At 68.9% G+C, this 56,243-nt stretch carries 51 protein-coding genes, 1 tRNA gene and 1 pseudogene (1 of these 53 running past the window's edge); 29 read left to right on the forward strand and 24 right to left on the reverse strand.

Annotated elements, in window-relative coordinates:
* Positions 1-462 (forward strand): annotated as a pseudogene (locus tag BO221_RS55250) (hypothetical protein); the annotation flags it as partial.
* Positions 463-660: 198 nt separating this feature from the next.
* Here BO221_RS55250 and BO221_RS49290 read toward each other — a convergent pair.
* From BO221_RS49290 to BO221_RS49300, 3 genes are all read right to left on the reverse strand, one after another.
* A complete protein-coding gene (locus tag BO221_RS49290; protein ID WP_143196155.1) occupies positions 661-873 on the reverse strand; it encodes a hypothetical protein in 213 nt (70 codons plus the stop codon).
* A gap of 112 nt (positions 874-985) precedes the next feature.
* Positions 986-1,570 carry a hypothetical protein gene (locus tag BO221_RS49295; protein WP_073567908.1) on the reverse strand — a complete coding sequence of 195 codons (585 nt, stop codon included), beginning with the start codon at positions 1,568-1,570 and terminating at the stop codon, positions 986-988.
* On the reverse strand, positions 1,567-2,502 hold the full coding sequence (locus BO221_RS49300) for a 3-hydroxyacyl-CoA dehydrogenase family protein (protein ID WP_233166611.1): 936 nt from the start codon (positions 2,500-2,502) through the stop codon (positions 1,567-1,569). The genes BO221_RS49295 and BO221_RS49300 overlap by 4 nt, the downstream gene beginning before the upstream one ends.
* A 183-nt stretch (positions 2,503-2,685) precedes the next feature.
* On the opposite strand from BO221_RS49300, the gene BO221_RS54575 reads away from it, so the two are divergent.
* The 3 genes from BO221_RS54575 (at position 2,686) to BO221_RS49315 (ending at position 4,969) form a co-directional block, all read left to right on the forward strand.
* Complete coding sequence (locus tag BO221_RS54575; RefSeq protein ID WP_143196144.1) at positions 2,686-3,375, forward strand: hypothetical protein; 690 nt, start codon at positions 2,686-2,688, stop codon at positions 3,373-3,375.
* Positions 3,372-4,220, forward strand: a complete 849-nt coding sequence (locus BO221_RS56895; protein ID WP_233166612.1) for a hypothetical protein — start codon at positions 3,372-3,374, stop codon at positions 4,218-4,220. Before BO221_RS54575 ends, BO221_RS56895 begins: the two co-directional genes overlap by 4 nt.
* A 104-nt stretch (positions 4,221-4,324) precedes the next feature.
* Entirely contained in the window at positions 4,325-4,969 is a 645-nt protein-coding gene (locus BO221_RS49315) for a glutathione S-transferase N-terminal domain-containing protein (protein ID WP_073567910.1), read from the forward strand.
* Between the two features lie 18 nt (positions 4,970-4,987).
* Here the strand turns inward: BO221_RS49315 and rtcA are convergent, their stop codons facing one another.
* Both rtcA and BO221_RS49325 read right to left on the reverse strand, forming a co-directional pair.
* On the reverse strand, positions 4,988-6,001 hold the full coding sequence (gene rtcA / locus BO221_RS49320) for an RNA 3'-terminal phosphate cyclase (RefSeq protein WP_073567911.1): 1,014 nt from the start codon (positions 5,999-6,001) through the stop codon (positions 4,988-4,990).
* Between the two features lie 250 nt (positions 6,002-6,251).
* Positions 6,252-7,487, reverse strand: a complete 1,236-nt coding sequence (locus BO221_RS49325; RefSeq protein ID WP_073567912.1) for an RtcB family protein — start codon at positions 7,485-7,487, stop codon at positions 6,252-6,254.
* Between the two features lie 139 nt (positions 7,488-7,626).
* Between BO221_RS49325 and rtcR the strand changes: the two genes are divergently transcribed.
* The 4 genes from rtcR to BO221_RS49345 all read left to right on the forward strand — a co-directional run bounded on the left by rtcR (position 7,627) and on the right by BO221_RS49345 (position 13,146).
* Positions 7,627-9,267 (forward strand): RNA repair transcriptional activator RtcR, encoded by a 1,641-nt coding sequence (gene rtcR, locus BO221_RS49330; protein WP_073567913.1) that lies wholly within the window; start codon positions 7,627-7,629, stop codon positions 9,265-9,267.
* A 67-nt stretch (positions 9,268-9,334) separates the two neighbouring features.
* Positions 9,335-10,741 carry an MATE family efflux transporter gene (locus BO221_RS49335; protein ID WP_073567914.1) on the forward strand — a complete coding sequence of 469 codons (1,407 nt, stop codon included), beginning with the start codon at positions 9,335-9,337 and terminating at the stop codon, positions 10,739-10,741.
* Positions 10,742-10,797: 56 nt separating this feature from the next.
* Positions 10,798-12,147, forward strand: coding sequence for a hypothetical protein (locus BO221_RS49340; protein ID WP_073567915.1), 1,350 nt, complete (start codon positions 10,798-10,800; stop codon positions 12,145-12,147).
* A gap of 129 nt (positions 12,148-12,276) precedes the next feature.
* Positions 12,277-13,146, forward strand: coding sequence for a DMT family transporter (locus BO221_RS49345; RefSeq protein WP_198956339.1), 870 nt, complete (start codon positions 12,277-12,279; stop codon positions 13,144-13,146).
* Between the two features lie 22 nt (positions 13,147-13,168).
* On the opposite strand, the gene BO221_RS49350 is transcribed toward BO221_RS49345, so the two are convergent.
* Entirely contained in the window at positions 13,169-13,435 is a 267-nt protein-coding gene (locus tag BO221_RS49350; RefSeq protein ID WP_073567917.1) for an arsenate reductase family protein, read from the reverse strand.
* A 187-nt stretch (positions 13,436-13,622) separates the two neighbouring features.
* On the opposite strand from BO221_RS49350, the gene BO221_RS49355 reads away from it, so the two are divergent.
* From BO221_RS49355 to BO221_RS49365, 3 genes are all read left to right on the forward strand, one after another.
* Positions 13,623-14,168 (forward strand): hypothetical protein, encoded by a 546-nt coding sequence (locus BO221_RS49355; protein WP_073567918.1) that lies wholly within the window; start codon positions 13,623-13,625, stop codon positions 14,166-14,168.
* Positions 14,165-14,758, forward strand: coding sequence for a tRNA-uridine aminocarboxypropyltransferase (locus BO221_RS49360; RefSeq protein WP_073567919.1), 594 nt, complete (start codon positions 14,165-14,167; stop codon positions 14,756-14,758). The genes BO221_RS49355 and BO221_RS49360 overlap by 4 nt, the downstream gene beginning before the upstream one ends.
* A 94-nt stretch (positions 14,759-14,852) precedes the next feature.
* The gene (locus BO221_RS49365; protein WP_073567920.1) at positions 14,853-15,392 is read left to right on the forward strand and encodes a DUF2378 family protein; all 540 of its coding nucleotides are present in this window, start codon (positions 14,853-14,855) and stop codon (positions 15,390-15,392) included.
* A gap of 102 nt (positions 15,393-15,494) precedes the next feature.
* Here the strand turns inward: BO221_RS49365 and BO221_RS49370 are convergent, their stop codons facing one another.
* Entirely contained in the window at positions 15,495-17,114 is a 1,620-nt protein-coding gene (locus BO221_RS49370; RefSeq protein ID WP_073567921.1) for a carbohydrate-binding module family 20 domain-containing protein, read from the reverse strand.
* Positions 17,115-17,251: 137 nt separating this feature from the next.
* Positions 17,252-20,743 carry a protein kinase gene (locus tag BO221_RS49375; RefSeq protein ID WP_073567922.1) on the reverse strand — a complete coding sequence of 1,164 codons (3,492 nt, stop codon included), beginning with the start codon at positions 20,741-20,743 and terminating at the stop codon, positions 17,252-17,254.
* A gap of 463 nt (positions 20,744-21,206) precedes the next feature.
* On the opposite strand from BO221_RS49375, the gene BO221_RS56900 reads away from it, so the two are divergent.
* Both BO221_RS56900 and BO221_RS49385 read left to right on the forward strand, forming a co-directional pair.
* Entirely contained in the window at positions 21,207-23,483 is a 2,277-nt protein-coding gene (locus BO221_RS56900; RefSeq protein WP_073567923.1) for a S41 family peptidase, read from the forward strand.
* A gap of 80 nt (positions 23,484-23,563) precedes the next feature.
* Entirely contained in the window at positions 23,564-23,926 is a 363-nt protein-coding gene (locus BO221_RS49385) for an AraC family ligand binding domain-containing protein (protein ID WP_073567924.1), read from the forward strand.
* Between the two features lie 91 nt (positions 23,927-24,017).
* Here BO221_RS49385 and BO221_RS49390 read toward each other — a convergent pair whose 3' ends face one another.
* The 5 genes from BO221_RS49390 to BO221_RS49410 all read right to left on the reverse strand — a co-directional run bounded on the left by BO221_RS49390 (position 24,018) and on the right by BO221_RS49410 (position 28,876).
* The gene (locus BO221_RS49390) at positions 24,018-25,436 is read right to left on the reverse strand and encodes a protein-disulfide reductase DsbD (RefSeq protein WP_073567925.1); all 1,419 of its coding nucleotides are present in this window, start codon (positions 25,434-25,436) and stop codon (positions 24,018-24,020) included.
* 167 nt (positions 25,437-25,603) lie between these two features.
* On the reverse strand, positions 25,604-26,851 hold the full coding sequence (locus BO221_RS49395) for an MFS transporter (protein WP_073567926.1): 1,248 nt from the start codon (positions 26,849-26,851) through the stop codon (positions 25,604-25,606).
* A gap of 51 nt (positions 26,852-26,902) precedes the next feature.
* Positions 26,903-27,949, reverse strand: coding sequence for a class I SAM-dependent methyltransferase (locus tag BO221_RS49400; protein ID WP_143196145.1), 1,047 nt, complete (start codon positions 27,947-27,949; stop codon positions 26,903-26,905).
* A gap of 136 nt (positions 27,950-28,085) precedes the next feature.
* Positions 28,086-28,529 carry a MaoC family dehydratase gene (locus BO221_RS49405; protein WP_073567928.1) on the reverse strand — a complete coding sequence of 148 codons (444 nt, stop codon included), beginning with the start codon at positions 28,527-28,529 and terminating at the stop codon, positions 28,086-28,088.
* Positions 28,530-28,585: 56 nt separating this feature from the next.
* Positions 28,586-28,876: a hypothetical protein gene (locus BO221_RS49410; protein WP_198956340.1), complete on the reverse strand. Its 291-nt coding sequence runs from the start codon at positions 28,874-28,876 to the stop codon at positions 28,586-28,588.
* 98 nt (positions 28,877-28,974) lie between these two features.
* On the opposite strand from BO221_RS49410, the gene BO221_RS49415 reads away from it, so the two are divergent.
* The 4 genes from BO221_RS49415 to map all read left to right on the forward strand — a co-directional run bounded on the left by BO221_RS49415 (position 28,975) and on the right by map (position 32,352).
* Positions 28,975-29,598, forward strand: coding sequence for a DUF1990 family protein (locus tag BO221_RS49415; protein WP_073567929.1), 624 nt, complete (start codon positions 28,975-28,977; stop codon positions 29,596-29,598).
* Complete coding sequence (locus BO221_RS49420; protein WP_073567930.1) at positions 29,595-30,827, forward strand: DUF1990 family protein; 1,233 nt, start codon at positions 29,595-29,597, stop codon at positions 30,825-30,827. Before BO221_RS49415 ends, BO221_RS49420 begins: the two co-directional genes overlap by 4 nt.
* Before the next feature lie 42 nt (positions 30,828-30,869).
* Positions 30,870-31,157: a hypothetical protein gene (locus BO221_RS49425; protein WP_073568007.1), complete on the forward strand. Its 288-nt coding sequence runs from the start codon at positions 30,870-30,872 to the stop codon at positions 31,155-31,157.
* A gap of 214 nt (positions 31,158-31,371) precedes the next feature.
* Positions 31,372-32,352, forward strand: coding sequence for a type I methionyl aminopeptidase (map, locus tag BO221_RS49430; protein WP_073567931.1), 981 nt, complete (start codon positions 31,372-31,374; stop codon positions 32,350-32,352).
* 120 nt (positions 32,353-32,472) lie between these two features.
* On the opposite strand, the gene BO221_RS49435 is transcribed toward map, so the two are convergent.
* A complete protein-coding gene (locus BO221_RS49435; protein ID WP_143196146.1) occupies positions 32,473-34,227 on the reverse strand; it encodes an SPFH domain-containing protein in 1,755 nt (584 codons plus the stop codon).
* Between the two features lie 356 nt (positions 34,228-34,583).
* Between BO221_RS49435 and BO221_RS49440 the strand changes: the two genes are divergently transcribed.
* The 7 genes from BO221_RS49440 (at position 34,584) to BO221_RS49470 (ending at position 40,077) form a co-directional block, all read left to right on the forward strand.
* Positions 34,584-35,948 carry an IscS subfamily cysteine desulfurase gene (locus BO221_RS49440; RefSeq protein WP_073567932.1) on the forward strand — a complete coding sequence of 455 codons (1,365 nt, stop codon included), beginning with the start codon at positions 34,584-34,586 and terminating at the stop codon, positions 35,946-35,948.
* A 109-nt stretch (positions 35,949-36,057) separates the two neighbouring features.
* Complete coding sequence (gene iscU, locus BO221_RS49445) at positions 36,058-36,456, forward strand: Fe-S cluster assembly scaffold IscU (protein ID WP_073567933.1); 399 nt, start codon at positions 36,058-36,060, stop codon at positions 36,454-36,456.
* A gap of 28 nt (positions 36,457-36,484) precedes the next feature.
* The gene (locus BO221_RS49450) at positions 36,485-36,883 is read left to right on the forward strand and encodes an iron-sulfur cluster assembly accessory protein (protein WP_073567934.1); all 399 of its coding nucleotides are present in this window, start codon (positions 36,485-36,487) and stop codon (positions 36,881-36,883) included.
* Between the two features lie 229 nt (positions 36,884-37,112).
* On the forward strand, positions 37,113-37,679 hold the full coding sequence (gene hscB, locus BO221_RS49455) for a Fe-S protein assembly co-chaperone HscB (protein WP_073568008.1): 567 nt from the start codon (positions 37,113-37,115) through the stop codon (positions 37,677-37,679).
* Positions 37,676-39,520, forward strand: a complete 1,845-nt coding sequence (gene hscA, locus BO221_RS49460; RefSeq protein ID WP_073567935.1) for a Fe-S protein assembly chaperone HscA — start codon at positions 37,676-37,678, stop codon at positions 39,518-39,520. Before hscB ends, hscA begins: the two co-directional genes overlap by 4 nt.
* A gap of 1 nt (position 39,521) precedes the next feature.
* Entirely contained in the window at positions 39,522-39,899 is a 378-nt protein-coding gene (locus BO221_RS49465; RefSeq protein WP_073567936.1) for a 2Fe-2S iron-sulfur cluster-binding protein, read from the forward strand.
* Positions 39,900-39,993: 94 nt separating this feature from the next.
* A tRNA-Leu gene (locus tag BO221_RS49470) sits at positions 39,994-40,077 on the forward strand.
* Between the two features lie 58 nt (positions 40,078-40,135).
* Here the strand turns inward: BO221_RS49470 and BO221_RS49475 are convergent.
* On the reverse strand, positions 40,136-41,218 hold the full coding sequence (locus BO221_RS49475; protein ID WP_073568009.1) for a lysylphosphatidylglycerol synthase transmembrane domain-containing protein: 1,083 nt from the start codon (positions 41,216-41,218) through the stop codon (positions 40,136-40,138).
* Entirely contained in the window at positions 41,215-42,825 is a 1,611-nt protein-coding gene (locus BO221_RS49480) for an alkaline phosphatase family protein (RefSeq protein WP_073567937.1), read from the reverse strand. The genes BO221_RS49475 and BO221_RS49480 overlap by 4 nt, the downstream gene beginning before the upstream one ends.
* A 171-nt stretch (positions 42,826-42,996) precedes the next feature.
* Here BO221_RS49480 and BO221_RS49485 point away from each other — a divergent pair, with 171 nt between their 5' ends.
* Positions 42,997-44,181, forward strand: coding sequence for a BamA/TamA family outer membrane protein (locus tag BO221_RS49485; protein WP_073567938.1), 1,185 nt, complete (start codon positions 42,997-42,999; stop codon positions 44,179-44,181).
* A 58-nt stretch (positions 44,182-44,239) separates the two neighbouring features.
* On the opposite strand, the gene BO221_RS49490 is transcribed toward BO221_RS49485, so the two are convergent.
* A complete protein-coding gene (locus BO221_RS49490; RefSeq protein ID WP_073567939.1) occupies positions 44,240-45,520 on the reverse strand; it encodes a cell wall metabolism sensor histidine kinase WalK in 1,281 nt (426 codons plus the stop codon).
* A gap of 125 nt (positions 45,521-45,645) precedes the next feature.
* The gene (locus BO221_RS49495) at positions 45,646-46,533 is read right to left on the reverse strand and encodes a DUF4846 domain-containing protein (protein ID WP_143196147.1); all 888 of its coding nucleotides are present in this window, start codon (positions 46,531-46,533) and stop codon (positions 45,646-45,648) included.
* A gap of 153 nt (positions 46,534-46,686) precedes the next feature.
* Between BO221_RS49495 and BO221_RS49500 the strand changes: the two genes are divergently transcribed.
* Positions 46,687-47,028 (forward strand): SPW repeat protein, encoded by a 342-nt coding sequence (locus BO221_RS49500; protein WP_073567940.1) that lies wholly within the window; start codon positions 46,687-46,689, stop codon positions 47,026-47,028.
* Positions 47,029-47,035: 7 nt separating this feature from the next.
* Here the strand turns inward: BO221_RS49500 and BO221_RS49505 are convergent, their stop codons facing one another.
* The 5 genes from BO221_RS49505 to fni all read right to left on the reverse strand — a co-directional run bounded on the left by BO221_RS49505 (position 47,036) and on the right by fni (position 52,561).
* A complete protein-coding gene (locus BO221_RS49505; RefSeq protein WP_073567941.1) occupies positions 47,036-48,115 on the reverse strand; it encodes a mevalonate kinase in 1,080 nt (359 codons plus the stop codon).
* The gene (gene mvaD, locus BO221_RS49510; protein WP_073567942.1) at positions 48,115-49,107 is read right to left on the reverse strand and encodes a diphosphomevalonate decarboxylase; all 993 of its coding nucleotides are present in this window, start codon (positions 49,105-49,107) and stop codon (positions 48,115-48,117) included. The genes BO221_RS49505 and mvaD overlap by 1 nt, the downstream gene beginning before the upstream one ends.
* Entirely contained in the window at positions 49,104-50,057 is a 954-nt protein-coding gene (gene mvk / locus BO221_RS49515; RefSeq protein ID WP_073567943.1) for a mevalonate kinase, read from the reverse strand. Before mvk ends, mvaD begins: the two co-directional genes overlap by 4 nt.
* A 70-nt stretch (positions 50,058-50,127) precedes the next feature.
* Positions 50,128-51,456 (reverse strand): hydroxymethylglutaryl-CoA reductase, degradative, encoded by a 1,329-nt coding sequence (locus BO221_RS49520; RefSeq protein ID WP_073567944.1) that lies wholly within the window; start codon positions 51,454-51,456, stop codon positions 50,128-50,130.
* A 46-nt stretch (positions 51,457-51,502) separates the two neighbouring features.
* Positions 51,503-52,561: a type 2 isopentenyl-diphosphate Delta-isomerase gene (fni, locus tag BO221_RS49525; protein ID WP_073567945.1), complete on the reverse strand. Its 1,059-nt coding sequence runs from the start codon at positions 52,559-52,561 to the stop codon at positions 51,503-51,505.
* A gap of 180 nt (positions 52,562-52,741) precedes the next feature.
* Between fni and BO221_RS49530 the strand changes: the two genes are divergently transcribed.
* Together BO221_RS49530 and BO221_RS49535 are read left to right on the forward strand one after the other, a co-directional pair.
* Positions 52,742-53,152 carry a hypothetical protein gene (locus BO221_RS49530; RefSeq protein WP_233166613.1) on the forward strand — a complete coding sequence of 137 codons (411 nt, stop codon included), beginning with the start codon at positions 52,742-52,744 and terminating at the stop codon, positions 53,150-53,152.
* Positions 53,153-53,277: 125 nt separating this feature from the next.
* The gene (locus tag BO221_RS49535; RefSeq protein ID WP_233166614.1) at positions 53,278-54,204 is read left to right on the forward strand and encodes a zinc metalloprotease HtpX; all 927 of its coding nucleotides are present in this window, start codon (positions 53,278-53,280) and stop codon (positions 54,202-54,204) included.
* Between the two features lie 14 nt (positions 54,205-54,218).
* On the opposite strand, the gene BO221_RS49540 is transcribed toward BO221_RS49535, so the two are convergent.
* Complete coding sequence (locus BO221_RS49540; RefSeq protein ID WP_073567947.1) at positions 54,219-55,103, reverse strand: 2-oxo acid dehydrogenase subunit E2; 885 nt, start codon at positions 55,101-55,103, stop codon at positions 54,219-54,221.
* A gap of 282 nt (positions 55,104-55,385) precedes the next feature.
* On the opposite strand from BO221_RS49540, the gene BO221_RS49545 reads away from it, so the two are divergent.
* On the forward strand, positions 55,386-56,243 hold the 5' portion of the coding sequence (locus BO221_RS49545; RefSeq protein ID WP_073568012.1) for a cell envelope biogenesis protein TolA. The gene runs 204 nt beyond the window's last position; the window shows 858 of its 1,062 coding nt (coding positions 1-858); it begins with the start codon at positions 55,386-55,388; the stop codon falls past the right edge of the window.

The raw sequence follows: 56,243 nt of genomic DNA on the forward strand, positions 1-56,243 counted from the left end.
GGCTGGGAGGTGGGAGGGCGGGCCCGGTTCGACTATCTGCGGCTGGCGGTGACGGCGGAGGGAGTGGCGAGGCGGCAGGTATGGACGAACGGAGCGTGGGCGGTGGCGCCGGAGCTGGGGCTGGGGGTGACGGGGAACTCGGGGAGCCGGTACTTCGACGAGCAGAACCTGGAGGGGTGGTTCCTGCAGGTGAACCCAGCGGTGGTGGCGAGCTGGAAGGTGGCGGAGACGGTGACGGCGGTGGGGCTGGTGGAGGTGCCGTACGAGCTGGGGCTGAGCCCGGGGGGGACGTGGCGGGTGAAGCCGATGGCGGGCGGAGGAGCGGAGATCTACCTGGGCGAGGACCTGTCGCTGTCCGCGGTGGGCGAGCTGGGAGTGGAAGTGTTCAAGGAGCTGCGAGGAGTGACGCAGACGAGGCTGGGCTACGGAGTGCGCCTGGGCCTGGGAGTGCGCCTCTTCTGAAGCCCTGACCAAAAGCGGCAATCTCCCCTCTCCCCTCGGGAGAGGAGCCCCCCGTCGTTCAAAGGGGGGGCAAGCCCCCCGGGGTGAGGGTATCGAGCCCAACCCGGTTGGCTCCGTGTATGCCCCCTCTCCCTCTGGGAGAGGGCTGGGGTGAGGGTCTACCGAGGGTGCACAACGGAATTCACAACACCCTCGCGCTCACCACTCCGGAATGGGAGTAACGCGAGGAGTGCCCAGAATCTCCAGCGTGCGCAGGGCCACGCGGATCAACGTCTGTGCACAAGGCTCACAACCCCCAGCACAGCACCGGGGCCAGTGCCCCTCGGGGTTGCGCAAGAGAGGCCGGACACAGGCCTCGTAGTACGAGGGGAAGGACAGCTCCTGGCTGGCGAGGTGGAGCGCGGAATCCATCTGCTCTTCGGTGAAGTCGGCCACGGCCCCAGTTTAAAGCACGCCCGGGCCCCGGGGCTCACCAGGGACCCGTCCAAGGAGGAGCGGACCTTCTCGCACCGTTCGCGGAAGCTCAGCGCCCGGAGACGGAGAGACGGAGGGCCAGGGGACGGCAGCCGTCACCAGACTCGGAGGGCGGAGCCCAAGCCCCGAGCGACTGATAGATCCGCCCCTCGCGCCGCTCCAGGTAGAGGATCATGTTGAGCGGCCAGCCGGAGCCACAGAAGAGGTGCCGGTCCATGGGAGTGGGCTCCTGGCTGACGCGGAGGCCGCGCTCATGGGGAGGACCGATGCGGTGCCAATCCGGGTGCAGGTGGATGGAGCCGAGCACCTCCAGCCCCTCGGCCTCGGCCTCCCGGGTAATCCGCAGAAGCTCCTTGGGCTCGCACCAGAAGCCGCGGCGGCCATTGGAGTAACAGGCGCCGAAGCGCGGGATGATGGTGGACTGGAACTCCTCGAGCACCGCGCCGTCGGACTCACGGATGTTGCGCGCGAAGCAGACGCGCTCCACGGACATGGCGTCCTCGGCGAAGCGCCCGAGCAGGATGGCCCAGCAGCGAGGCGGGAGCTCAGGGGTACACGACTCGTACTCGCGCACCGAGTCGCCGAAGAAATCAGCGAGCACGGACAGGTCCAGCAGCACGGTGTCGGGAGTCACGACTCCGTCTCCGCCGAAGGAGTGCGCAGCCGGCCCGAGGCACGCTCCTCGCGGAGCTGGGCGCTGAGGTGGCGCGCCACACGCTCCTCGAAGGCGGCGGTGGCATCGGGCGTCCACGAATAGAAGCCCTGCCCCGACTTGAGCCCGAACTCCCCCCGCTCGACCTTCTGGGCGATGACCGGGGGCACGGGACGGCCGGAGCCACGCATGATGGCCGCCATCTGATCCAGCCCCACGAGATCCAACCGGTCGAAGACGCCGGTGACACCGAGGCGCCGCCCCATGCCATGGGTGATGGCCCGGTCCACCATTTCCGGAGTGGCCACGCCCTCCTGGACGAGGCGGAGGGCCTCGGCGATCAACGCCTGCTGAAGACGGGGACCGATGGAGCCTGGCACATCGCGTTGGAACACCACGGGGGCCTTGCCCACCTCTTCGAGCAGGAGGCGGGTGGCCTCGACGACCTCCGGGGACGTCTTCTCGCCGGGGATGACATCCACGAGGGGGATGAGGTTCGCGGGCAGGTAGTAGTGCGCGGAGAGGACGCGCTCGGGCCGGGAACAGTCCCTGGCGATCGCGGTCACGCTGAGGGCGGTGGTGTTGGTGGCGAGGATGGTGCCCGGTGACGCAAGCCCATCCAGTTGCTGGAAGACCCGCTGCTTGAGGGCGAGGTCCTCGGGGACGGACTCGATGACGAAGTCCTGGTCCGCGACGGCCTCGGCGAGGACGGTGGTGCGCCGGATGCGCGCGAGTGCGGCGGAGGCCTGGGCCGGGGAGAGAAGCCCTGTCTCCACCATCTGCGCCGCATCGCGCTCCATGCGCACCTGGGCCTGGGCGCTGCTGTCCGAGCGGGTGTTGTAGAGCGTCACCTGTCGGCCCGCGGTAGCGAACTCGAGCGCGATGCCACAACCCATGGCACCACCCCCCACCATACCGATTCTCTTGATTCGCCTGGATTCCATGGACGGGAGAATCCCCTCTCCTGGGGGGGAGAGGCAATGCCCTCACCAGGGCCCAGGTGTGCCTTCGTGCGTCAATGGACGAGGGTGTTCCTCTATGCTCTTCCCTTCGCCGGGTGCCGAAAAAACCCCGGAGCACCGCGTCAAAAACCCTAAATGCCCACCAGAACGCTCGCGCAGAAGCTATTGGCCCTGAGCCTTGGCCTCCTCCTTGTTTCCTGTAGCGCCACCCAGCCCATTGTCACGGTCCAGGGTCCCACGGGCCCTCACGACCTGGCCAGGTACGCGCTCGTCATCCAGGAAATGCCGGATGGACGCATCACTCATGATTGGAAGCCGCTCAGGGACTTCAATCTGACGAAATTCCAATCCGCCTTGAGTGCGATGAACTCGAACCGAGGCATGGTGCGCGTCTCCTCGACGGGGTTGGAGGAGTACTGCGAAGGCCGACGAGTCCAGTGCGAGCAGGACTGCCTTGCGAGCAGCAGACCCATCCAGGTCGGCCAATGGAAGTACGACGATGTCAAAACCCTGCCGTGGCGCATCGCCAGAAGCTGGTGGTGTCCGAGGCATTGCCTGAAACAAGCAGTTCTATGTACCAAGGGAAGAGGCAGTTGGGCCGAAGAATACGCTGCGGAGTTCCATGCAATAGAGCCCGCGCTTGATTGGCTCAAGACCCACCGCGAGGAGATTCTCGCCGGCTCAGTCATCATCATCGCCGGAGTGGCCTTCGTTGCCGTAAGCACCGCTGCGGGAGCAGCTACCCTCATCCTGATGCCGTTCGTGTTGTTCGCGGAGAACTCCTCGGGTTTCCCCTCCACCAGCGTCGCGGAGGTGGCCCCGTGAGCATCCATGATTCCCTCAATGGCGCCGCACACTTCGCCTCATCTCGGTGGCGCGCTGCGGGGCTCCAAGGCAAGAAAGAAGAACAGCAGCTCTGGGTTCAGGCGAAGGCGTACAGGGACTTCATCAGCGCAACAGGCCAGGCCTACTTGTTTGAGGACTACCTCAAGCAGACTGCTCCCCTGCCGCGCCCCCATGTGAGCACCACGCTTGAAGAACGAAAGGATGCGGCGATCTCTCAAAGGGTCATGGAGCTTCTCCTGAAGGCTTTCGACGAGACGCTCGCGCCCGAACAGAAGCAATTGGCGCGCCTCCTCATCCATCAGGTCAATTTCATCGCCGATACTGGACAGCTTGAGGCTTGCGAGGACTACATCAACCACCGCCTCGATCATGCCCCGCTTGCTATTGCCTACTTCAAGACGCGCGACGAAGCAGAGGCATGGCTGAAGGGCCCCGCGGAACCACCGAGCCCAGCGAACATACTCATAGGAGATGAGTATTATCAGGCCGTGTATGCTCGTGAGGACAACACCCGCTTCATCTACCGCGACTACATCATCGAGCCATACATCGGCGAACTTGCCGCAAGAGGAATACCTCCCACCACGCCCTCTTTTGAAACCCGTGCAGAAGCGGAGGCGTGGCTGAAGGATCACCCGGCCTCGCCTTTCGACTTTGTTTCAATCGCCGGGGAATACTACTTCGCTGTGCATCACAAGAGGCTACAGCGACACACGCTCCACCATGTGGCATCCGCCCTGACGAAGTGGGAAGAGATGAAGAAGGCCGCCGAGCAAGAGAAAGCCGAGGATGCAGCAGCGGAGAGCGAAGGCGAGGACGAATAACCGCCCAACGCCCGGGCTCAGCACCTGCTCCCTTCCGGCTTGTGCACTGCGCGCAGATACGCCTACGGTTGCCTCGTATCGCTACCCGGATCGGAGGAACACGCATGGCAGCCGCGCCCGAAGAACTCGCCAGGCCTGTCATCATCGGCCGTTCGAGCTCCCACTTCACGCGCGTCGCACGGATCTTCGCCGCGGAGATGCGCGTCGACTACTCCCTGCGGGTGGTGCGAGATCTCATGTCCCCCACCGCGGAGGATTACGGCGGCAACCCCGCGCTCAAAATCCCGAGCCTACAGACCCCTCAAGGTGTCTGGTTCGGTTCCCTCAATGTCTGTCGTGAGCTCTGGCGGCGCTCGAACCCCAGACCCCGCGTGATCTGGCCCGAGGACCTCGACCAACCGTTGCTTGCCAATGCGCAGGAGCTCGTTCTTCAAGCCATGTCGACAGAAGTGTCGCTGGTCATGGGCAAGGCGGCCGGCACCAGCGATAGCAGTGCCCACCACGTGAAGATGCGACAGTCGCTGGTCAACATGATGTCGTGGCTGGAGGAAAACGTGAGGCCCATCCTCGCCGCGCTCCCGCCAGAGCGGGACCTGAGCTACCTGGAGGTCACGCTCTTCTGCCTCGTGACCCATCTGGAGTTCCGAGGCGTCCTGCCGACGGCCCCCTACTCCGCGCTGAACGAGTTCTGCCAACGGTTCGCCACACGCGCCTCCGCCAGCGAGACCTCCTTCCGCTTCGACACGTGAAGGCAGACAAGAGAGGCCTCACCGCACCGAAACCTCTCTTACCTGCGGAGATACTTCCTCGACCGAGACCTTCACGTCGAGGAAATGGGCGAACGTTTCAATCTGCGTCTGCGCATGCCCATCGAGCGGCAGCGTCCGGAACGAGCCCCCTCGGGCCAGCGCCAGCAGCAGCATAAGCTGGTCCGCCAGGTGTTCCCCCACCGGCACACCCGCCTCCAGGTAGACCCGCGCCTCCTCCGCCACCGCCTCGGCGATGTCCTCCGCTCGCACGCCCCGCTCACCGAACCCGGTGAACACCTCCGTGGCGTGCTCGCTCTCCACCTCCAGCCACACCACGTTCCCCGGCCCCGCCGAGCGCTTCAGCTCCTCCACCCGCCGCTCCTCCGCCAGCCACCCGAGCTTCCTCCCCACCGTCTCCAACTCCCGCTTCGCCACGTCGTACGGCACCTGCGCGATCATCGCCGTCGCCTGCCGACGCACCACGTTCCCCCTCTCCAGCAGGTGCAACGGCTTCAGCGGCGCGGGCTGCACCCACACCTCGAACTTCCCTCCCCCCGCCGGGAAGAATCCGTGCTTCTCCAGCGTGGCCTCCACTCCCGGCCCCATCCGCCGCACCAACGGCAGGTACGCCTTCGTCAGGAAGTCGAACGGCGGCGCCGCCGGGTTGTGCGTCCCTCCCTCGAGCACCAGCGTCGACGGCCCGCTCGCCGTCATCAGCGCCGGCAGCACCGTCTGCAGCACCAGCGTCGCGCTCCCCGCCGTCCCCACCGCGAAGTGGTAGTCCCCTGACTGCAGGGCCTTCGGCCGGAACGTCAGCTCCTTCGAGTGCAACTCCGCCCCCTCCAGCTCCGCCTCCCCCACCGCCGCCGCCGCCTTCACCGCCGTCAGGTGCTGCCTCAGCAGCCCCGGCTTCGAGCGCCCCGCCCGGATATTCACCATCTGGAAGGGCTTCCCCGTCACCAGCGACAGCGCCAGCGACGTGCGCAGCACCTGTCCTCCTCCCTCTCCCTTCGAACCGTCGATGCGAATCATCACAGAACCCCTGATTTCACTGGGCCAACTCATGGCCCTGATACCCTCACCCCGACCCTCTCCCGGGGGGAGAGGGAGAGGACTGGAGGGAGAGACACACGGAGGAGAATAGCGCGGCGGCCACTGCCCGCACGTAGCGATGCCCGCTCCCTCATCCTGGCGACCGAAGTCTCGGAGAGAGCGGGCATCTCAGCGTCTTTATCCCCTCATGTGGCCCTCCTTCGTCGCGAACCCCCTTCGTGCACTCCCCTCAACCCTTCACGCACACCACCTGACGCAGCGTGTGGACCACGTCCACCAGGTCCGCCTGCGCCGTCATCACCGCGTCGATCGGCTTGTACGCACCGGGCGTCTCGTCGATGACCTCCGCGTCCTTGCGGCACTCGATACCCGCCGTCGCCTTCGCGTGGTCCTCCAGCGAGAAGCGCCGCTTCGCCGCCTCACGCGACATCACCCGCCCCGCCCCGTGGCTGCACGAGTGGAAGGCCTCCGCGTTCCCCTTCCCTCGCACGATGTACGACCGCGCCCCCATGCTGCCGGGGATGATCCCCAGGTCCCCCTCACGCGCCCGCACCGCACCCTTCCGCGTCACGAACACGTTCTTCCCGTAGTGGTGCTCACGCGCCACGTAGTTGTGGTGGCAGTTCACCGCCGCCTCGGTGAGCTCGAACTCCGGCAGCTCACCGCTCGCCTTCAGCGTCTCCACCACCGAGCGCAACATCAGCTCGCGGTTCATCGCCGCGTACTCCTGCGCCCAGCTCACCGCGTGCAGGTAGTCCGCGAAGTACTCCGTCCCCTCGGGCAGGTACGCCAGGTCCGCCTCCGGCAGATGGATGAAGAAGCGGCGCATGTCCTCCTTCGCCAGCTCGATGAAGTGGCTCCCGATCCGGTTCCCCACCCCGCGCGAACCGCTGTGCAGCATCAGCCACACCTGGCCGGCCTCATCCAGGCACACCTCGATGAAGTGGTTCCCCGTCCCCAGCGTCCCGAGGTGACCCAGGTCCGGGCCACGGCCCAGGCGCGGGTGCTTCTCCAGGATGGCGTCATAGCCGGGCTTCAGGCGCGCCCACGCCTCACGGTGCATCACGGGCGCGTCCTGCCACGCACCCCGGTCATTACGGCCGCCGTTGTCCGTACGGCCGTGCGGCACCGCCTTCTCGATGGCCGAGCGCACCATCCCCAGCGAGTCCGGGAGCTGCTCCGCGCGCAGCGTCGTGCGCACGGCGATCATCCCGCAGCCGATGTCCACTCCCACCGCCGCCGGAATCACCGCGCCCGCCGTCGCCACCACGCTCCCCACCGTCGCGCCGAACCCGCGGTGCACGTCCGGCATCACGGCGATCCACTTGTGGACGAACGGCAGGGACGCCATCGCGCGCAGCTGCTTCTTCGCCTCGTCCTCGAACGGCACGCCCACCGTCCACGCCTTGATGGGAACCCCACCCGCCTCGTTCGACAGAACCTCGTAGTTGCGCTGCGCCTGCATGACCGTCTCCTTCAGTCCGTTAGCCCGGGCCGTCCCGGGCACGCGAGGAGGTAGAGCAGGGCGCGTGCCAACCCCGCTCCGAGGGAGGCCTCCCCTTCCTCACCCCTTTTTCTATCCATTGGGATAAAGTCCTATCCGTATGGCGAAGACGCGGACGCGCGAGACGGTGGTCCTCGGGATGCTGGGCACGACACTGGACGCGGGGCGGGGGCCCAGGCGGTGGGAGAAGTGGCGCCCCACCGTGGGGCTGTGCCAGCAGGAGGACCTGCTGGTGCACCGCATGGAACTGCTCGCGCTGCCGGGCTATGCCGAGCTCGTCCAGGCGGTGGTGGAGGACATCGCCCAGGTGTCACCGGAGACGCGGGTGCGCACCACCGAGCTGAACATCCGTAACCCGTGGGACCTGGAGGAGACGTACGGCGCGCTGCTCGACTACGCGAAGGCCTACCCCTTCCACCCCGAGCACGAGGACTACCTCGTCCACATCACCACGGGGACGCACATCGTGCAGATCTCCATGTTCCTCCTGGTTGAGAGCCGGCACATTCCCGGGCGGCTGGTGCAGACGTCCCCGCCCCAAGGAGTCCGGGACCAGGGGCGGCCGGGCGTCCATGCCATCATCGACCTGGACCTCTCGAAGTACGACACGCTGGCCAGGCGCTTCGAACAGGAGCAGCGCGAGGGCCTGTCCTTCCTCAAGGCGGGCATCGACACGCTCAACCCGGCGTTCAACCGGCTCATCGAGCGGATTGAACAGGTGGCCACGAGCTCGCGCGCTCCGCTGCTGCTCACCGGTCCCACGGGGGCGGGCAAGTCGCAGCTCGCCAAACGCATCTACCAACTGAAGAAGACGCGGCGGCACGTGGGCGGCCCCTTCGTGGACATCAACTGCGCCACGCTGCGCGGGGATGGAGCCATGTCCGCGCTCTTCGGCCACGTGAAGGGCGCGTTCACCGGGGCGGTGGGAGACCGGCCGGGGCTGCTGCGCCAGGCCAACGGCGGCGTGCTGTTCCTGGATGAGATTGGCGAGCTGGGCGCGGACGAGCAGGCCATGCTGCTGCGGGCGCTCGAGGACAAGCGCTTCCTGCCGGTGGGCTCGGACAAGGAGGCGGAGAGTGATTTCCAGCTGCTCGCCGGCACCAACAGGGATCTCCAGGCCGAGGTGGAGCGCGGGCGCTTCCGGGAGGATCTGCTGGCACGCATCAATCTGTGGACCTTCCGGCTGCCCCCCCTGTGCGAGCGCCCCGAGGACATCCCGCCCAACCTTCTCTACGAGCTGGACCAGGCCTCGCGAGCGCTGGAGACGCGGGTGACGATGAACAAGGAGGCGCAGGAGCACTTCCTGCGCTTCGCCACCTCTCCCGAGGCCCGCTGGAGCGGCAACTTCCGGGATCTCAACGCGGCGGTGCTGCGGATGGCGACGCTCGCGCCCGGGGGCCGCATCACCCGCGAAGGCGTGAACGAGGAGATCGAACGTCTGCGCGCCGCATGGATGAAGAGCGGGCCGAAGCCGCGGGCGGCGCTGGTGGAGCTCGTGGTGGAGGTGCTCGGAGAGGAGCGCGCCGAGGCGCTGGACCGGTTCGACAAGGCGCAGCTCGCGGAGGTGCTCGCCGTGTGCCGGCAGGCGCGCTCGCTGTCCGACGCGGGGCGGGCGCTGTTCGCTCAGTCACGAGCCCAGAAGAAGAGCGTCAACGACGCGGATCGGCTGCGGAAATATCTCACCCGCTTCGGACTGAGCTGGGCCGACGTGGCGGGACGCGGGGCCATCGCGGAGGAGTGAGCAACCCGGCAGGCAGGCGTCTACTGCGCACTCGACGCCGGGGCGAAGTCGTGACAAACGCCCGCGCGTGACGCACGAGACGGCCGTTCACCCTGGGACGACATCGGGACAACCTGCTCTGGGGCTGTTGCAGCTGACGTGGCCCATCTTCTTTGAGTTCCTACTATTCATGATGATGGGCACGGCGGACACGCTGATGCTCAGCGGCGTGTCCGACGATGCCGTGGCCGCGGTCGGTGTCGTCAATCAGTACATTTTCATCTGCATCCTCATCATGGAGGTCATCAGCAACGGGGCCTCCATCGTCGTGGCCCAGTACATCGGCGCCCGGCGAGCCCAGGAGGCAGCCCGGATCTCCGCCCTCGCCATCACGTTGAACCTCCTGCTGGGTATCGTGGTCAGCGGGGGCCTGCTGCTCTTCGGCGACGCCATCCTGACCCACATGAACCTGCAGGGGCCGGTGCTCGCCCATGCGCGGACGTACATGGGCATCGCGGGCGGATTCCTCTTCGTCCAGGCGCTCATCAACGCCTTCTCCAGCCTGATCCGCACCTACGGCTTCACCCGGCAGTCCATGTACGTCGCGCTGGGCATGAACGTGGTCCACGTGCTCGGCAACTACCTGCTCATCTTCGGCCATGCCGGCTTCCCGGAGCTGGGCGTGGCCGGTGCGGCCATCTCCACCGTCATGAGCCGCGCCGTGGCGCTCGTCGTCTTCATCTGGATGCTGTACCGCGTGATGGACGTGCGGATGGTGGCTCGGGATTACGTGACGTTCTCCAGGGACTACATCCGGAAGATCTTCAAGGTGGGCATCCCCTCCGCCGTCGAGCAGGTCACCTACCACCTGTGCCAGACGGTGTTCCTGTACTACGTCACCTGGCTCGGCTCCGCGGCCCTGGCCTCCCGGCAGTACGCCCACGCCATCTCCCAGTACGTCTTCCTGTTCAGCCTCGCCATCGGCATCGGGACGTCCATCATCATCGGGCGGCTGGTGGGGGCCAACCGCCGGGACGAGGCGTACCGTCAGGCCCTGCGCAGCCTGAAGTGGGCCGTGTCCCTCACCGTCCTGGTGGACGTGGCCGCCATCCTGCTGCGCAAGCCCCTGGTCGGGATGTTCACGGACAATGCCGACATCATCCGGCTGACGTCCCAGGTCATCGTCCTGAGCCTCATCCTGGAGACGGGGCGCTCCTTCAACCTCGTCCTGGTCAATGCGCTGCGGGCCGCCGGGGATGCCACCTTCACCGTCTACATGGGCTTCCTGTCCATGGCCTGCCTGAGCCTGTCCCTGGGCTACCTCTTCGTCTTCAAGCTGAACCTGGGACTGGCCGGCGTCTGGCTCGCCGTGGCGGCGGACGAGTGGACGCGCGGCATCGTCTTCTGGTTCCGCTGGAGGAGCCGGGCCTGGGAGAGGCAGTCGCTCGTCGGACCGGCGGTGGAGCAGCCCGCCGCGGTGGCCGCCGCCGGTTAAGGGCCCCTTCCGTTTTGTGGGGGAACTCCGTCCGGCCTGACTAGAATGGGACTCCGATGCGAACGCGCAGGCCCCTGGTCGTCATCGATGCGCTCGCATCGCTGGCCACCTCCTTCAAGGACATCTTCCCCGGCAGCACCACGTCCTCGCTCTCGGCGGACGAGCTCGCCGCGCACGTGGCGGAACTCGGCCCACGCGCCGCGCTCAAGCCCAAGGTGCTCCCGCTCGACGAGCGCCGCCTCGCCGCCCTCCTCTACTTCGATCAGCCCCTGCCCCAGGCGGGGCTCCTCATCGACCTGCGCCGCCCCGTGCGCGTCGGCGACAGCCACTTCGCCCGCTCCTTCTGCCGCGTCTTCAATGACGACCTGACCCACGTCACCTCGGCGCGCTCCCTCGACGAGCACTGGGCCGCGCTCGAGCAGACGCGTCTGCGCCGCGCCGTGGCCCGCTACCTCAACTCCCGGCCCCACAAGATGTCCAACTGGGTCCGCGCCATGGAGGACTCCATGGCCCTCACCTACGAGGGCCGCAACGTCCGCCACTGCCTCATCATCGCGCGCAAGGCCAGCCAGCTCGTCCAGAAGCTCCAGAGCAAGTTCATCCCCCTGCCCGGCGGCCTCTCCATCGAGAACGCCCTCCTGAAGGAGAAGTGGATCCGCACCGTCGTGGACGGCCGCCGCGTCGCGCTGCTCGCCAGCATGCAGTCCGGTTCCATCATCGGCTTCATCTCGCTCGCCGAGGTGGACCGCAACGAAGCCGCCCTGCGCTACGCCCCCCACGAGACGCTCGTCCCCGTCCAGGCCGTGCTCGCCCATGCCGCCCACGACGTCGCGCTGGTGACCTCGCCCCAGAGCGACCTCTTCATCCTCAGTGGCAAGGGCTCCGTCTTCCAGAAGTCCCATGGCCACTGGCGCGTGCTCGACTACGAGGCCCTCCACGAGCGCATCTCCTCCCGCTTCCGCGAGGATGTCGTCATCGGCGTGCTCCGCGCCGCCATCGACCTGGCCTACGAGCGCACCGGTGCCCTCTTCTGTCTGCTCGACTCGAACCAGGAGCTCACCGACCTCGTTCCCGACCACGGCCACCCCCTGGCCGCCAACAGCCACCTGCGCCGCAGCCTCCGCGGGCAGAACATCTCCGTCTGGGCCCAGCGCCAGGTCATCACCGCCGCCGCCGCCACCGATGGCGCCGTCGTGCTCGACCAGGACGGCAGCGTGCTCGACATCGCCTGCATGGTCTCCAGCCCCAAGGAGATCGCCCGGCTCGGAGTGCGCGAGCCCAGCATGCCCGGTGCCCGCGCCCTCGCGGCCTGGCGCGCCAGCTTCCGCGGCGTGGCCATCAACGTCTCCGAGGATGGCCCCATCACCGTCTACGAGCGCGGCGCGGAGATCGGCCGCATCGGCTGAGCCGCTCCGCCCGCTTCCCCAGCCTCCGGGCGGGGGCCGTGTTCCCTCCCTCCGCGCGTCCACCCGGCGGCTCGGTTACGCTCCGCGCCCGCCTCGGGGCCCGCGCGCCCCCACCCGTCTGGAGCCATCGTGAGGTACTTCGTCATGGTCGCCCTGGGGACCATCCTCTGGGGATGCTGGCCTCTCGTCCTGCGGCCCGCGGGACTCTCCGGTCCCCAGAGCGCCCTGCTCGTCATGGCCGTCATGGCCCTGCCCGCCCCCTTCGTCTTCCGCCGCGAGGCCTTCCGAGACCGCCGCGCCACCCTCGCGCTCGGCGTCCTCTCGGTGTGCGACGCCGCCAACGCCGCCCTCTACTTCGCCGCCGTCCAGCGCGGGCCCGTCACCGTCGCCGTCCTCACCCACTACCTCGCCCCCCTCCTCATGGCCCTCGCCGCCCCCTGGGTCCTCCGCGAGCGCCGCTCCCCCCGCGCCCTCATCGGTGCTCCGCTGACGCTCGGGGGGCTCGCCCTCATCCTCGGCACGCCCCAGGGCGGACTGTCCGACCCCTGGACCGCCCTGCTCGGCGCCGGCAGCGCCGTCTTCTTCATGGCCAACGTCCTCGCCTCCAAGGAGGCCGCCCGCTCCTTCTCGCCCCTGGCCATCAACTCCCTCCACTCCCTCCCCTCCGCCCTCCTCCTGTTGCTCTTCTTCGGACGCGGCGCCCTGCCTCCCGCCCTCGATTCCAGCCTCCTCCAGGTGGCCGCCGGCACCGTGCTGTGCGGCATCGCCGCCAACAGTCTGTTCTATGCTGGACTCCGCCACGTCCCCACCGCCACCGTCGGCGCCCTCACCTACCTGGAGCCCCTCACCGCCGCCCTCGTCGGCGTGCTCGTCTTCGGCGAGGCCCTCGGGCCTCTTGGGGTGCTGGGTGGGGTGGTGGTTCTCGTTTCTGGCGCCTGGGTCGCCAGTGAGTCCCGGGCTCCGGCTCAGCCGGTTCCGGCTCCCACGGGTACGGGGTGACCCATGGGGTCCGGGGGCTCGCCTACTTCTTCAGTTGCTTCTCCAGGGCGGCCCGGACTTCCGCGGTGAAGCCCCCCAATAGCTGGCTCCCCGTGTCGATCAGCGGCCGGCGCACATGGTTGGGGTTCGCCGCCAGGTGCTTCACCAGCTCCTCCTCCCCCAGCGCCCCCAGCTCCCCCTTCCTCTTGGGGGCGATCAGCTCCCGGACCCCTCCCATCCTCGCCGCCAGCGCCCGGACCTCGGCCTCGCTCAGCGGCTTCTTCACCAGCTCACGGACTTCCGCCTGCACTTCTTTTTGCGCGAGAAACTCCCGCGCTGACTTACAACCCGTTCAACCGTTCTTGATATAGAGCGTGATGGACATGCCCGCCGTGTAGCAGTCCCCTCGCATTCCCTCAATTACCCGCTTGCGCTCCAGGCCGGGGGAGTGGTCCTCTCTGGTTGGCCCCGTCCGTACCCGCGGGAGCAGTACCCTCATGGAACCCTCCGTCGATAGCCGCGAGTACCGCGTCGTCTTCTTCTGCCCGACCTCGAGCGCCCAGCTCGAGCACATCGAGGCGCCCGTGCGCCGCGTCCTCACGCGCATCTCCGCTCCGCCCGCCGAGCTGGCTCCCCTCGAGGCCGCCGGTACGCTCGGAGAGGCCGGCTGGCGCGTCTACCTGGTGCGTTCCATGACCGAGCGCTCCGCCGCGCACGCCCTGGCCGCCCATGTCACCGAGGCCGCCTCCGCCATCGCCACCGAGCTGGACACCGAGGTGCTCGGTCTCTACGTGGACGTGGGCAGCGACTCGGCCCGCATCTGCCGCTGCCTCCCCGACGAGAGCCCAGAAACTTTCGCCGGCCGCCGCCGCAACGTGCTCGACCGCACCGCCGAGTGGCTCGACGTCAACCCGGCCAGTCTCTCGGCGCTCTTCCAGCTCGGCCTGGACACGGACGAGGAGATGGACGCCGAGGACCGCTTCGTCGAGTCCAAGCTGCGCGAGGCGCGGGAGTTGATGCAGCGTTATCGTCAGGGCAAATGAGGTCCCGTACCCCGGCGGATCTCGCCGGCCGCTGTCCCGGTTGCTACCTGCCCACCGCCCTCTGCCTCTGCGCCGAGGTGCCCCGGTTGGAGACGCGCACCCGCTTCCTCGTCATCCGGCACAACAAGGAAGCCAACAAGTCCACCAACACGGCGCGGCTGGCGGGGCTCGCCCTCACGCAGTGCCGCATCCTCACCTATGGGGCCCCGGGGCAGCCCTTCGACATCTCCGTGCTCACCGAGCCGGGCACCTGGCTGCTCTTCCCGGATGCCCAGCCGCCCCCTCCCGGCACGCCTCCGCCCGAGCGGCTGGTGGTGCTGGATGGCAACTGGACGCAGGCCCGGCGCATGTACCAGCGCCTCCCCGAACTGCGCCGCCTGCCGGGGCTCGCCCTGCCGCCGCCCCCACCGGAGGCCCGGCGCCTGCGCCGCTCGCCCCACCCCTACGGCATGTCCACCGTGGAGGCCATCGCCGGGGCCATTTCCGTCCTCGAGGGCGAGGAGGTGGCCCGTCCCCTCTACGCCCTCCACGAGCTGATGATCGACCGGGTGCTCACCGCCCGGGGCCGGCTCGACGACGACGACGAATGAGCTTCGCCGCGGTGCGCCACGGGCAGCGCGGCCAGTTGACCGAGTGTCCAGTAGGCGTCACGGACACACTCTCAGTGGTAGGGTGGGCCGCGCGATGCAGAAGCTCATCTTCGATTACACGGTGCAGAGCAATCTCCGGGTGCTGGGGCAACCGGTCCCGCCCGAGCTCCTCTCCGGGCTGACGGCGCTGGGAGTCGATCCGAACAAGCCGCTGCTTCCCGCGTACCCGGTGGAGACGTACACCGCGCTCATCGACTTCATCACCGGCCGGCTCTGGCCGGAGCTGCCCCAGGAGGAGGCGGGCTTCGAGCTGGGCCGGGCCTTCATGCGCTCCTACCAGGAGACGCTGATGGGCAAGGCGGTGTTCTCGGTGACGAAGCTGCTCGGGCCGCACCGCACGCTCGATCGCATGAGCCGCAACTTCCGCAGCGCCAACAACTACACCGAGACGCGCCTGCGCAAGCTGGGGCCGGGCACCTACGAGCTGTGGTTCAACTACGCCCTGCGCACCGCCTACTTCCGGGGCCTGCTCTCCGAGGGCCTGGAGCGGGCGGGGGCGAGGGGGCTCTCGGTGACGCTCGCCGCCAGCGGTCCCAACGGCGAGGCCACGTTCCGGATCTCCTGGACGGAGTAGGTCCGGCAACCGCCAGCCAGGAGACCCTCCGGGCGCGGTCTCGCCAAACTTGTCCAACAGTTGGACAAGTTCATGAAGAGCGCGGCCGGAGGGCGGACCGGCTCAGAAGCGGAAGTTGCCGCCGTTGAGCGTGGTGGAGCTGCCGCAAGCCGCCGTGGTGGCCTCGCGGTTGCCGCTGGTGGTGGGCGCGTTGCTCTCCCACGCCACCGCCCCCGTCGAGGCGTTGTACTTGATGAACTTGTACTGGATGGCGGTGGAGGGGCCGAGGTTCACCGTGCCGCTCCAGGTGGCGTTGGCGCCCGTGCCCTGGATGGTCAGCTTGAAGCTGCTGGCCGGAGCCCAGTTGCCCAGCTGCGTCTGGTTGCCCACCACATAGAGGTCCTGCCCGAAGGTGGTGTTCGCGTTGGCGATGCTGAAGGTCACCGGCACCGAGGTGCACGTGCCGCCGCCACCGCCCGTGGAGCCCTTGGTCCACACCGAGTAGCCAGACCCGGAGGCGGCCAGCGTCCAACCCGTGCCCGGGTCCCAGGCCGTGGCGCCGATCTTCATCGCCGTGTTGCCGTTGATGATGGCCGCGTACAGGCCGTTCTCGGCGCGCTGGATGGCCACCGTGGACGTCGAGGTGATGCCCTGCGCCTTGCGCACGTCCATCAGCGCCTTGATGGCGGCCTTGAGGTTCCAGTCGTAGATGTGCGCGTAGTACACCGAGGGGATGCCCGGGTGCGTCAGCACGTAGGCATAGCCCTGCATCACCTTGTCACAGGGCACCGGCCAGTGGTTCTGCCCGTTGCCACAGGACTCGCTCGGGCCGGTGTCGTGGTTGTCCACGAACGTCACCATCTTCTGCGCCCACCAGCCGATGCCACCCGCCGGCTTGCCCGTGGAGTCCTTGAGCCGGCCGTACTCGTTGTAGGTCAGCGCCTGGTTGAGCAGGCCCTTGGTGGTGAAGTCGAACACGCCGCAGGTGCCCTGCGTGCCGTCCACCCAGTTCACCAGCAGCTGCCGGTGCGCATCCACGTTGCCGTAGTTGAGGTCCGTCCAGATCTCCCCCACGCAGAAGTCCGGCTGCATGGCGTCGTGGTAGACCTTGGCGTAGCTGGCGCCGTAGCCCTTGGAATAGTCATAGCGGATGCCGCTGAAGCCCACGCCCTTCAGCCGGGTGTTCAGCCAGTTCTTGATGTCCGCCTGGACGACGGCGTTGGTGTGGTCGATGTCGCGGGCGGCGCCGTAGCTGTCCCCCGTGTCCGCGGCGCCCGTGGAGCAGTTGCACTCGTCACCGGCGGCGACGGCGTAGGTGCCCCAGGCGGGGTTGGTGAAGTCGTACCAGCCGGCCGTTCCCACGCGGTGGTTGATGACCACGTCCGCGACCGACTTCACGCCCGCGTTGGTGAAGGCGGTAATCGCGTTCTTCAGGTCGGTCTCGGTGCCATAGCGCGAGTTGAGGACGTTGAGCTGGCGCGGCAGGTAGCCCTGGGTGGAGCCCGCGTCGGTGGGCGGCGGAAGCCACACATGGGTGAAGCCCATGGCGCCCAGGTCGCTCGCCTTGCCCTGCAGGACGTTGTACCAGTTGGGGCTGGTGGCGTTGGCCGAGTTCCAGTGGAAGCCCTGGACCATGATGGCCGAGCTGGCCTGGGCCTGCTGGGTGGCCGCGGTGGCCTGCCCTGCCGGAGCCAGCCAGGCCAGCGCCAGCGCTGCGCACGACGACAACGTGGAGCGGTTCATCTCGTGTCTCGTCTGTCGGGGGGGTTCGAGGGCGAGCGGTCCCCTTTCACCACTTTCGCCAGACGCCACTTGATTGGCGCACAGAGCGTGAAGTCAAGGCACTCCGGGGATTCCCGGTCCGTTCTCGGGATTCGAGACTACGGCTCGGAGCCCTTCACCGTCGCCAGCCACGCGCGCAGGGCCTGGGGCTCCCAGGGCAGCTCATCCGGCCAGAGCCGCACGGCGCCGTCCTGACCGATGGAGACGAGCGACTGGCCATCCGGGAGGAACTCCACGCCCATCACCACCCCGGTGTGCCCCCGGAGAGCCCGGTGCACGCCGGTCTCCAGATCCCACAGCCGCACGGTTCCGTCGTAGCTCGCCGAGGCCAGCCTCGTGCCGTCCGGTGAGAAGGCGAAGTCCCTGACATCGGCCAGGTGACCACGGAGCACCTTCAGGAACTCGCCCGTCTTCCCGTCCCAGAGCCGCGGGCGGGGATCCAGGGCACTCCTGCTGACCACGAACCGGCCGTCCGGCGAGAAGAGCACTTCCTGGATTCCGGCGCCGCTCGAATCCAGCTTCAGGACCTCACCGTTCTCCAGGTTCTCCGGATTCCAGAAGCGAAGGGTGTGATCGCTCCCGCCCGTGACGAGCCGGCTGCCGTCCGGTGAGAAGGCCACGGTGTGAACCTCGTCGTCATGGCGCCCCAGGATCCGGCCCTCTCCCGAAGCCACGTCCCACAGACGTACCGTCCTGTCCTGACCCACCGAGGCCAGCCGTGCCGCATCCGGCGAGAACAGCAGCCGGAACACCTGTTTGTCGTGGCCGCCGAGCACCCGCTCCTCACCGGAGTCCACGTCCCACAACCGCAGCGCTCCGCCCTTGTCCGCCGAGGCCAGCCACCGGCCATCGCCAGAGAGGGCGAGCGCGGTAATGGCCTGGGCATGGCCCTCGAGGAGGCGAACCACGCGTCCGGTGGAGCCATCCCGCAGTTGGAGCCGGTGGTCGCCACCAGCGGACACGAACCACCGGCCATCCCGGGAGGACACGGGCGGGATGGGGGCAACGCCGCGCTCTTCCAGCAGAACCGCCCCGTTGCTCAGGTCCAACAGACGGAGCGTCCCCTTCTCGTCCACGGTGACCAGCCGCCGGCCATCCGCGGAGCTGCTCAGGACGTGGAGGGGCGCCGAGGCCGTCGCGAGGACGCGATGAAGCTCCGTGTCCACGGGGAACAGGCGCAGGGTTCCATCGGAGCTGCCCGTGGCGAGGTGCCGGCCATCCGGGGAGAACCGGGTGGCGAAGATCACCTCGGGAGCCGCGCGCAGGAGGCGGCTCTCTCCGGTCGAGAGGTTCCACAGGTGCGCGCTGGTCCCGCTGCCATGGGCGACGAGGAACCGGCCATCCGGGGAGAACTCGAGGCACCGGCTCTTTCCCTCGTAGTGGCCCAGCTGCCGGAGCTCCCCGGTGGCCAGGGTGAGCAGCCGCACGTCCCCCTCCACGTTCGTGAACGCCACATGAGTCCCCTCCGGCGAAACGGCCACCGACAGGACCTTGCCGAAGCGCTCTCCCGCGCCCAGCAGCAGGCGCCGGCCGCTCCGCAGCTCGAAGACGCGCAGGGCCCCATCGCGCCCCGACATGGCGGCCACATCACCGCGCGGGGAGAGCGCCATGTGCACCACGGCTCCACCGTCATCCAACGGATGGAAGGTGCCACGCACCAGGTCTCCCAGGACCACGCGATAGGAGGAGAAGGTACGGATGAGCACCTGGCCACCGTCCGGCGAGACCATCAGCTCCTCGACACCTCCGAACCCGGTGCGGAACGTGCGCGGTGTAGCACTGCCGCGCTCCCAGACGAAAAGCTGGTCATCTACCCGGCTGTTGGCGATGAGGTAGCGGCCATCCTTGGTAGCGACGAGCGCCGACACGGGTCCGGCGAGCGTGGCGAAGAGCTGGCCCTCGCCCGTCTCCAGGTTCCAGTGGCGGAGCGTCCCGTCCTTGCTGCTGGAGACGAAGCTCCGCTCATCGGGGAAGCGCGCGAGCCGCCAGACCTCGTCGGTGTGACCGGGGAGCTCCTGGCCGCTGCCCTGCTCCAGGTCCCAGAGGCGAATGGTGAAGTCGTCGCTGCCGCTCACGAGGCGCCGCCCATCCGGCGAGAAGAGGAGCGCGTTGACGAGCTCTTTATGGCCGCGCAGCACGGTGGCGAAACCCTGGGCCCGGGCATCCGCCGCGAGCGTGCGCACCTCCGACCAGCGGGTGAACCCGGGGGAGAGGCTCCGCAGCCAACGGATGGTCTTGATCGGATCCAACTCCACGGCGTTGCCGGCCTGCACCAGCATGAGCTCGTCCGCCCTCGCCAGCGCCTGTTGCCGCGACGCTTCCGCCTGCTGCCGCTGCATTTCCGCCTCGCGGCGCTGCGACACGGCCTTCTCCCGCTCGTCCATGATGCGGCACACGCCCAGCACGCCCAGCACGGCCAGCAGCGCCACCGCCACACCCACCACCGACACCACGGCCCGGTAACGCCGCACGAAGCGGCGCAACAGCTCCATCCGCGAGTACTCGTACGCCCCGACGATCTGCCCCGTCTGGAAGCGCCTCAAATCCTCCACCAGCTCGCGCGCGCAGGCGTAGCGTCCTGCGGGCTCTCTCGCCATGGCCTTGGTCACGATGGCCACCAGGTCCACCGGGATGCACCGCTCGCGCTGGGACAGCGGGGGCGGCGGGCCCTGCACCACCTTCTGCAATATCTGCCCCGAGGAGCCCCCATCGTACGGCTGCACCCCCGCCAGCAGGTGGTAGAGGATGGCGCCCAGCGCGTAGACGTCGGCGCGCTCGTCCACGGGGTGCCCCGCGGCCTGCTCCGGCGGCATGTACGCCGGCGTCCCCATCACCGTGCCCACTCGCGTCATGGCCCCATCCTCGGGGTCCGGCGTGGGAACCAGGGCTCCGGCGGCCTCCGCCTCGTGCTCGCGCGAGAGATCCTTGGCCAGGCCCCAGTCGATGACGACCGTCTCGCCGAAGTCCCCCACCAGCACGTTGGCCGGCTTGAGGTCGCGGTGGATGATGCGCTCGGAATGCGCGTACGCCATGGCGTCGGCCACCGCGAGCACGTGCGGCAGCAGCGCCAGCCGCTCCTCGAGCGTCTTGCGCTCGGCGAGGACGTCCTTCAGCGAGCGGCCGGACACCAGCTTCATGGCGTAGAAGGGCTCACCGCCCGGCCAGCGTCCCGCCTCGTACACGGGCACGATGGAGGGGTGTTGCAGGCGCGCGGTGACGAGCGCCTCGGCCACGAAGCGGGACTCGGCCTCGCGGGCCGGTGCGAGCATCTCCTTGATGGCCACGGGCCGGCCGAGCCGCAGATCCCTCGCGCGCAGGATGCGGCCGATGCCCCCGTGGGCCATTTCTCCGGCGATGGCGTAATGGGCTGGGTCCACCACTGGCAGCGTCGCGTCCGGAGCCGCCACGGAAGCCCCGGGGGCCAACCCCTTCTCACTCGAGTGCAGGGTGGTGGCGGTGCCGATCTCCGACACATCCGCCGCACCGGGGGCGGAGGAACTGGCGTGCACCAGCGTCGCCTCGCTCCCGGAGATGGATACGTCCGGCCCGTCCGTGGGACCGGCTCCCTCTTGCCGCATGGCCTGGCTCATGGATGCCTCGCATCCCGAGTCTACGCCGTGCGACCCACGGCTCCAGAGCCCAGAAAAGACCGCGGCCCGCTCCCCGATGCCCCCCGGCATCAAGAAGCGGGCCACGTAGAATCCCGCGTGCCCCCCCGGACCTCGCGGGAATCCAGGAGGCGCCTCCCCCCTTTGTACTGAAAGGCGCCTCTTGGGGTATGTCCGGCTCCGCAGTGCAAGCCCCCTCGCTCGACGGAACCGCCCCCCCCGTTTCTGAAAGCACCTTCTCACGGCCCCACTTCCAGCGCTGTGAGTTGGCTCACTCCAATGGTGTGAAGCATTTCACACCCCCCCGGGCCCCACACCCCCGGTGCGGGCAGGCAAGGGCGCCCGGCGGGGCACAACCCCCCGGAATCACACTCCCCTCTTCGGTCGGAGGTGCGAGGTGCGATACCGTTGGGGCCCCGGACGGTCTTTTCCCCCAGGAAGGTACATGCTGCGCACCCTTCTCACGAGTCTCGCGCTGGCCCTCGGCCTCGTCGCATTCACCGCGTCGGCGGCGGAGCCCAAACCCCAAGCCCTGCCCTCCCGGGAAGAGCGGCTGGAGAGCCTGGCCCGTTTGTGGGGTCAGGTGCGCTACCGCCACCCCGCCCTGGCCTACAAGAACATCGACTGGGATGCCTCGCTCGTGGCCGCCATCCCCCGGGTGGAGGCCGCCAAGGACCGTGCCGCCTACGCCGCGGCCGTGCAGGACATGCTGGACGCGCTGAAGGATCCCGCCACGCGCATCCTCCGCCCCGACGAGCAGCAGGAGGGCGCGCAGAAGGCACCCTCCGCCCCGGTGCGTGAGCTGCGCAGCTGGGAGTCCAAGGACGTGCTCGTGTTGGATCTGCGCGCCGTCAAGGACGCGGCCGTCATGGCCACCCTGCGTGGCAAGCCCGAGGAGCTGCGCCCGGACATCTCCAAGGCCAAGGCGGTGATCGTCGATCTGCGCGCCCGCGGCCTGGAGCCCAACACCGTCTGGTCCATGTCCATGGCGCTCGGCAGGCTCCTGCCGTACCTCCTCAGCGAGGAGCTCCAGGTGCCCGGGCAGCGCACGGTGTTCCACTCGGGCTTCCGCCCCCATTCGCTCGGCGGGACGAGCGGCGGCTACACCACCTCGTTCCTCACCACGGCGGGCGAGGAGCTCTCCCCCAAGGGCGATGGCAAGGCGCGCCCCGTCATCTTCCTGCTGGATGACAAGTCGTACCTGGATACCCGCGCCCTCACGATGAAGGCCCAGGGGCTGGCGCAGCTCGTCACCGAGGGCCGGCTGGACGACGGCGCGGTGGTGGAGCAGATGCAGGTGGAGCTGGGCGCGGGGCTGACGGCCTCGGTGCGCCTGAGCGAGCTGGGCATTCCCATGCGCGCGGACGCGGTGCTGCCCAAGCGCGCGCGCTCGGACAAGGACGAGACGCTCCAGAAGGCGCTCGACCTGGCGAAGAAGCCGGCGAAGAAGGGCAAGGCGGCGCGCGAGGCGGAGCTGCCTCCCGCCCGGTGGCAGCCGGACCGCAAGTACGAGGACATGCTCTACCCGAGCCGCGAGTACCGCCTGCTCGCGCTCTTCCGGGCCTGGAACGTCATCCACTTCTTCTACCCGTACAAGCACCTGCTCTCCCGGGACTGGGACGGCGCGCTGACCACGTTCATCCCGAAGTTCGAGAAGGCCAAGGACGCGGCGGAGTACGCGCTCGCGGTGGCGGAGCTGAGCACGCTCGTGCAGGACGGGCACACCAACCTGCGCGGCCACCCCGAGCTGGAGAAGCGGGGCATCGCCGGCATGAACGCCCCCTTCGAGGCGATGGAGATCGACGGCGTGGCGGTGGTGATGAACGTGTGGGACGCCGAGGCCGCGCCGGGGCTCGTGCGGGGCCACGTCATCGACACGATCGACGGCAAGCCGGTGGCGGAGCGGATGAAGGCGCTGGAGCCCTACGTGACGGCCTCGCACCCGGTGCACCTGCGGCACCGCCTGCTGGCCAAGGCACTGGCGGGGCCCGAGGGCTCCCAGGCGACGCTGGGCGTGCATGACGCCAGCGGGCAGACGAAGCAGGTGCGCTTCACCCGGAACATCCAGTCGCTGCAGAAGCCCCAGAAGGGCGAGCCGTACCGGATGCTGGCGGACAACACCGGCTACGTGGACCTGACGCGCCTGCAGAGGTCCGAGGTGGCGGACATGTTCGAGAAGTTCAAGAACACCCGGGCCATCATCTTCGACATGCGCGGCTACCCGAACGGGACGGCCTGGGCCATCGCGCCGTACCTCAACACGCGCAAGGCGCGCCACGCCGCGGTGTTCGAGCGCAACGTCGTCTCGGCGGCCGAGACCAATGGCCGGTACAAGTTCATCCAGGAGCTGCCCAAGGCGGACGTGCCCCTGTACCGCGGCCGGACGGTGATGCTCATCGACGAGCGCGCCATCAGCCAGTCCGAGCACTCCGGCCTGTTCTTCGAGGCGGCCAACGGCACCACGTTCATCGGCAGCCCGAGCGCGGGCGCCAACGGCGACATCACGGACCTGGTGCTGCCCGGCGGCATCGCGATGATCTTCACCGGCCACGACGTGCGGCACGTGGACGGCCGTCAGTTGCAGCGCGTGGGCCTGCGGCCCCAGGTCTACGTGCGGCCGACGCTCGTGGGCATCCAGTCCGGCAGGGACGAGGTGCTGGACAAGGCGCAGGAGTACCTGAGGGGCAACAGCGCCTCGGTGGCCGGCGACTCGTTCCGGTAGGAGGTCCCGGGACTTCCCGCCCGGGGAGGAGCGGGCGCTGGTAGCCTGCCGGCGCACCCTTCCCCTCCCCGGAGAGAGACATGCCGACCCTCATCCCCGCCCCCACGCGCGTCACCGCCGCGGGCAACAAGCCCAAGCTGATCGACGAGTACGTGGGGCGGGTGAACACGAAGCAGGCCGAGCTCAGCGTCGCCCACATGCGCAGCCCCGGCGGGTGGCTGGAGCCCGGTCAGACGCCCGAGTTCCGGGAGATCACCGTCGTCATCAAGGGCGCGCTGCGCGTGGAGCACAAGGGCGGCCACCTGGATGTACGCGCGGGGCAGGCCGTCATCACCGAGCCCGGTGAGTGGGTCCGCTACAGCACCCCCGAGGCCGATGGCGCCGAGTACATCGCCATCTGCCTGCCCGCCTTCTCGCCCGACACCGTCCACCGCGACAGCTGATCCACTTCAGGAGCAACAACTGCTCCTCTTCAGGAAAATGCTCGAGGGGGCCCACAGCTCCCTCTCCCGGGGGGAGAGGGGAAATCGGCCGTCAGTTGACCTTCTTCATCTCGACGACGAAGGAGCGCGGCTCGAGGAAGCCCGTCACCCTCGGGGCGCGCAACATCTCGCCGTTGGATGAGATGAAGGCCACCGTGGGCAGGCCCTCCACCCCGAAACGCTCCATCAGCGCGTCCAGCGCGTCATCGCTGTTCGTCGCGTCCACCTTCACGTTGATGAAGCGCCCCGACTCGCTGATGACCTCGAGCGCCGGATAGGTCTCGCGATCCAGCTCCTTGCAGGCCGCGCACCACTCCGCGAAGAAGTCGATCATCACCGGCCGGCCCTCGCTCTTCGCCCGGGTCAGCACCTGCTCGAGGGACTCGGGCGCGAAGCCCGCGCCCTTGGCCGGCAGCACCGCGTGCCACTCGAACGTGGGCGCCTTGGGCGGCTCCATCATCCCGAGCGACACCCACAGCGCCCCCGCCGACTTCGCATCCATCGCGCCGCCACGCAGCACCAGCGCCACCACCACCAGCGCCACGCCGAATCCCTTGAGCGTGAAGTCCCGCGCACCCTCCTTGAAGGACAGGTGGATGGCGCCCAGCAGCACGCCCAGCACCGCCAGCACCGCGGCGATGAGCGCGCCCGGCGTGTGGCCGAGCTGCTCGGCCACGCCCTTCACCGCCCCACCCACCGTGGGGAAGGCGTCCCGGATGTACGAGATGGCGAGCGCCACCAGCACGATGCCCAGCACGCTCTTCACCCACTCCATCCACACGCCACCGCGAGGCAGGCGCACGGTGAAGACACCGATGAGGAAGAAGGGCACGCCAATGCCGAGCGCGTAGATGAAGAGCAGTGCCGCGCCGAGCCCCGTGCTCTGCGACTTGGCCACGAAGGCCAGCAGGCCCGTCAGCACCGGCCCGGTGCACGGCGCCGCGAGGAAACCGGACACGCTGCCCATGAGGAATGCGCCCGTGACGCCCGAGCCGCCCACCGAGTTGAGCCGCTGCTGCAGCCCGCTCGGCAGCGCCAGCTCGAAGGCGCCGAACATGGACGTGGCCAGCAGCAGGAGGAACACCGCCAGGCCCGTCACCACCACCGGACTGCCCAGCATCGAGCCGAAGGCCTGTCCCGTCTTCGCCGCCAGCACGCCCAGCCCGCTGAACACCACCCCCATGCCGATGATGTAGGAACTGGTCAGCATGAGCGCCTTGCCCCGGCCCTCGGCCTTGCGCGCCCCGAAGACGGACACGGTGATGGGAATGAGCGGGTAGACGCAGGGGGTCATCGCGGTGAGCAGACCGCCGGCGAACACCGCGGCCGCGCCGAGCGCGAAGCTGCCGGCCTCGAGGAAGCGCGCCGCGTCCAACCCCGAGCTCGGGCCCGTGGGGAGGAGCAAGGGCACCACGGCCACGGCCAGCCCGAAGACCGCCGCAATGAGTCCCACCTTCTTCTTCGCGTCCATGTCGCTCCTGTCGCCTCGCGCGGCCCCCTATATACGCGCGAGCGGCCGGTGGTTACACCCGAGGTTGAGTCCAGGTGCGAGCAGGTAACGGAATCCATACCGGCACGCCATCCCTCCTCCGCCTCTTTCCCCAGCAGCCGGGCGGGCCTCCCGAGGGGCCACGGCTCCTACACCGAGGGAGAGGAGGTGGAGGTCGATGACGCCATGCGCCGCAAGGGCAGGAGGAGCCCCACGAAGACCACCGAGAGCACCGTGCCGAGCAGGAACACGTTCGCGTAACTCCACCCCCACTGGGAGTACAGGAGGCCCGCCAGGGGACCACTGGGCCCCTTGCCGATCACCTCCACGCTCGCCAGCAGCGTGTAGTGCGTGGCGCCGATGCGCCGGTCCACCCGCGACATCATGAACGCGAACATGGTGGTGGTGAGCACGCCGCCGAAGAAGTGCTCCGCCACGGTGGCGGCGATGACGCCTGTCTCCGTGGGCCCCTGGACCGCCAGCAACCACTCCCACCCGAGCGGGAACACGCGCAGGCACGAGGCGAGCGCGAGCGCCCCCAGCACCGGCATCCGCGTGGCGAGCACCCCTCCCGCCGCCGAGCCGAGCAACGACGCCACCGTTCCCCACGTCCCCACCCACTGGCCGATCTGCGAGACCTTGAAGCCCGCGTCGACGAGGAAGAGCTTGAAGAGCACATCCACCATCGTCTCGCCCAGCTTGTAGGTGCCGATGAAGAGCAACATCCAGACCGTGCCGGGCAGCACCAACACGGCGCGAATCTTGTCCCGCAGCTCGGCCCAGGACAGCCGCTCGTCCATCGCTCCTTCCCGCCCCTCGCGCCGAGGCTCCCGCGTCTGGAGCACCACCCCGAGCACCAGCAGCGACAGCGCCGCCATCGCCAGGAAGAGACCCCGCCAGTGGATGAGATCGATCATCCAGACGAGCAGCCCGCCCGCGGTGAGCATCCCCAGCTTGTAGCCCATCACCTGCGCCGAGTTGCCTCCTCCCAGCTCGTGGGGCTCCAGCAGATCCACCGCGAAGCCGTCCACCGCGATGTCCTGCGTGGCCGCGAAGAGGTTCATCAGGAAGACGAGGCCGAGCAGCAACGGCAACTGGCCCTCGATGGGCACGAAGGCCGCCGCCACGCAGGTGAGCACCAGGCCCAACTGCATGGGGAGGATCCACGACTTGCGCCGGCCCAGGCGCTCCGAGCCGTAGCGGTCCACCAGCGGCGCCCACAGGGCCTTGAGCATCCACGGAAGCGCCAGCACCTCGAGAACGGTGATGGCCAGCACCGACACCCCATGGGTCCGCAGGTAGACGGGCAGCGCCTTGGACTGAAAGCCGTAGGGCAGGCCCTGCGCGAAGTACAGCGCGCCGAGCAGCCCCACCTTCCGGTAGGAGATCCGCTTCACCCCCTGAACCTAGCGGAGAACCGCCCCGCGCGCCCGCCCTCCCCCTCCGCCCTACCCCTCCTTGCGCAACACCAGCAGCTTCGACATGAACCAGCGCTCCGTCTTCACCACCCGCAGCCCGTGGCGCTCGAAGAGCTCCGGGAGATCCATCCGCGAGTAGTCCTGGAAGTAGGGCTCGTTGAAGTACGTCTCGAAGTGCTCGAACGAGCCCTGTTCCTCACGGTTGGCGTCCCCCTGCTGGATGGCATCCATGAAGACCAGCGTCCCTCCCGGCTCCAGCACCCGCGCCATCTCCGCGGTGACGCGCTCGATGGCCGGTGGCGGCAGCTCGTGGAACAGCCAGATGCAGGTGACCAGGTCGAAGCGCTCCGTCCACTCCGGCAGCATCTGCTCGGCGTTCATCTGCAGGAACGTGGCCTTGCGGCGCAACAGCCGGGCCGCCTCCAGGTAGGACGGGGAGAGATCGATGCCCGTGCAGCGATGCCGCCGGTTCTGCAGCCACGCCTGGCGCATCCACGTCGCCGGGCCACATGCCACGTCGAGGATATCCAGGTGGCTCCCCTCGGGAATCTGGTCGATGACGCCCTGGCGCATGAGCCGGTTGGCGCCCATGAAGAGCAGGCGGATCTGCCACTCGTACGTCAGCGCCGCGCGCAGCGACAGGCCTCCGTTGGCCTGGTTGTGGAAGTCCGTGAGGTAGTAGTCCGGATAGGGGAACGCATCCTCCGGCTCCACCCGCAGCTCCTGCAGCCCGTGGCGCTGCTTGTGCCGCACACGCCCGATGTCCGAGAGGATGGAGCCGAGGAACAACGGCAGCGTGAGGAGATCCTCCCGCTCGGCCCGGGCCAGCGCCTCGCGCTTGTTGGGATCCGCCAGCACCCGCGCGTGCAGCTCCATGGCCCCGTTGAAGCTGTTCTTGAAGAAGGAGAGATCCACCTCGTCGATGGGCAGCGCGGTGGCCCAACCGGACATCAGCCCACTCGCGTGGAGCCCCACCCGTCCGGCCGTACGCAAGCGGGGCAGCACCTCCGCGAGCGGAGCACCGAATTGCCCGATTTGCTCCAACGAGCGAGAAAACGTGGAAATCGCGGTAGTCATGCGCTCCCAGTAGCACTCCGGGCTGACACGTCCAACACAAACGGCACGGTCGCACGGAGTGAGAAGAAGAGAGGAGCACGTGCGGCGGAAGGGGCGCTCATGGGGCCGCTCGCCCCTCCGCCGATTGCCGGGAGGCCTAGGCGGGGCGGCGGCGGAAGAGCACGGCGGCGCTCTCCGTCATCACCACCTCGCCCTGCTGGTTGCGGACCTCCATGCGGGTCCGCACGGTGCCTCTGTCCGCCTTGCTGCGCGAGGGTGAAACCTCGAGCACCTCGATGCGGGCCGAGAGCGTGTCCCCGGGCCGCACCGGGCGCAGCCAGCGCAGCTCGTCCACGCCCGGCGAGCCCATGCTGGCGGAGTCCTCCAGCACCGAGCGCACCAGCAGCCGGTGGCAGATGGCGGCGGTCTGCCAGCCGCTCGCGATGATGCTGCCGTAGATGGAACGGCGGCCCGCCTCCTCGTCCAGGTGGAAGGGCTGGGGATCATACTGCTGGGCGAACGCGAGGATCTCCTCGCGCGTCACCTCGTGAGAACCGAGCTCGTGCACCTGGCCCACCTGGAAGTCCTCGAAGTAGCGCATGCGTGTCTCCGGATGTGTCCGCGCCGGAGCATGCACCAATTGGAGCGAGCCGTGGCTCAGCGCGCGCCGAACGTCTTCACCAGCTTGTTGTAGACGCCCATGATGAGCAGCGGGCCCACCCACATGCCCACGAAGTGACTGGCCCGGGTCTTCCGCGACAGTTCCGCCGCCAGGGAGAAGCCCATCGCGCACAGGCTGGCGAAGAGGAAGAAATCCGAGGGAATCTTCGCCGTCTGCTGCTCCAGCAGCCGGGTGAACGAGCCCTCGGTGTGCTCGGCGCGCATGACCGTCGCCGCCCGGTAGTCCTGAAGTGACCTCTTGTTCGCGGGATTGATGTCCTGCTGCATGCCGCCCTCCTGTCCTCGGTGAGGGGCCCATTCCCAGGCCCCGTGCGCCCATCGTTGCGCCCGGCACCATATTGAGGACGTCCCGTGGAGGAGGCGAGATGGGGGAAGCAGGCATGGAGGCAGGCGGTGACTTGTGCGACGGGCTGCTCGCCGCCGCGGAGGGCCACGGCCCGCTGTTACAACGCGATTACTGGGCCGTCATCGAGCGCTGCGGGTGCTCGCCCTCCGAGCTGATGGAGCTGGTGGCCCGCCGCTTCCCGGAGTTCGCGCCGGAGGAGCTGGTCGTCTTCGAGCCCGAGCACGAACGGGACGGTCCCCTGGAGCCGGGCGACGAGCTGCGGGTGCAAATTCGGGGGGCGGGGACCTTCCGCGTACGCATCATCCACCGGGATCGCCAGAGCCTCACCCTGGCCACCCTGCCCGGGCACCCGGAAGCGGGACGCATCACCTTTGGCGCCTACCGCAACGAGCGGGGCGACGTCATCTTCCACATCCGCAGCCGGGCCCGCTCCGGCTCGCGGGTGAAATACCTGGGGTTCCGCACCGGCGGCGAGGCCATGCAGACCAACACCTGGACCGACTTCGTGAACGCCGTGGCCCTCACCGTGGGCGAGGGAGTCATCGGCTTCCTCCACGCGGAGACCACCCTCATGGAGGAGGCACACGAGAGCGCGGATGACGTCCGGGGCCCCACCTTCCTCGCTCGCGGAGACGAGACATGACGCACGTCGAGTGGCGCTTCCTGCGCGGCTGGTCGGCGGACGAGGTGCTGGTCCGGCTCGAGCGGGCCTCCACCCTCCCCCTCAACTTCGAGGCGGCCGAGGAGGAGATGACGCTCGACAACGGCTGGAACCAGGTGGAGTCCCAGGCCATCATCGCGAGGGATCGTCCGGGCGCGCCCATCGCGGAGGACGCGTTCGACAAGCTGAAGCACGCCCTCGTCTATTACGGCTTCTCCGACCCGCGCGTCGTGTACGGGCACTTCGACGCCGCGTTGCCCATGCAGGACCGGCCGGTGCTGCTCGAGCTCAAGTCCATGGGCCTGAGCTACCTCTGCCCGGTGCGCATCGGCGCCATCCGATCCGAGCAGCAGGACGAGCGGACCGTGTACGGCTTCCGCATCGACACGCTGCTGGGGCACATCGAGGCGGGACGGGAGTGGTTCCTCCTCAGCAAGGACCACGGCAGCGGGGAGTTGCGCTTCCACATCAAGGCCTCCTGGCGCGAGGGCCAGTTCCCCAACTGGTGGAGCCGGCTGGGCTTCACACTGCTGGGGCGGCGCTACCAACGCGCCTGGCACCACATGGCCCACGCCCGGCTGCGGGAGCTGTTGCGCACTGGCCGTCTGGATCGGCACCCCGATGCCGAGGCGTTGGTCCACGCACACCTGAAGGTGGATGAGAAGCCGGTGCAGTTCTACTCGCAGAAGAGCCTCGGCCGCCGGCTTGGCGGCGTCGAGCAGGAGAGTGAGCACATGAGACGGGATGCGTTATTGAACACCGTGGGCTTCGGAGTGCTGGCCGGAATGCGGAGCTTCAGCGCCCCCGCATTTCTCAGTCACCAGTTGGCGCAGGCGCCCGTCGATGCTCCCAAGGGGCGCGTGCATGCGCTCGCGTCCGAGCGGAACTCGCGCGTGTTGACCGTGCTGGCCGCTGGTGAGCTCGTCGCCGACAAGCTGCCGTGGGTTCCCGCGCGCATCTCTCCGCCGTCCCTGGTGGCGAGGGCCCTCTCGGGCGCACTGGCCGGTGCCGCCGTGGCCGCTCCGCACCAGAGGATGACCGTGGGCCGGGCCCTGCTCGGCGCGGCGGCGGCCGTGGCCTCGTCCTTCGCCTTCTACAAACTGCGGCAACTGGCGACGCGGGACTGGGGTGTCCCCAACGTGGTGGCCGGGCTGGTGGAGGACGCAGTGGCCCTCGCGATCGGGAACAGACTGCTCGCTCGTATCGGATGAGCGGAGCCTGGAGCGGAACGACTTCATGTGAAGGAGGCGGTGATGGTGCGGCAGGGATGGAAGAGCCTCGCCCTAGCGGGGTTGCTCGGTGTGCTCGGACTGGGCGTGGGCTGCGAGGAGCGCGGGAACCGCACGGTCCGCGAGGAGGCGCGCAAGGCCGGACAAGCCGTGGACCAGGCGGCCGAGGACGCGCGCAAGAGCGCGGAGGAAGCACGTGAGACGGCCCACGAGGCCGTGGAGGGCTTCAAGGAGGGCATGGGCGGCTCGGGACAGCCGCAGGACACTGACGGCGACGGCCAGCGCCAGGGCGAGGAAGACGAGCGCCGCTGACCCTCGCGCCGTGAGGGGCCCTTCCGTGCTGTCCTCCCCTCCCCGGCCCCCGGAACGCTCCGCATGGACGCTGGGAACACCGGGCCGGGGAGCAGGCGGTTGCCATGGCCACCCCCGTGGGTAGGTGCGCCATGCGCAAATCGCATGAGCCCTGGCGTTTCCGGAGGTGTAGATATGGGGTGCGCCAGCGGCACCTGATGAAGGAAGCACGGACATGACCACGACCAGTACGACACTCGCTCCCCCCGCGAAGCTGCCCGGCCCCAACGAGCCCTGCTGGTGCGGCAGCGGGAGCAAGTACAAGAAGTGTCACCGCGGCGATGACTCGCAGGCCCGCGCGCCCGCCCCCGCCTCCCGGCGTGTGCGGCCCGGTGCGGTGAGCCCTCGCAGGTCCGTGCCCGCTCATATCCCCCGGCCTGATTACGCGGACAAGGGCCGGCCCGGCCCTGGCGCCAAGGGAGACCCCGCCACCCGAGTGGAGCGCATGCGCAGGGCCTGCCGCGCCGCCGCTGAGGTCCTCCAGGTCTGCGGCGCCGCCGTGAAGCCCGGCGTCACCACCGACGCGATCGATGCCCTCTGCCACGAGGAATACATCCGCCGCGGTGGCTACCCCAGCACCCTGAACTACCACGGGTTCCCCAAGTCCCTCTGCACCTCGGTCAACGAGGTCATCCTCCACGGCATCCCCGACAGCCGGCCCCTCGAGGATGGCGACATCGTCAACCTCGACGTCACCATCTACCTCGATGGCATGCATGGGGATTGTTCGGCCACCTTCCCCGTGGGGAACATTGACGCAGCCTCCGAGCAGCTGCTCCGCGTGACTCGCGAGTGCATGATGCTCGGGATTGAAGCGGTCAAGCCGGGGCTGCCCATCAACGTCATCGGCCGCGCCATCGAGGCCCATGCCAAGCGCTACGGCTATGGTGTCGTGCAGTCGTACTGCGGCCACGGCATCGGGGAGATCTTCCACCTCGAGCCGCAGGTGTCACATACCTTCGACTATCACGCGACCGACATCATCGAAGAGGGCATGTTCTTCACCATCGAGCCCATGCTCACCATGGGCTCCATCCGCCACCTGGATTGGGATGATGGATGGACCGTCGTCACCGCCGATGGGAAGCGGTCCGCGCAGTTCGAGCACACCATTTATGTGACTCGGGATGGCGCGGAGATTCTGACCCAGGTGTGACGTCGTGGTGGATTGACGCGGATTCAACCTGGGAGACGGGCACCCTCACCCCGACCCTCTCCCGGGGGGAGAGGGAGTGGTTGCTCGAGTGAGGGTTGCTGGGTGGTTTACTCGGGGGTTCTACACCGCCTGGTCCTTCTTCGCCGCCGCGGGCACTTGCAGCCCCGCCGAGCGCGCCAGGCCCATCACTCCCTCCACCGCCGCCGCGATGTAGCCGAACGGGTTCGCCCCATCCACCGCCGTCACGTGCACCTCCCCCATCTTCTGCTGGAACGCCGCCGCCACCTGCGGCAACTGCTGCGCCAGCACCAGCTGGATCGCCTCCGGCGATAGCGTGTTCTCGATCTCCTTCATCGCCCTCACCTTCGCCAGCTCCGGATCCTGCGTGATCCGCGCCTTGCGCGCATCCATCTCCGCCATCGCCAGCTCCGCCTCGGCAATCGCGCACCGCGCCTCCGCTACCTTCGCCTGCGCCCTCGCCCGCTCCGCCTCCTGCTGCAACACCGCCATCATCGACCCGTGCCGCGCCGTCTGCGCCTGCTGCTCCTGGTGCATCTTCTCCAGTTCCGCCTCCGCCTTCACCGCCGCCATCTGCCGCTCGTGCACCAGCCGCGCCGCCTCCGCCTCCTGCTCCAGCTTCAGCCGCTCCAGCTCCGCCTGCGCCTTCGCCACCGCCACCGTGCGCTCGTTCGTCAGCTTCGCCGTCTGCGCCTGCTGCTCCAGCTTCAGCCGCTCCAGCTCCGCCTGTGACTTCGACGCCGCCAGCGCTCGCTCCTGCGCCAGCTTCGCCTCCGACATCCTCCGCTCCGCCTCCAGCGCCGCCAGCTTCTGCCCCTCCTCCGCCTTCGCTTTCTGCTCCCTCACCTCCAGCTCGGCGTTCAGCTTCGCCAGCGCCGTCTCCCGCTCCAACGTCACCTGCGCCTGCCGCGTGCTCCGCTCCTTCGCGACCCGCGCCTCCTCCACCCTCGACTCGACCGCCAACGCCTCCAGCTTCGCCTGCTCCTCCGCCTCCTGCCTCTTGTGACGGACCTCCTCCTCCGTCGCCAGCCGCGTCAGCGCCGTCTGCCTCTCCGCCTCCGCTTCCTCCCTCTGGATGAAGCGCTCCTTGGCCAGCTCCGCCTCGCGCGCCACCCGCTCCTGCTCCTCGCGGAAGCGCGCCTGCATGTTCGCGAACACCGTCTCCGACAGCACCCGCACGTCCTGGATCTCAATCGTGTCCAGGACCACGCCCCACCCAGAATCCGTCCGGTCCTCCGGCCTCCCCTTCCCCGACACCACCGGAGCGATCTCCTTCATCAGCTCCGTGGCGATGCCCTCCTTGCGCTTGGAGAGGCACTCCTCCACCGACAGGTTCGCCACCAGGCGCCGCACCGCACCCACGAACATCTCCCGCAGCAGCTCCGCCAGCTTCTGCTGCGCCCGCTCCGGGAAGGAGAAGTTCAGCATCCGGAAGGCCACCAGCGGATCGACAATCCGGTACACCGCCAGGCCCGTCACCTGCACGCCGACCTTCTCGTTCGTCACCTGGTCCGCGGTGAACTGCAGCCGCTGCACGCTCGTCGGCACGATGGCCACCGCGTCGCCCGGCAGCTTGAAGCACGAGGCGCCCTGCCCGCTCACCTCCCGCACCCGGCCTCGCCGCATGTGGATGAGGAACTCGCTCGGCCTCGCCGTCACCAGACCCCACTTCTTCATCTTCTCCGGGTCCTCCTCCGGCTTGCCCGCCCGCCACCCCGCCTGCGAGTACCGGCGCGGCTCGTCCCCATGCGGCGGCTCGCCCCCTCCGCTCCGCACCAGCTCGTTCTTCCCGCCCACCGACAGCTCCATGGCCCCCACGGCGTTCAGCTTCACGGCCCGCTTCTCGTTCGTGCTCATCGGTGCTCCCTCCGAAATCTCTCGGAGTCCCCGAATTGCAGTCTGTCGGCCAACCCCTCGCTGCCCTGAAATCGCGCACTTGGCCCCGCGGGGTGTTCCACCCTGGCCCACCCGCTCCAAAGTGGAGCGCGCCGCTCCGGCTCACTCCATGTATAGTGGACTGAATCGGTCCGATTCGTGGTTGATGGAGGCTGGAAGGCCCGCCCCGCATGTCGTCTTGACCGGGGGAGCCCTCTTTTATATTTGACCGTTCCAGTCCACATTAGGTGTGTCCATGTAGGCGCACCTAGGAAGCACGCGGGGTTATCCGGCCCTCGCGGCGAGCGGACAGACAGCCGCCCGGAAGGTTTACCGAGATGCTGAAGCTGCCCATCTACATGGACAACCACGCCACCACCCCGATGGATCCGCGGGTGCTGGAGGCGATGATGCCGTACCTGCGCGAGGACTTCGGCAATGCCGCGTCGCGCAACCACCCCTTCGGCTGGAAGGCCGAGGCGGCGGTGGAGCAGGCGCGCAAGCAGGTGGCGGCGCTCATCGGCGCGTCCGAGAAGGAGCTCGTCTTCACCTCGGGCGCCACCGAGTCCGACAACCTCGCCATCAAGGGCGTGGTCGAGTTCTACAAGGACAAGGGTGACCACATCATCACCCTGAAGACCGAGCACAAGGCGGTGCTCGACACCTGCAAGCGCCTGGAGCGCGTGCGCCAGGAGCGGCTGGACGAGCTGAAGCTGATGCGGCTGTCCCAGCTCACCGGCGCGCCCGTGTCGCGCGACAACCTCGCCGAGCTGTCCATCAAGCACGACCTCGACAGCGACCCGGTGTACCGGCAGTGGGCGGAGATGCCCACCGGCGGCGCGCGCGTCACCTACCTCGAGGTGGAGAAGGACGGCCGGATCGATCTGAAGAAGCTCGAGGCGGCCATGACGGACAAGACCATCCTGGTCTCCATCATGCTGGCCAACAACGAGATCGGCACCGTGCAGCCGGTGGCGGAGATCGGCAAGCTGTGCCGCCAGCGCGGCATCCTCTTCCACTGCGACGCGGTGCAGGGAATCGGCAAGGTGCCCTTCAACGTGGAGGAGATGAACGTGGACCTCGCGTCCATCACCTCGCACAAGATGTACGGCCCCAAGGGCGTGGGTGCGCTCTACGTGCGCCGCAAGCCGCGCGTGCGCATCGCCCCCATCATCGACGGCGGCGGCCATGAGCGTGGCATGCGCTCGGGCACGCTGAACGTGGCGGCCATCGTGGGCTTCGGCAAGGCGGCGGAGATCGCCCGCCTGGAGATGGCCGACGAGTCCGCGCGCCTGCTCCGCCTGCGCGAGAAGCTGCGCAAGGGCATCATGGACCAGCTGGACATGGTGACGGTGAACGGCTCGATGGAGCACCGGCTGCCGGGCAACCTCAACATCTCGTTCGCCTACGTCGAGGGCGAGGCGCTGATGATGGCCATCAAGGACGTGGCGGTGTCCTCGGGTTCGGCGTGCACCTCGGCGTCGCTGGAGCCCTCGTACGTGCTGCGCGCGTGCGGCGTGGAGGAGGAGCTGGCGCACAGCTCCATCCGTTTCGGCCTCGGCCGCTTCAACACCGAGGAGGAGGTCGACTTCGTCATCAAGCTCATGGTGGACAAGGTGAACCGCCTGCGCGAGATGAGCCCTCTGTACGAGATGGCCAAGGAAGGCATCGACCTGAAGAGCATCGAGTGGACGGCGCACTAGCCCTCTTTCGAGCCCTCCCCTGAGTGGAGGGCGAACGGGCTCCCAGCCCCGGCCTGGCCGCCGGGTAACGGACCCGCTGACACGGCTTCATATAGGTAAGGAAAGACGCATGGCCTACAGCGACAAAGTCATCGACCACTACGAGAACCCCCGCAATGTCGGCACGCTCGACAAGGCCGACCCGAACGTGGGCACGGGCCTGGTGGGCGCTCCGGCGTGCGGCGACGTGATGCGCCTGCAGCTGAAGATCACCGACGAGGGCATCATCGAGGACGCCAAGTTCAAGACGTTCGGGTGTGGCTCGGCCATCGCGTCCAGCTCGCTGGTGACCGAGTGGGTGAAGGGCAAGACGGTGGACCAGGCGATGACCATCTCCAACAAGGACGTGGCCCGCGAGCTGGCGCTGCCGCCGGTGAAGATCCACTGCTCGGTGCTGGCCGAGGACGCCATCAAGGCGGCGATCGAGGACTTCAAGAAGAAGCGCGAGTCCCGGCAGCAGAAGGCCTGAGCAGGACGGTTGAAGGAGGAGGCACGTGATGAACGAGCAGGCGACTACACAGACGAGTCCGACGCAGACGGCGCCTGCCGCCCCGGCCGCGAAGCCGGCGAGAGGCATCACGCTGCATGACAATGCGGTGGAGCAGCTCAAGAAGCTGCTGGCGGAGCGGCAGACGCCCGAGGCGGGGTTGCGCATCGCGGTGAGGGGAGGCGGGTGCTCGGGGCTGGCGTACGTGATGGAGTGGGCGGAGAAGCCGCGCGAGAAGGACAAGATCTTCGAGCGGGACGGGGTGCGGGTGTTCGTGGATCCGAAGAGCTACCTGTATCTGCTCGGCACGGAGATCGTGTACGAGTCGACGCTGATGGCCTCGGGGTTCAAGTTGAACAACCCGAACGTGAAGGGCTCGTGCGGCTGCGGCGAGAGCTTCTCCGTCTGATGTGCTGACCAACACCCCTCCGTGGTCACATCCCCTCGCCCTCCGGGAGAGGGTCGGGGTGAGGGTATCGAACATCCCAGGTTGAACCTCGGGATGAGAGAGTCACTGGGGGCTCGGCCGCGGAAAGCCGGGCCCTTTGATTTTGCCCCGGAAGGGGGACACCGAAGTGAAGTGCTGGAACTGTGAGAAGGACACGCAGGGACGCCCGTTCTGCCCGGACTGCGGGAAGATCGCGGCGCGGCCGCCGGGAGCGACCCACTTCGACGTCTTCGGTCTCCCCCGGACGTACGACGTGGACGTGGCGGCGCTGGAGCGCCAGTACCGGGAGCTGTCGCTGAAGCTGCACCCGGACCGCTTCGCGCAGGCGGAGGCGCGTGAGCGCCGGCTGTCCCTGGAGCAGACGACGGCGCTCAACGATGCGTCGAAGACGCTCAAGGATCCCACCAGGCGGGCCTTCTACCTGTTGAAGCTGCACGGGGTGGACCTCGAGCGGGAGGACGCCGGAGCGCAGAAGGACATGCCCCTCGAGTTCCTCGAGGAGGTCATGGAGCTGCGCGAGGCGCTCGACGAGGCGATGGACACGAAGGACGTGGAGCGGGCGCGGAAGATGGCCACGGACGTGGAGACGCGGCGCAAGGCCGCCCTCCAGGAGGCCGTGGACACGCTGCGCACCCTGGAAAAGGGCCCTCCGGTCGAGTCATCGGTGAAAAAGGCGTCGCACGCGCTGGGACGGGTGAGGTACTTCACGCGCTTCCTCGAGCAGGTGGAGACGTTCGAGGAGGAGATGCTGTCGTGAGCAAGAACGGCTACCTGCAGATTCATGATCCCCTCAAGCCCAAGGGGTACGCGGTGGGGATCGACCTGGGAACGACGAACTCGCTGGTGGCGAGCGTCATCCAGGGCAAGCCCCGGTGCCTGGCGGCGGACGAGGGCGAGTCCAACCTCCTGCCCTCGGTGGTGCACTACGGGAAGGACGGTGGCGTGGTGGTGGGCGCACGGGCGAAGACGCTCGCGCCCGAGCACCCCACGGACACCATCGTCTCCGTGAAGCGCTTCATGGGCCGCAGCCCGGAGGACGCGGAGACGCGCAAGCTGGGGGCCTACAAGTTCGCCAGCGGCGGCAAGGTGGTGCGCTTCGAGGTGGCCGGTGGCCAGCCGGTGACGCCCATCGAGGTGTCCGGCGAAATCCTGCGCGCCCTCAAGCGCCGCGCGGAGAGCCACTTCTCGGGCCGGGTGGAGCAGGCCGTCATCACCGTGCCCGCCTACTTCGACGACGCCCAGCGACAGGCCACCAAGGACGCGGGCCGGCTCGCGGGTCTCGAGGTGCTGCGCCTGCTCAACGAGCCCACCGCGGCGGCGCTCGCCTACGGGCTCGACAAGGGCAGCCAGGGCACCTACGCGGTGTACGACCTCGGCGGCGGCACCTTCGACGTCTCCATCCTCAAGCTGGTGGAGGGCATCTTCGAGGTGAAGTCCACCGGCGGTGACTCGGCGCTCGGCGGCGACGACTTCGACCGGGCCATCGCCCAGCGTGTGCTGGAGGCCCTGGGCCAGTCCTCCCCCACCCCGTCCCTGGTGGCCGAGGTGCTGGCCGCCTCGCGCAAGGCCAAGGAGGCCCTCACCGATGCGCCCGAGGTGGAGCTCACCGTGGGCTCGCACCGGCAGACGCTGAAGCGCTCGGACTTCGAGGAGTGGATCCGCCCGTTCATCCAGAAGACGGGCGTGGTGTGCCGCCGGGCCCTCAAGGACGCGGGCGTGACGGCCTCGGAGCTGGACGGCGTCATCCTCGTGGGCGGCGCCACCCGGGTGCCCGCCGTGCGCCGCTTCGTCGCCGAACAGTTCGGCCGCGAGCCGCTCAGCGACATCGACCCGGACCAGGTGGTGGCCCTCGGGGCGGCGGTGCAGGCGGACCTGCTCACCAACGTGGACCGGCAGGACGAGGTGCTCCTGCTGGACGTCATTCCCCTGTCGCTCGGCCTGGAGACGATGGGTGGCCTGGTGGAGAAGCTGATTCAGCGCAACTCCACCATCCCCACCGCCGCGGCCCAGATCTTCACCACCTTCAAGGACGGGCAGACGGGCCTGGACGTCCACGTGCTCCAGGGCGAGCGCGAGCTGGTGGAGGACTGCCGCAGCCTCGCCCGTTTCACGCTGAGTGGCATTCCTCCCATGCCCGCCGGTATGGCTCGCGTGGAGGTGCGCTTCCAGGTGGACGCGGATGGCATCCTCGCCGTCACGGCGAAGGAGCAGAGCACCGGCACCACCCAGTCCATCACGGTGAAGCCCAGCCACGGGCTCACGGACGAGGAGATCGAGAACATGCTGCTCGACTCCATCGACCACGCCGAGGATGACGTGCAGGTGCGCCAGCTGCGCGAGCAGCGGGTGGAGGCCGAGCGCGTCCTCACCGAGGCCCAGCGCCAGCTCGGCGAGCACGGGGAGCTGCTGGCGGAGGGCGAGCGGGCGCCCATCGAGGCCGCCATGGCGAAGGTGCGCGAGGTGGCCCAGGGGAACGACCACCACGCCCTCAAGGAAGCCATCCATGCCCTGGACGACGTGTGCAAGCCGTTCGTCGAGCGGGTGATGAACCAGGCCCTGACGAAGGTCGTCGCGGGCCATTCGGTCGAGGAGTTCTGACGTGCCCAAGGTCCACTTCAAGAGCCCCCTGCAAGACGTCACCGTGGAGGTGTCGACGGGGACCACCCTGCTGGACGCCGCCGAGAAGGCCGGTGCCCAGGTGGGTCACTCCTGCGGCGGGGTCTGCGCCTGCTCCACCTGCCACATCTGGGTGCGCAAGGGCCTCGAGTCACTCTCCGAGCAGACGGACCAGGAGATGGACCGGCTGGACATGGGCTTCGACGTGCGCCCGTACTCCCGCCTGTCCTGCCAGACCGAGCTGGGGAATGAGGACATCGCCGTGGAGATTACAGAGGAGTCCCTCACGGCCTACATGGATGAGAACCCCGCCATCCGGCGCCGGCTCGAGTCCGAAGGGAAATGGCCGCTGAAGAAGTGACGTTGAAACATGTGCTTGACGGGGACGGTTCAGGCATCTATACACCGCTCCCGTCAACGCGACGCAACGCACCGCCGAGCGAGACGCACCGCCTGCCCAGGTGGTGGAATTGGTAGACACACTAGATTCAGGGTCTAGCGCCTGCAAGGGCATGGAGGTTCGAGTCCTCTCCTGGGCACTGAAGAAGGCCCCGACTGAAAAGTCGGGGCCTTTTTCTTTTTCAGCACTCCCCTGCCTCAGCCCGGTGTGTGGACGGGTTGCACGGCCTCGTGGGCCACGTGGCTGGTGGCCTCTCGCGCCAGGCTGCCGCCCTTGCGGAGATCCTTCAGCCGGATGCCCCGGAAACGGACGGAGAGCGCGCCCACCACCACCTGGCTCATCACGGTACCCAGCCAGGTGAGGAGGGCGAAGGCCGCCGCGTCCTCGGCCGTGGCCCCCAGCAGGTTTCTCGCCACCCCGCTCGTCACCCCGAAGTAGATGCCCGTGCCCGCCGGCACCCCGGGCGCCTGGCCGAGCGCGATGGCCCCCAGGATGACGGCACCGGCGAAGAGGCCTCCGCGCACACCAATGGCCCGGAGGGCGAACCCATAGGCCAGGGCGGGTGCCAGCACCGGCCCCACGGAGAAGAGCAGCGCCTTGGCCATGCCCCGGAAGCTGCGCGCGGTGCCCAGCCCCTCGGACATATGCCCCAGCAGGTGCCGCGCCCGCGGCAACCGGTGCTTGCGCTCCAACCAGCGGGCCAGCGGCAGTGCGTAGTGGGCCAGCAGCACCACCAGCACCACCAGTCCCACGCACACCCCCACGGCGATCCGCAGCGGGCCGGCGAACCCGGACATCGTCTCGCCAAAGGGCCCGAGGAAGGACACGGCCAACAGCCCCATCAGCGCGGCGAACTCCAGCAGCTTGCACACCAGCACCGAGCCCAGGGATTGGAGGAACGGAATCCGCTGGGTGCGCGACATCAGGAACGAGCGCATGACGTCCCCGAGCTTCCCGGGCACCGCGTTGTGGGTGAAGGCGCCAATGGCCACCAGGTGGTAGCGCTCGAGCAGGGGGACGGGCTTGCTCAGCGTCCTCTGCCACTGCACCGCCCGCAGCGGGATGATGGCCGCGGAGAGCAGCATGAAGGGGATGAGCCACCGCAGGTGGCCCGGCAGGTCGCGGATGAGCTTCTCCAGCGGGAAACGAGGGACGAGCAGCGGCCCGGCCCCACGCGGGTTCAACTGGAAGAAGACGCTGGTGATGAGGACGACGGACAGCACCACCCCCACCACCACCGCCAACGCCTTGAGGAACGTCCGGCCCGCCGGCGGCATCATGTCGCCTCCGCCCACCTCTCCTCCGAGCGCTCCGGACCCACCACGGGCCGGGCGCCGTCGCGGTACACCTCGGACAGCCGCTCGTGCAACTGCGTGACGTGGCTGAGTCCGGACAGGTCCACCGGGAGGTTCGTTGGCCAGCAGATGACGCTGTTCGTCTCCGTGCGCGTGAGGCCGCCGTGCGAGCCGAACTCCCAGGCGAAGCCCACCGTGCCGCCCTTGGACACCGCCTGGCCGTAGAGGACCAGGTCTCCCGCGGTGGGCATGTGGGGCAGCTCGCGCAGGAAGTCCGCCACCGCGCGGCGCGAGAACTCCCCGTCCAGCGGCGCGCTGTCGATCTCATGCGGCCCGTACACCCCGCCGCCGATGATGGCCACCGCCGAGTCACCCCGGCGCAGTGCCACGATGGCGATGTCCGGATGGCCCATGGCCCTCGCGAGCACCTCCGGGTGGCGTGCCACCAACTGCGCGGCCTCGAGCGGCTCGCGCTCGCGCGTCAGGTAGACGTGGGAGAAGTTGCCGGACTCGATGACCACCGGCTCCTGCGGCGCATGGGGCGCGTCCACCGGGTGTGGGCGGCCGTCGAGCAGCGCCCGCGCGATGTCCTCGGACAGGGGCAGCGGCGCGCCGCGCAGGAGGATGTCCTCCAGACGCTGGCGGTCCCCGCGCTGCTCGATGGGGTGGCTGTCCACGTGGCCGTGGTCCGTGAGGAAGATGAGGTCGTAGCCGGGCTCCACCGCCTGGGCCACGGCGTAGAGCTCGGCGAGGTAGGCGTCCACGCGCCGCAGCTCCTCCATGGCCTGCTCCGAGCGTGGACCGCGGCGGTGGGCCACCTCGTCATAGTTGCCGTAGACGAGGTAGACGGAGGGCACGCCGCGCACCATGTCCACCAGGGCCTTGGTGTGCGCGAAGCTCCACCCGAGCCGCTGCAGCAGGACGCGGCTCATGAGGAAGCCGCTCTCATGGCGCCAGTCGCGGAGCGCGCGGGCCCAGCGGTAGATCTCCGTGAAGGAATTCCACGCGTCGCGCCCGAGCGAGCGGATGTACGAGAACGGCGTCTGCGTACGGGCCGCGAGGATGCCCTCCATCTCGTACTTGAAGCCGCGGACCATGACCTTGTAGCTGGCCAGCGCGCTCATGCAGAGACGATTGTTGGCGCCGGCCTGGAAGAGCGAGAAGTACGTGTGCCCGCCCCCGGACAGCAGACTGGAGCCGGGGCGGCAGCCCAGCCGCGACTCCACGGCGATCGTGTCCGTGGGCGTGTTCATCTGCACCTTGCGGCCGAGCTCCCGGTCGAACCAGGTGTAGGCCGGCAGGTTGGGATGGCGCAGACCGTAGAGGAAGCCCGCCTGGAAGAAGGGCGTGGAGGCAGGCGAGCCCCAGAACGCCCCGTCCAACGCGTAGGTTCCCGAGGTCACCAGCCTGGACAAGAAGGGCATCCGCCCAGTGCGGACGGCCTCGTCCAGGTGGGCCTTGGGTACGCCGTCCAGATGGACGGCGAGCAACTTGCGATGGCGTGAAGACGACAATGGGCCGACCTTCGACCCCACACGCCACACGTAGTCTCGAGCCCACGCCTGCAACTGCGGGTTGATGACTTCTTTCACGGTCTCGTCTCCCCTCCCCCCAGCACCAAGATGCGCTCCAGATATGCGCACGCGGGAGGACACGAGCCGGGTGGGTATTCCCGGGCGGTCCGCAGGAGGGCAGCCAGACGGGCAAGGCTCCTGAACGTCGAGATGGTCCCTCCCCTTCTTCGCATGGCACCTTGAGCGGTGATGCTCACGACCGCGCTGCTGCTGACAACGCTGGCCACCGCCCCGACGAATGCCCTTCCCGCCGCGCCCACGGCCTCCGCGCCCGCGGAACAGCCGGCGAAGAAGGAGAAGGGCATCGACGCCATCGCGATCCCTTTGGTGAGCTACAACTCGGACCAGGGCTTCACGTATGGCGGCGTGGCCGGCGCCTACCTGTATTCACCCGGCTACATCCCCTACCGGCACGCCATCTCCCTCCAGGCGATGTTCACCAGCCGGGGCCAGCAGAGCCACTACCTGCGCTACGACGGGCCGCGGCTCATCGGCCCCATGCGTCTGGAGTTCCGCCTGGAGTACCGGCGCGAGCTGCGCAGCCCCTTCTACGGGGCGGGCAACGTGTCCGCGCAGGACTTCAACGGCGACGAGACGCAGGAGCGATACAACTACACGAAGAACGCACCGGGTGCGTGGTTTCGCCTGCGTGGCCGGCCCTGGGGAGAGAACCACCCCTTCCAGTCCTACGTGGGCTACTCGTGGCGGTACACGGAAGTGGATCCGTTCGAGGCCTCGGTGCTGGAGGAGAGCAAGCCCGAGGGCATCCAGGGAGGCGCCACGGGGCAGATCACCGCGGGCGTGCTCTGGGACACGCGCGACAACGAGTCGGACCCGGTCCGCGGTGGTGTGGAGGAGGTGAGCCTGCGCGTGTCGGGCAGTGCCACTGGCAGCCGCTACCAGTACGCGGGCGTGACGCTGAGCGAGCGGCGTTACTGGCAGCTGGGCCCGCGCTTCATCCTGGCGCAGCGGGTGACGCTGGACATGCTGTTCGGCCAGGTGCCCTTCTTCGAGTGGGTGAACACGGGCGGCGTGAGCACCTCCGAGGGCATTGGAGGCATGAGCAGCGTGCGCGGAATCGAGCGCAACCGGTTCGCGGGCAACATCAAGGCGTTCACGAACACGGAGCTGCGGTACCGGGCCTTCGACTTCAACCTGTTCGGCGCGCCGGTGATCGCGGGGGCCGTGGGCTTCGTGGACCTGGGGCGGGTGTGGCACCCGGGGGTGGACAACGGACCGTGGTGGAAGTGGCACCCGGGCGTGGGCGCGGGTCTGCGGCTGGCGCGGCGAGCCGCGGTGGTGCGCTTCGACTGGGCCATGTCCCCGGAGACGGGCCGCCACCGCATCTACCTGAACTTCGGCCACATGTTCTGAGCACCTTCCCCTCTCCCCTCGGGAGAGGGACGGGGTGAGGGTGCCACGCCCCCTGGGTTCACACCCGCGCCTCCTGCTCCTGTCCGGCCTGCCGTGGTGCCAATGCGAGGCTGAACGAAAAGGTCGAGCCCTTCCCCACCTCGCTCTCGAACCAGATGCGGCCGCCGTGCCGCTGGACGATCTGCTCGCTCAGGTGCAGGCCGATTCCCATGCCTCCGCGGTCCGTCTCGAGCCCGGCATGGGCGCGGTAGAAACGCTCGAAGAGCTGGCCCTGGCGCTCCTTGGGGATGCCCATCCCCGAGTCCCGGATCGACACCACTCCCAAGCCCTCCCGGACCCACACCCGGACCTCGATGTCTCCCCCCTCGGGCGAGTACTTGATCGCGTTGTCGAACAGATTGACGAGCACCTGATCGATCCGCTCCTGGTCCGCGTCCACGAACACATGGCCCTCCTGGTGCAGCACGAACCTGTGCCGGGAGGACACACCCTGCATGCGCTCGAGCACGTCCGCCACCAGTTCACCCAGCTCGAAGCGCTGGCGCCGCAACTCGAGCCGGCCGAGCTGGAGCCGGGAGACCTCGAGCAACTCCTGCACCAACTGGGTGAGCCGATCACTCTGGCGATTGAGGATCCGGAACGCCTTGCCCTCACGAGGCTCGTGCCCGCCCGGAGTCCAGCGATCCAGGAGCTGGGCGTAGCCCTTGATGGTGGTGATGGGCGTGCGCAGCTCATGGGCTGCGGTGGAGATGAACTCATCGCGCATCCTCTCCAGGCGCTTGAGCGCGGAGAGGTCGCGCAACACCACCACCGCCAGCTCCGGTGCCTGCCCCGCTTCCGTGACGACCGGAGACGCCGTCGCGCTGAGGTGGAGCTGCGTTCCGTTGGCCCGCCGGGCCAGGAGCTCCTCCTCGCGGACCGTCTCGCCTCTCAAGGCCCTCTGACTGGGCAGCGAGTCCCAGGCGAACAGGCTTCCATCCGGATGACGGATGTCGAGCAGCTCGATGAACCGCTGGAGCTCCACCGGCATCCCGGCCTCCTCCAGCCCGAACAGCGTCAACACGGCCTTGTTCGCCTCCAGGATCTTCCCGTGGGAATCGACGAGGAAGAGGGCGTCGGCCATGCTCTCCAGGCTCGCCCGGTGACGGGCCTCGGACTCGCGGAGGGCGGCGGTGTCCTTGCGGATGAGGGCGTACAGCAGGACCGAGGTGGCGGCGACATACAGCCACCCCTTGAGGACCTGCACCTGAACGAAAACGCCCAGGCCCCGCACCATCCCCGCGAGCAGGACGTCGGAGAGGAGGATCCACAACCCGGCGACCACGGCGTAGATGGCCACGGGCCGCCAAGGGGTGGAAACACGCCCTGTTTTCGGCCCGATGGACATGACACCTTCAAGCTAAACGGTGCACCGGGGCATGGGCAGACGCGGACGATTGCTCGCCCGGGGAGCGTGCGCGGAGGCTAGGGCGCCGGGAATCGGCGCAGGGACGGCCAGGGGAAGGGCTTCCAGAAGGGCGTGGCCACTTCCTCTCCTTCCAGCGAGAACCAGGGCCCCTCCTCTCCCGGCGACAGCACGTGGAAGTCCTGCGCCGGGATGAAGCCCTGGCCGAGCAGCGCCACCCGCTCGCCCTTCGCGTTGCGCGCCACGTCCAGCACCAGCACCGCATGCCCCGGGCTGCCGCCCAGCACGAAGAAGTCACCCGGGCGCAGATCCCCGCGCTTGGGGCGCTGCCTCTCGCTGGCCAGGGACAACGTGCCCGCGTAGGTGAAGACCAGGTCCAGGTACGCGCGGAACGAGGACCGCGAGCCATCCACCGGACCGCTCTTCACCCACGACACCTTGGAACCGGAGACCCGGGCGCGATCTCCCGCCGCGTAACGCGTCCAGGAGGCCAGGTCCCCGCTGGTGAAGCGGTAGGCGATGCGCTCCTTCTGGCCTCGGGACCACTGCCACTCGGCGTGGAGGCGGATGATGGAGTCCGCGCACTGCTGGAGGTTGGCCGAGCCCACATCCAACTCGGCCACCGCGGCGAGGGCGGCATGGTCTCCGGCCAGGATGTCCTGCCCCCCGAAGTCCTGCACGGGCGAGCCCTCGGGACGCAGCGGAAGACCCCGCAGCCACGCCCCGAAGGACCCGTCCTCGACGGCCACCCGCGTGTAGCCGGACGGAGGCGGAATGGCCTCGGCGAGCGGGCGGACGGAGCGATCCGCGGAGAGCCACGGGTAGCGGGCCCGCTCATCCTTCGTGGGTGGACGAGGCTCGGGAGAACCCGCCACCGCCCCTCCCGGAAACCCCAGGAAGGCGGCGAACGACACGAGCAGCAACAGGTGATGGGACGTGTTCCTCATGGGATGCCTCCCATCATGCTCCGCAGGGGCACGGCCGGCGAGCCCTGGTCCCGCTCCCTTGTCCGTCCCAGGACCGGCCCCTGCCCTGTCTTGCTGGCGTCAGGGAGCACGCCCCACCTTGTCGGGCAGACCTCACACCGCAAGGAGGCCCCCATGAGGGCTCGCTGGCCGAACATCCTGTTGTCCCTCTGGCTCATGGTCGCGCCGCTCATCCTCGGCTTCGACTCACCGCACGCGAGGGCCAACACCGTCACCGTGGGCCTCTGCCTCTTCCTCTTCGTGCTGGTGGCCGACTCCATTCCAGCCTTCCGCTTCGTCGACACCGCGCTCGGGCTGTGGCTCGCCGCCTCGGCGTTCGTACTCGGCTACGGGGACCAAATGCTCCCCACCGCGCACAACGTCATCGTGGGGCTCGCCGTGGCCGGCCTGTCACTCATGACAGCGCGCCGGGCCGGGCAGCTCTCGTTGCGCCCGAGCCGCGAAGTGCACGCGTGAGGGATGGTCACCGTGAGGCGTCGAGCCACGCGCGCAGCCGCGCGTCCGGCTGGGCCTCGCCGCGCACACCGGGCTCCACATCGAGCTCCAGCGTGTGGAAGCCCCGCGCGCGGATGCCCTCCAGCAGCGCGGCCCGCTTCTCCGCGTCCGGGGCGAACAGGATGCACCCGTCTCCGCCTCCGGCGCCCGACTGCTTGCCCACGCACCCGTACGCCGACGCCATCGCCAGCACCCGGTGCATCGGCTCGGTCTCCAGCGGGCCCAACTCCTGGAGCAGCGCGTGCTGCTCTCGCACGGCCTCGGAGAAGGCTCGGAAGTCCCCTCCCCCGAGGCCCACTTCAATCTCGTGCCCCAGCGTGTCCGAGCGCTCCACGAAGGCCCGGCGCCCCGCCTCGCCCATCTTCGCCTCCACCTGCGAGATGAGCACCCGCGTCGAGGCGCTCTCCCCCGTGAAGGCATACCCCAGGGACACCTTGGGCACCGGCAGCCGCCACACGTCCACCGTGGGAGCCGCGTCCAGCGCCGCGCGATAGCCTCCCGCGCTCGACGCCTCGATGAGCCCCGACACCTCGTAGCGCCGGTAGCGCACCACGCCGCCCGCGTAGCTCGCGGCCACGTCACCGCCGCTGCCCTTCCCGCCCTGCGCCGCCGCGTGCGAGACGAGCGCCACCTTCAGCGCGTCGAACTTCTCCTCCAGCACGAAGCGCACCGCGTCCGCCGCCAGCACCGTGGCGCACGCGCTGCCGCCCATGCCCAGCTTGCGCCCGTTGGCATCCACCGCCGACGGCGACACCGCCAGATCGAAGCCCACCGACTCGCGCCCGTGCAGCCGCAGCGCCTCGTCCAGCGTGCGCGCCACGAAGGAGAAGCCCGGCGGCACCTCCCGGTCCCACTTCACGCCCCGAGGCGTCGTCCGCCCCGACAGCGTCCCCTCCTCCACGCACACGTGCACCAGGCTGTCCGAGCGCCGGCGCACCAGGGCCGCCGTCCGCGGGCCCACCGCCGCCACGCGCGACACACCGCCCCACAGCACGGCGTACTCGCCGGACACGAACAGCTTCCCCGGTGCCGAGAGCGCGCGTTCCATCAGAAGAGGTGCTCCGCCAGCAACGTCGCATCACCGCCCGGCACGCACCGCACCACCTCGGTGGCTCCGCAGGCCATCGCCGCCGCCTCGGCCGCCAGCTCGTGCGCCGCGTCCGTCAGGATGCAGGGGTTGGGCCCCGCGTCCAGCGTGAACCACACCGGCACGCCCTTCTTCCGCTGCTCGCGCAGGGAGTGGATCAGCTCCAGCGTCTTCGGCATCAGGTAGCAGAGCGGAGGATCCGCCGCGAGCGACGTGGCGTGCATCCTCCACGCGTTGCGCTCGCACATCTCGCCCAGTGCCTGCAGGTCCTTCTTCGCGAGGAACTCGCGGGCGCGCACCACCTCGACCTCGGCGTCCTTCACCCATGCCGGGTAGTACGGGCTCGTCTCCACGGCGTTCTTCATGCCGTCGCGCGACTTCACTTCCTTCTCGTCGCGGCTGACGATGGCCACCACCATGCGCAGCTCCGGCCAGTGCTTCTCGTCGAAGCGCTGCACCGCGTAGCTGTCCGTGCCATCCGGGCGCTCGCCGCGCATCCACTCGCAGAAGCCGCCCTGCACGCTGCGGCACGCCGAGCCACTGCCCAACCGGGCCAGCATGCTCGCGGCCTGTGGGTCCGCCGGAAGCCCCGCCGCCGCGCGCGCCGCCACCGCCAGCGCCGCGAAGCCCGCCGCGCTGCTCGCCAGGCCCGCCGACGCCGGGAAGTCCCCGCGCGACACCATCTTCGCCGGGCCCAGCTTCGCGCCCTTCGCCTCGGCACGCACCGCGTCCAGCACGCGCAGCACGCGGTCGCGCTCGCTGCCCTTGGCCACGTAGCCGTTGAGCTCCACCTCGTCCGCCGAGCCAGTTCCGAAGGCCACCGTCGTCCGCACCGACAGCGGCGACAGCGTCATCGAGAGGCTCGACTGGTGGGGGAGGATGAGCGCGTCATCCCGCTTCCCCCAGTACTTCACCAGCGCGAGGTTGGGGTGTGCCCGGACAGTGGCCTTCATGCCGCCCCCCGGGTGCCCTCGGCGCGCGGACCCGCGAGCTGGCTGTCGAAGCACCGGATGCCGAGCCGCGTCAGCTCGTGCACCGCCGGCCCCGTGTCGTGGAAGAGGCCGATGACGGCGCCACCGTCACCGCCCGCGCCCGTGAGCTTGGCGCCCAGCGCGCCCATGTTGCGCAGCCGGTGCACCATGTCGTCCAGGCCCGGCGAGGACAGGCCCAGCGCCGCGAGCAGGCCGTGGTTGACGTTCATCACGTCACCCAGCGCCTCCAGGTCACCCTCCTCCACCGCCTCGGCTCCCTCGGACGCCAGCAGGCCGATCTCCCGGAAGATGCGCTGGTAGCGCTCGGTCCAGCGCTTCTGGCGCTCGCGCAGCGCGCCCACCGTCTGTTTCGTGGGGCTGCGCGCGCCCGCCATCACCACCACCAGCTTCAGCGGCTTGGGGCTGTCCACCACCTTGGCCCGGCCCTGCTCCGCGCCCGGCTTGCGGCGGTAGAGGATGAGCTGCTCCATGGCGCTCGTCGTGTGATCCACCCCCGACGGCGTCCCGTGGAACTCCTGCTCCATCTCCCACGCCACGGCCGCCACCTCGGAGGCAGACGCCTTGCGCCCCGCCGCCTGCAGCAGCACCCGCGAGCACGCCACCGACAGTGCCCCGGAGCTGCCCAGCCCCATGGACAGCGGCAGATCCGTGTCGAACGACACCTTCACCCCGGGCTCGCCGCACGCCGCCATGGCCCGGGCGAAGGCCGCCTTCAGCACCTTGCGCTGCTCGGGCATGAGGGCATCCGGAATGACGAGCTGGCACTTGTTCGAGGGCTCGCCCCTGGCCGTCACGCCACGCGACAGGGGGCCCGCGAGCGCCGGGTAGCCATACACCACGCTGTGCTCGCCCAGCAGGATGACCTTGCCCGCGCCGAAGCCGGTCAGGGAGGAAGTGTTGTTCGTGTCCATGATGTCCTGTCATGGCCAGGGCGAGAGGAAGACCCTCACCCCGGCCCTCTCCCGGTGGGAGAGGATGGTTTTACCCGTCGGTGCCAGTGGCCGCGCGGAAGTCCGACTCCGACAGCGATTCGATGATCTCCCGAGCCTTCTCCACCTTCACGTGACCCGCCGTCACCAGCAGCTCGGCGATCTTCTCCACCCAGTCACCGCGAGCGCCCGCCGTCACCGCCACGCACCGCGCGTGCATCGCCATGTGGCCCTTCTGGATGCCCACCGAGCCCAGCGCGCGCACCGCCGCGAAGTTCTGCGCCAGTCCCACCGCCGCGAAGACCATGGACAGCTCGCGCGCCGACTCCACGCGCAGGATCTTCATCGCCACCTGCACGCCCGGGTGGATCTTGATGGGACCGCCCACCATGCCCAGCGCCATGGGCAGCTCGATGCGGCCAATCAGGTGCCCGTCCTCCACGTGCCACGTCGACAGCGGCCGGTACTGCCCATCCCGGCAGGCGAAGGCGTGCGCGCCCGCCTCGATGGCGCGCCAGTCCTGGCCCGCGGCGATGGCCGCCGAGTCGATGCCATTCATGATGCCCTTGTTGTGCGTGGCCGCCCGGTATGGATCCGCCAGCGCGAAACGGCTCGCCTGGTAGATGCCCTCGGCGATGGAGTCGCCCGGCATGTCGAAGTCCGCCAGCAGCTCCACCGGAATGCGGCACGTGGCGCGCGCCAGCCGGCGATCCGCCAGGTTGGAGAGGATGCGCAGGAACACCTTGCCGCCGGTGAGCTGCTCGAGCAGCGGGGCCACGCCCTCGGCCATGGTGTTGATGAGGTTGGCCCCCATGGCCTCCTGCGTGTCGATGATCAGGTGGACCACGAGCAGCGGCTCACCGCGCGGCCCCTCGGGGGCCGGCAGCACGCGCACCTCGATGTCCTTGCAGCCACCGCCGCGCTTCACCATGGACGGGTGGAAGCTGTTGGCCAGCGCGAGGATCGCCTCCTTGGCGGCGACGATGCGCTTGGTCGCCTCGGTGGGATCCCCATACCGGGTGAGCTGCACCTGGCCGATCATGATCGGCTCATCGGCCTCGGCGGTGAAGCCGCCCGCCTCGCGGACGATCTTGGAGGCGAAGGACACCGCCGCCACCACGGACGGCTCCTCTACCGCCATGGGCACCAGGTAGTCGCGGCCGTTGATCTGCAGGTTCAACCCCAGACCCATCGGCAGCGAGAACGTGCCCACGGCGTTCTCGATCATCTTGTTCGCCAGGCCCGGCTGCAGCGCGCTGATGCCCTGGAGCTGCGCCAGGTCCATCTCGTCCAGGCCCAGCATCTGAGAGAGCTTCTCGTGGCGCTCGACCATCGACAGCTTGTGGAAACCGGACAACCGGGACGTCAGCGATTCAGACATTCGTTTCTCCACTACGGAAGGCAATTCGGAGCCGCGGGAATAATCCCTACAGTGCCGCGAGCCAGTCCTTCAACTCCCCCACGATGATCCGGGGTTTCTGACGCAGCTCAGCGCAGGTGCGGCTGCCGGTGAGCACGAGCGCCTGCCTCAAGCTGGTGAGGATGGTGGCGAGTGCCTGCTCGGCCCCCGCTAGTCCGCCCTGCTGCTGCGCGCGGAAGAGAGGCAACGCCATGCCGGCGATGTCCGCGCCCAGGGTGAGCACCTTGGCCGCGTCCAGGCCCGTGCGCAGTCCACCCGAGGCCACCAGCCGGGCGTCCGGGCCCACGGCCCTCCGCACGGTCGCGATGGCCGCCGCCGTGGGGATGCCCCAGCTGGAGAACTCGGCGCCCACCTGGGCCTGCACACCCGTGGCGCGCAGTTGCTCCACCCGCACCCACGAGGTGCCGCCCAGCCCGGAGACGTCCAGGTTGTGCACGCCCAGCTCCACCAGCCGGCGCGCCACCTCGGGGCCGATGCCACACCCCGTCTCCTTCACCAGCAGGCGCGAGCCGAAGGCACGCACCAGGCCCTCCACCACCTTGTAGCCACCGCGGAAGTCGCGATCGCCCTCCGGCTGGGTGAGCTCCTGGCCGGCATTGAGGTGCAGCGCCATGCCGTCCGCGCCAATGGCCTCGGCCAGCCGCCGTACCCCATCCACGCCCAGCTCCACCGCCTGGTACAGGCCGATGTTGCCCAGCAGCGGCAGCGTGGGCGCCACCTGCCGCACCTCATAGGTCGCGCCCGCCTGCGGGTTCTCCGCCATGGCGCGCTGACTGCCCACGCCAAAGGCCAGCCCGTGCCGCTCGGCCAGCAGCGCCAGATCCCGGTTCACCACCCCGGCGCGCTCCGTGCCTCCGGTCATGCCGGTGATCAACAGCGGGTAACGCAGCTTCTTGCCGAGGAACTCCGTGGAGAGATCCACCTCTTCCACGGCCATCTCCGGCATCGCGCAATGAACCAGCCGTACGCACTCCAGCAAGGTGCTGTTCTGCGCTGGCTCGACGTCTCCGGTCGCGCACAGGTCGAGGTGATCGTCCTTGCGCTTCGCCGTCGCCTCCTCACCCATGACGTCCCGCCTGCCCTGTGTAGGAACCATGTGCCTGAAAAATTACAAGAACGCCGAGAGTGTCCGATATCCTCGGTTCCCTAGCAAGATAGGGCAGGCAGGCGCAAGCCACGGCTGTTCAACGCACCCGCACAATGAGTGCGTGTGGACGGGTGGGAGGGTGGACGGTATGAGGGCCGCGTGAGTACTCCCGCGCCCAAGGTGGTCGTCTTCCTGCATAGCGGCGACTACGACCGCGTCCACCAGGGGCTGTCCATCGCGGCGGCGGCGGTGGCGTCGGGCCGGAAGGTGGAGGTGTACCTCTTCTGGTGGGCGCTGGAGCGCTTCCTCGAGGGCCGGCTGGACGATCCGGACTTCGACCCACCGCGCGAGGACGTGGCGGACCGCTTCGAGACGCGCCGCATCCCTACCTTGAGGCAATTGCTGGAGCACGTGCGCGAGTCCGGGCTGGGTACGGTGCAGGGGTGCACGGGCTCGCTGGGAGCGCTGGGGGCCGAGCACCTGGCCGACAAGGGGCCCATCGATGGATGGGTGGGCTGGAGCGCCATCCTCCAGAGGACCGGGGGCGTGGTGGACCGCTTCTACCTCTAGCCCGTCCCTCCGCATCCCGGTGCGTTTGACGCGCCCCGCCGCCTGTTTAGGTTGATCCCGTACCCGAGAGGGGAAAGGAAAGGCAAGGCAACGTCATGAGTGCTGGCGGGATGTATGGATCGTCGATGCCCCGAGGGGGCGTGCGCGGAAGCGGCTGGGGACACCGGCTGAGCAACGCGCTGAAGACGACGGTGCTGCTGGCGGGACTCACGGCGCTCCTGTTGTTCGTCGGCGAGCGCCTGGGCGGCCCACAAGGGCTCGTCGTCGCGGGCTTCTTCGTCGTGGTGATGAACTTCGGCTCGTACTGGTTCAGCGATCGGATCGCCCTGGCGATGCACGGGGCGCAGCCGCTGGAGTACGCGGAGGCGCCGTGGCTGCACCAGATGGTGGAGCGGCTGGCCGCGCGCGCGGGCATGCCCAAGCCGAAGCTGTACCTGCTGCCCACCCGGACGCCCAACGCGTTCGCCACGGGCCGCAACCCGGAGCACGCCGCGGTGGCGGTGACGGCCGGCATCGTGGACCTCCTGGATCAGCGGGAGCTGGAGGGCGTGCTGGCGCACGAGCTGGCGCACGTGAAGAACCGCGACACGCTCATTGGCACGGTGGCGGCCACGCTGGCGGGCGTCATCAGCTACGCGGCGCAGATGCTCTTCTGGTTCGGCGGCTCGCTGCTCAGCCGGGATGATGAAGAGGAGGGGCTGGGGCACACGCTGGGCAACCTGGGCGTGCTGCTGGTGGCGCCCATCGCCGCCACGCTGCTGCAACTGGCGGTGAGCCGCTCGCGCGAGTACGGCGCGGACGCGACGGGGGCCGAGCTGTGTGGGGATCCGGATGCGCTGGCGAGTGCGCTGATGAAGCTGGAGCGTGGCGCGGAGCTGATGCCCTATGACCGGGCGCCGGCCACCTCGCACCTCTTCATCGTGAACCCGCTGTCCGGCGGCGCCATCATGGGCCTGTTCTCCACCCACCCGCCCATCCCCGAGCGGGTGCGGCGCCTGCGCGAGATGAGCGCGAGCATGGGCTCCCGGACCTGGCGCAGGGCCTGGGCGTAAGGGAGCCCGGGTGACTACCCCGCGGCCGAGACCGGCGGCTTGACGTCCGCCGGCACCGCGGGGGCCACCTCGTCGAGCTTGTCGAAGTGCTCGAAGGGGTTCTCCAGCATCTCGCGGAACGTCTTGGCGAGGATGCTGGCGTGGAAGCCGTCGATGAAGCGGTGATCGAACGAGGCGTTCACGTTCATCAGCTTGCCGGGCACCACCTTGCCGTCCTCCACCACGGGGGCGTCCTTGATGGCGCCCGGGGCGATGAAGATGGGCACGCGCGTGTAGGGCACCAGCGGCACGTACGCCGTGTCCAGTCCCAGCGAGCCCACGTTGGTGATGATGGCCGAGCCGAATGCATCCCGGGGCATGCCCGCCCACGTCATGTCCCAGTTCAGCGTGTACAGGAAGAAGGAGATCAGCCAGGTGAAGAAGTTGAGGAAGACGTAGGGCAGCGCGTGGATGGTGCCCTTGCTCTTCTCCAGCGCCTCGTCCTTGCGCTGGCGGACCTTCTGCACGGCGGCCTCGAGCTCGGCGGCGATCTCCCGGAGGGACTTCTGCTCCGCGTCGTCGATCTTCGCCGCGGTCAGATCCACCTTGCCGCCGTCCGTCTGCACCACGAGGGTGGAGATGGTGATGCGCTTGCGCAGGTAGATGCGGTTGTAGCGCAGGATGGCGTTGGCGTCCGGGCAGCGGCGCAGCGCCTCGGCCATGGCCTTGGCGAGCAGGTGGGTGACGGTGAGCCGGATGCCCGTCTTCACACGAAAGGCCTCGATGTAGGCCAGGGCCTTGTCCATGCGCAGCGTCATCGTCCCGTACACGGTCGGGTCGTACGCCGTCTTCCAGCTGCCGATGGCCAGCTTGCGGAAACTGGAAACGTTCTCCTTGGGAATGAGCTCCAGGTGAGCCATGACGCGGGGTTCCTCCAGGACGGTGCGCGAGCCCCCACCTTTAACGTTTTTCCTGGTCCCGGAGAAAGCCCCCCTGCCCCGCGGACCACCCCCCGAGCCCTCCCGGCACCCCGGCACCCTGGCCCCTAACTTGAGCAGCGGATCCCCACCCCGCCGTAGAGAGCGAGCGGGGCGGGGCCCGGTCTGGCGGCTGGAGGGCGGGCGACGAGACCCTATTGACGTGCCGCCGCCGGACGCTAGGCTGCGCCGCTTTTTGCATAGTCCCCGGAGGTCACCCCCGTGTTGGAAGTTCTGCTCGTCGTCGTGTCGGTGCTCTTCCTCGCCACGCTCGCCTACGTGTTCTTCGGCCAGAAGCAGGCCGCGGCACTCCCCACCTCGTCGTCCTCGCCCTCGGCGCGGGCGGAGCTGGAGTCGGATACCAAGGCGCGCGCGAAGCTGGAGGCGGAGCTGGATCGCAAGCGCAAGGAGGCCGATGAACAGCGCACGCAGCTGCAAGAGGTGAAGGAGCAGCTCAAGCAGGCCAAGCGCAAGCTCTACGAGCAGAAGGAGGCGGAGAAGGGCGAGAAGGACCTGACCAAGGCCCGCGCCGAGGTGGAGCGCAACGCGTCCCTGCAGCTGGAGGTGGTCCGGGGTGAGCTGGCCCAGGCCGAGGCGGAGATCGCCCGCCTGAAGTCCGAGATGGAGATGGGCGGCAAGGGTGGCCGCCGTGGCGCCGCTCCCGCGCCCGCTCCGGCGCCCGCGGTGGTGGCTGCCCCGCCGTCTCAGCAGCTGTCGGCCCCGGCGCAGCCGGAGGAGCGGGTGGTGACCGCGACCACGACGGTGGTGCCCGCCGCCGCCGCCGAGCCCGCCGCGGAGAAGGCCCCGCGCCGCTACCGGGAGCTGAACGACGCCGACCGCGAGAAGATGGAGCGGCTGGAGCAGACGGCGAACAAGGAGCGCAGCCGGTCGGCCGAGCTGGATCGCGAGGTGAAGCGCATCAAGGGCCGGGCGGACTCGCAGCAGCGCATCTTCGCGGCCAGCAAGAACGAGCTGGAGCTGGTGAAGGACAAGTACAAGGCGCTGGAGAAGCGGCTGAACCGCACGCTGCTGGAGCGGGACCTGCTGCGCCGGGCGATCAAGGACCTGGAGAAGAAGACGGGC

The organism is Archangium sp. Cb G35, from assembly GCF_001896145.1.
GTDB lineage: Bacteria > Myxococcota > Myxococcia > Myxococcales > Myxococcaceae > Archangium > Archangium violaceum.

Excerpts from the sequence above, each read along its gene's own strand:
- BO221_RS49290 (WP_143196155.1), bottom strand. The coding sequence starts at position 873 with ATGGATTCCGCGCTCCACCTCGCCAGCCAGGAGCTGTCCTTCCCCTCG.
- BO221_RS49300 (WP_233166611.1), bottom strand. The coding sequence starts at position 2,502 with ATGGTGGGGGGTGGTGCCATGGGTTGTGGCATCGCGCTCGAGTTCGCT.
- BO221_RS54575 (WP_143196144.1), top strand. The coding sequence starts at position 2,686 with ATGCCCACCAGAACGCTCGCGCAGAAGCTATTGGCCCTGAGCCTTGGC.
- BO221_RS49315 (WP_073567910.1), top strand. The coding sequence starts at position 4,325 with ATGGCAGCCGCGCCCGAAGAACTCGCCAGGCCTGTCATCATCGGCCGT.
- rtcA (WP_073567911.1), bottom strand. The coding sequence starts at position 6,001 with ATGATTCGCATCGACGGTTCGAAGGGAGAGGGAGGAGGACAGGTGCTG.
- BO221_RS49325 (WP_073567912.1), bottom strand. The coding sequence starts at position 7,487 with ATGCAGGCGCAGCGCAACTACGAGGTTCTGTCGAACGAGGCGGGTGGG.
- rtcR (WP_073567913.1), top strand. The coding sequence starts at position 7,627 with ATGGCGAAGACGCGGACGCGCGAGACGGTGGTCCTCGGGATGCTGGGC.
- BO221_RS49340 (WP_073567915.1), top strand. The coding sequence starts at position 10,798 with ATGCGAACGCGCAGGCCCCTGGTCGTCATCGATGCGCTCGCATCGCTG.
- BO221_RS49355 (WP_073567918.1), top strand. The coding sequence starts at position 13,623 with ATGGAACCCTCCGTCGATAGCCGCGAGTACCGCGTCGTCTTCTTCTGC.
- BO221_RS49360 (WP_073567919.1), top strand. The coding sequence starts at position 14,165 with ATGAGGTCCCGTACCCCGGCGGATCTCGCCGGCCGCTGTCCCGGTTGC.
- BO221_RS49365 (WP_073567920.1), top strand. The coding sequence starts at position 14,853 with ATGCAGAAGCTCATCTTCGATTACACGGTGCAGAGCAATCTCCGGGTG.
- BO221_RS49370 (WP_073567921.1), bottom strand. The coding sequence starts at position 17,114 with ATGAACCGCTCCACGTTGTCGTCGTGCGCAGCGCTGGCGCTGGCCTGG.
- BO221_RS49375 (WP_073567922.1), bottom strand. The coding sequence starts at position 20,743 with ATGAGCCAGGCCATGCGGCAAGAGGGAGCCGGTCCCACGGACGGGCCG.
- BO221_RS56900 (WP_073567923.1), top strand. The coding sequence starts at position 21,207 with ATGCTGCGCACCCTTCTCACGAGTCTCGCGCTGGCCCTCGGCCTCGTC.
- BO221_RS49385 (WP_073567924.1), top strand. The coding sequence starts at position 23,564 with ATGCCGACCCTCATCCCCGCCCCCACGCGCGTCACCGCCGCGGGCAAC.
- BO221_RS49390 (WP_073567925.1), bottom strand. The coding sequence starts at position 25,436 with ATGGACGCGAAGAAGAAGGTGGGACTCATTGCGGCGGTCTTCGGGCTG.
- BO221_RS49400 (WP_143196145.1), bottom strand. The coding sequence starts at position 27,949 with ATGACTACCGCGATTTCCACGTTTTCTCGCTCGTTGGAGCAAATCGGG.
- BO221_RS49405 (WP_073567928.1), bottom strand. The coding sequence starts at position 28,529 with ATGCGCTACTTCGAGGACTTCCAGGTGGGCCAGGTGCACGAGCTCGGT.
- BO221_RS49410 (WP_198956340.1), bottom strand. The coding sequence starts at position 28,876 with ATGCAGCAGGACATCAATCCCGCGAACAAGAGGTCACTTCAGGACTAC.
- BO221_RS49415 (WP_073567929.1), top strand. The coding sequence starts at position 28,975 with ATGGGGGAAGCAGGCATGGAGGCAGGCGGTGACTTGTGCGACGGGCTG.
- BO221_RS49420 (WP_073567930.1), top strand. The coding sequence starts at position 29,595 with ATGACGCACGTCGAGTGGCGCTTCCTGCGCGGCTGGTCGGCGGACGAG.
- BO221_RS49425 (WP_073568007.1), top strand. The coding sequence starts at position 30,870 with ATGGTGCGGCAGGGATGGAAGAGCCTCGCCCTAGCGGGGTTGCTCGGT.
- map (WP_073567931.1), top strand. The coding sequence starts at position 31,372 with ATGACCACGACCAGTACGACACTCGCTCCCCCCGCGAAGCTGCCCGGC.
- BO221_RS49435 (WP_143196146.1), bottom strand. The coding sequence starts at position 34,227 with ATGAGCACGAACGAGAAGCGGGCCGTGAAGCTGAACGCCGTGGGGGCC.
- BO221_RS49440 (WP_073567932.1), top strand. The coding sequence starts at position 34,584 with ATGCTGAAGCTGCCCATCTACATGGACAACCACGCCACCACCCCGATG.
- iscU (WP_073567933.1), top strand. The coding sequence starts at position 36,058 with ATGGCCTACAGCGACAAAGTCATCGACCACTACGAGAACCCCCGCAAT.
- BO221_RS49450 (WP_073567934.1), top strand. The coding sequence starts at position 36,485 with ATGAACGAGCAGGCGACTACACAGACGAGTCCGACGCAGACGGCGCCT.
- BO221_RS49475 (WP_073568009.1), bottom strand. The coding sequence starts at position 41,218 with ATGATGCCGCCGGCGGGCCGGACGTTCCTCAAGGCGTTGGCGGTGGTG.
- BO221_RS49485 (WP_073567938.1), top strand. The coding sequence starts at position 42,997 with ATGCTCACGACCGCGCTGCTGCTGACAACGCTGGCCACCGCCCCGACG.
- BO221_RS49495 (WP_143196147.1), bottom strand. The coding sequence starts at position 46,533 with ATGAGGAACACGTCCCATCACCTGTTGCTGCTCGTGTCGTTCGCCGCC.
- BO221_RS49500 (WP_073567940.1), top strand. The coding sequence starts at position 46,687 with ATGAGGGCTCGCTGGCCGAACATCCTGTTGTCCCTCTGGCTCATGGTC.
- BO221_RS49505 (WP_073567941.1), bottom strand. The coding sequence starts at position 48,115 with ATGGAACGCGCGCTCTCGGCACCGGGGAAGCTGTTCGTGTCCGGCGAG.
- mvaD (WP_073567942.1), bottom strand. The coding sequence starts at position 49,107 with ATGAAGGCCACTGTCCGGGCACACCCCAACCTCGCGCTGGTGAAGTAC.
- mvk (WP_073567943.1), bottom strand. The coding sequence starts at position 50,057 with ATGGACACGAACAACACTTCCTCCCTGACCGGCTTCGGCGCGGGCAAG.
- BO221_RS49520 (WP_073567944.1), bottom strand. The coding sequence starts at position 51,456 with ATGTCTGAATCGCTGACGTCCCGGTTGTCCGGTTTCCACAAGCTGTCG.
- fni (WP_073567945.1), bottom strand. The coding sequence starts at position 52,561 with ATGGGTGAGGAGGCGACGGCGAAGCGCAAGGACGATCACCTCGACCTG.
- BO221_RS49535 (WP_233166614.1), top strand. The coding sequence starts at position 53,278 with ATGCCCCGAGGGGGCGTGCGCGGAAGCGGCTGGGGACACCGGCTGAGC.
- BO221_RS49540 (WP_073567947.1), bottom strand. The coding sequence starts at position 55,103 with ATGGCTCACCTGGAGCTCATTCCCAAGGAGAACGTTTCCAGTTTCCGC.